Here is a 43,145-nt window from a genome sequence, read left to right as displayed (position 1 = left end):
TACTGCGTTTCATACCTAAATTTTAACAAATTTAAGTTATCTAGGACAGCCCCTAAAATAATATACGCTATTCTAATATATATTTGAGTATATGTAAATATATAATCTCAGTTTTTACAAATACAGTTATCAAAATTATTTTTTCTATTTATGTCAGAATATCCTCGGTTTATGTCAAAATCTCCCCTGCTTCCTGTAAGAATATACCCAATATCATCTATGCTTTTTCTTAAACTATCAACACCCTCTGCAGATTCTGTACCTGTTGCTATTTTATCATTATAAAGCAGATATTTTTTTCTCACATTCATAGGAGATAAATTAGGCATAACAACATTAGAGCCGTGTAAAATTCCAAGTTCTCTTCCGCCCTCTTTCAAAGTACCAAGTGCAGTAGTGGCAGGTATTAATGCTGATGGAAAAATCAAACGGACTATGCTTATAAGTATTAATGTAAGCTCCAATTCTCCTTTTTTTTCATCGGCAAACGGAGTATCATTATGAGGCAGAAAAGGACCCATTCCTATCATTTCAGGATTTATATTCTGCATAAATACCAAGTCATCAGCAATATTTTCTAAAGTCTGATACGGACTTCCTATCATTATGCCTGTGCCTGTTTGATAACCTAACTTTTTTAATGTCATAAGGCATTCTTTCCTATTTTCTAAACTCATATTATTAGGGTGAAGTTTTGAATAGTGAGTATTATCAGCAGTTTCATGTCTTAATAAAAATCTGTCAGCACCTTTTTCCTTTAATATTTTATAATACTCTTCTTCTTTCTCGCCTATTGATAATGTTAAAGCACAATCATTATATTTTGTTTTAACAGCATTCACTATATCAGACATAATATTTATATTATAATAAGGATCCTCTCCTCCTTGAAGCACAAAAGTTCTAAACCCTATTTTATAGCCGATATCTGCACATAATAAAATTTCTTCTTTACTAAGTCTGTATCTTTGAGCATTTTTATTGCTTTTTCTTATTCCGCAGTATATACAGTCATTTTTACAATAATTAGTAAACTCTATAAGTCCTCTCATAAAAATATATTTTCCGAATATTTTATCAGCTTTATCTCTAGCCTTTACTCTCAAATACTCTTTCAGAACATTTATTTCTTTCTTTTCATCGTAACTTAAATCTTTTATATTAATATCATTTTTATATTCAAAAGATGATAAAAGAGTCAAAGCATCTTCTTTAGATATTTTCTCTTCAATATCTATTTTATCAATTATCTCTTTTGCTTTGCTTATATTTATCAATTTTTAATTTCCTTATTTTATTAAATATATTTAATTTTATTTATTATATATATTTAACATTATTTATTTTTGCTATAGCCATACCATAATTTGTTATAGGTATATTCTGCTCTTCGCATTTTCTTATTCTATTTAATATATGCTTTCTAGTACCCATACAGCCGCCGCAATGTATTATTAAATCATATTTTGATAAATCATCTGGAAAATCATTGCCCAGAGCATAATCAATATCAAAAGAAAATCCGAATTTCTTTTTTAATAAATTTGGAATTTTTACCCTTCCTATATCTCCTTCCAAAGGAATATGAGTACAGCTTTCTGCTATTAATATTTTACTCTCTTTAGTTAAATTATCTATAAAATCAGCACCTCTTTTATATACTTCTTCATCACCCTTATATCTTGCAAAAAGCACCGAAAATGAAGTAAGAAGAGTTTCTTTAGGCTTTAATTTTTCTACTTCTTTAAAAACTTGAGAATCTGTTATTATAACTTTAGGAGGCTTGCTTAATGCTTTTAATGCTGTTTCAAATTTATCGAATGTAGAAGATATTATAACAGCTTTATTATCTAAAATATCTCTTATAGTCTGAACTTGGGGAAGAATAAGCCTTCCTTTAGGAGCCTGAATATCCTGAGGCATAACAAGCATAACAATATCATCTTCATTAACTATATGACCTGTAATGCTAATCTCCTCCGATTTTGGAATTGCCGACTTTACAGCTTCAATTAATTTATCTATATTCAATTTATTAAAAGCACTTATTGAAACAGTTTGTAAATTAAAAATTTCTTTTATATTTTCTTCTATACTTTTATAGTCACTATTCAAATCTATTTTATTTACAACAGCTATAGTAGGTATTTTAAAACTTTTAAGATCGTTTTTCCATTTTAATTCAAGCAGATAATTATCGTTTTTAAAAGAAGCATCAAATACAAGCAATGCAATATCTGCCGATTCCATTATCTTTTTAGTTTTTTCTATCCTTAAAGCTCCAAGTTCTCCCTCATCATCAAAACCTGCAGTATCAATTATAGTGCATGCTCCTAATGTATTTATTTCTATAGCTTTTTTTACAGGATCTGTAGTAGTTCCTGCAGTATCAGAAACTATAGCTGCATCTTGATTTGCAGCTGCATTTATAATACTTGATTTGCCTGTATTTCTTCTTCCAAATATTGCTATATGAGTTCTATTAGAGTTAGGTGTTTCATTCATTTTTTAATATTCCATAATGCTTTATATTATTATTAAGGTTTTTTATAAAAAATATCAAAAACTAAATTAATAATAAATTAAAATTTAAAATCTCTTTTTCCTTTATCTATGTTTTTCAAAGCATCTATCAGTTTAACTTTAACTTTTTCATTTGGTATTTTTTCTATTTCATTTATCATAATTTTATCTATTGACTTTTTTGTCTCCTCTTTAGCATAATCATTTTCATACTCTTTTAATGTTAATACAGCATTAGCCTGACAGAAATTTTTTATTTGTCCGCTCTTAGCAAAAGCCATAAATCTGTCTCCTGTTCTTCCCTCTCTATAGCAGGCAGTACAGAAGCTAGGCAAATAATCAATATCGGCAAGCCATTTTATTATATCATCAAGAGAGCGGTTATCAGAAATTTCAAACTGCTTTGAGCTTTCTTCTTCCTCTTCAGCATATCCTCCTACGCTAGTTCTTGAACCTCCGCTTATCTGAGAAACTCCTACTTCTAAAACTTCCTCTCTTGATTTCTGACTCTCTCTGGTAGAAACTATTATTCCAGTATAAGGAACAGCAATTCTTAAAACAGCAGCTATTTTTTTGAATAAATCATCGGTTATAGCATTAGGAAAACTCTTAACATCAACATCATCAGCAGGTCTTATTCTGGGAATGCTTATAGTATGAGGTCCGCACAAAAAAGTATCTTCTAAATGTTTAGCATGATAAAGCATAGCAGTAAAATCATATTTATAATCATAAAGCCCGAATAATACGCCTATGCCTACATCATCAATACCAGCCTCCATAGCTCTGTCCATTGCTTCAGTATGATATTCATAATTGCTTTTAGGACCGCTTGTATGAACTTTCTCATAAGTAGGCTTATGATAGGTTTCCTGAAATAAAACATAAGTACCTATTCCTGCATCTTTTAACTTCTTATAATTTTCTACTGTAGTTGCCGCTATATTAACATTTACCCTTCTAATAGCTCCGTTTTTATGTTTGATGCTGTATATTGTTTTTATTGATTGAAGCAGATATTCCATACTTGCATAATCTGGGTCCTCTCCTGTTTCTAATGCAAGTCTTTTATGCCCCATATCCTGCAATGCAGTAACTTCTGCTATAATTTCATCTTGAGTTAATTGCTTTCTTGCGATATGTTTGTTTTTTGCATGATAAGGACAGTAAACACAGCCGTTAATACAATAATTTGATAAATAAAGAGGAGCAAATAAAACTATTCTATTCCCATATATTTCTAATTTTATTTTTTTGGCTATTTCAAACATTTCATTTTCAACGCTTTTATCATCGCAAAGAAGTAAAGCCAATGCTTCATTAGGTTCAAGCCCTTTCATTTCATTAGCTTTATTTAATATATCTCTAATATTGTAATTTCCGCTTTCTATTTGATATATAGTTTTTAAAATTTCTTCATCATTAATAAATTCATTTGCATTTTTTGATTTTGAATCGTATTTAAATAAAGATGCACAAGACATAAATATAACTCCTAATAATTAAAGTGTTAAAAAATTTGTTACTTTTTACCTGCATAAAGTGCTTTGGCAGAAACATTGTCAAGCATTCCAAGTTTGCCTGTTAAACTATTAATTTTATCACTAGGAGCATTTAAGACTATACTAATTATATTTATATTTTTTTCTCTATAAGGAATTCCCATTCTTCCTATAATAAAATCACCGTAGCTATGCAAAATATCATTCACTTTTGATATATCATTAGTGTCTTCAATTATTATACCTATAACAGCAATTCTATCATTTTCCATTTTAAATAAATCAGTATATATTAGTAAATTATTCCTTTATGATAAACATTAAAGTTATTCATTTAGGATATTAATATTATATTATTTATTATCAATTTTGCAAACATTTTTATTAATTTTTATTTTTTAAAAAAAGAATTTAATATTTAAAAATAATATTTTATTTCTCTATTCTAAAGAAGCTCATAAGAGACTGCAGTTCTTTTGCATCATTGTATAGCTCCATAGAAGAAGTAGTAGCCTCCTCAACTAATGCCGCATTCTCCTGAGTAATGGTATCCATCTCCATAACAGCTTTATTTACCTGAGAAACTCCGGACTGCTGTTCTAATGCTGCTGAACTTATATCTCTAATTATATTTGATGTTTCTTCTATTCTTTCTTTTATACCGATAAAAATCTGTTCCTGACTTTCTACTTTTTTATTAGCTCTATTAATCTTTTCATAAACCTGATTAATTAGTTCTGTTATATCTTTAGATGAGTCCTGACTGCTTTGTGCCAAACTTCTAACTTCGCTTGCTACCACAGCAAAGCCTTTTCCCTGATCTCCAGCTCTTGCCGCCTCTACTGCTGCATTAAGTGCTAAAATATTAGTTTGGAAAGCTATATCCTCTATAACTTTAATAATATTTTTTATCTTCTCACTATCGGCATTAACTTCAGCCATACTCTGAACTGTATCGGTTATAATTAATGCTGCATCCTCTATAGATTCTCTGCATAATTTCATCATATCATTGCCTTTTACTGAATTATTAGCCGAACTTGTTATTGCTGAAGATATCTCTTCCATAGAAGAAGCTGTTTCTTCAAGATTTGCTGCTATATTTTCTGCCTTAAATGCTAAATCCTTATTTTCTTCTGAAATATTATTTGCCGCTTCCGACATTTTATCTGCATTATGCAAAGTTGTTTCTATTACCTCTATAAGCTTGTATTTCATATTATGGAATGAAACAGATAATTTTCCAATCTCATCTTTTCTGTTTAATTTTCTTCCATGCATTATAAGTCTGCCCTCTTCTATTTCTTTAGCTTCTTCAACTATCAAATTAAGAGGTTTTGTTATACTTTTAGTGAATAAGAAAACTACAAATGTCATGAGAAGCATAGATATAATGCCTATTATAATGCTGGATATAATAATAGATTTATTAACTTCATAAATCTCTTCTTCATTCATAGCATAAGCAACTATCCAAGGATGAACTTTCATTTTTTCATAATATCCTGTTCTATTATGATTATCTCTTATATACTGCAAATTGCCGTTTTGATAACCTTGCGAAAAAATGCTGCCGTACTCAGCAGGGGCATCTTGACCTACACTGCCAAAATCGGTATCCATAACAATTTTTAATTCATCATTTACAGCAACAATTCTTCCTGTTTTACCAAGTGTAATATCATTAAAGTAAGTATCATGTATTGTAGAAGATTTTACTATTAATACTAAATAACCAATTACATTTTCTTCAAAATCTAATATTTGAGTTCCGATAGATATAGTATACTCCCCTGTCTTTGCTGATTTCCTCATATTATTTCCAACAGAATATAAATTGCCTGCATTTAGTCTATTCCACATACCAGGTCTCAATTTTTCCATACTTTGACCTGTTAATTCATTATCCTTATCAAGTAAAATAGTTCCAATCTTATCTATAACATATATGCTTTCTACATAATCATTTCTTTTTATAAATAAATCCAAATCTATTAATGCTGCCTGCTCATAATCATCATTTCTATATATTAAAAAATTCCTAATATTAGCACTGCTTGAATAGGACATAGAAACCATAATCTGAGAATTTAATATAGAATCAAATAAGCTGGCATAAGCATTTACTGTATTTTGAAAACCCATATTTGTACTTTGCCTTACGCCCTTGCTGGAAAAAAATATGGATGCTGTTAATAAAAAACCAAGCATTAATATAGACATAAAACTTATAGTTATTGGTATTTTAAAAGTTAAACTGCTGAACTTACTCACAAAATATACTCCCAACAATATTTTTATATAAAAATACAAATAAAAAGATAAAACCCTAACTATATATAATATAGTACAAAAAATATGCATTGTCAACAGTATATATTAATGCCTATTTTTTTGATAAAAGTTCTGAAATTGATTTTTAAATAAAGTAAAGATAAGTAAAAAAAATAATAAAAAGGTATAAAAAAATTATAAAGTATATTACCATAATTTCAAATAAAATAATAAATATTATTTAAAATACCATTAAATTAATAATATAACAGTATATATTTATACTATTTTTTTATATTTTAATGAATAAAATTTACATAATAAAAACTTGATAAAATAGCCGATTTTGATATAATAAATTAATTTTATAAGATTTTTTATTTATGAGGATATATTTATGTCTAAAGTTATAGCTATAGTCAATCAAAAAGGCGGAGTAGGAAAAACTACCACTGCTGTTAATTTAAGTGCCAGCATAGCCAAAATGGGACATAAAACTCTTCTTATAGATATAGATCCTCAGGCGAATGCTTGTTTGGGTATAGGCATTACAAGAGAACAAATGCAAAAGAGCGTATATGATGTATTGATAGGACAGGCTGATACAGAAGAAGTTATAATACCTACATATCAGGAAAATTTATTTCTAATACCTGCCGATTCCGATTTGGTAGGTGCTCAGATAGAACTTGTTAATGAAATAGCCAGAGAATATAAATTAAAAAAAGCTGTAGAAACTGTAAAAAATGAATATGAATATATTATTATAGATTGCCCCCCTACTTTAGGCATATTAACTCTTAATGCATTGACTGCGGCTGATTCTGTACTTATACCTATACAATGCGAGTTTTATGCTTTAGACGGAGTAGCAGAACTTAATAATACAATAGCACTTGTAAAAGAAAATCTTAATAAAGAGTTAAAGATAGAAGGCGTACTTCTTACTATGTATGATGCCAGAACAAAATTATCTGCCGATGTTGTTAGGGAAGTTGCCAATTTCTTTAAAGAAAAAACTTATAAAACTATGATACCTAGAAATGTAAGATTAAGCGAAGCTCCTTCTTACGGTAAAGCTATAGGCGATTATGATAAAGACTGTGTAGGAGCCAGAAGCTATAAAGAATTTGCTAAAGAATTTGTTGATAAATCTAAATAATTATGATTTTTTAATATGAGGATATCATTTATGAATAATATTATTTTAGAATATGTAGAAAAAAAAGATATTTGTATATTTAAAAATAAATTGCAGGAATCATTTATATTCGGTGCAAAAATGTATTTTGGAGAAAATATTGAAGATAAAGTACCAGAAGAAAAAGATATTGAAGAATCTTTAAGTATAGATGAAGTACACCCTTATCATTTAATTCTTAATAATGAAAAAGTAGGCGGAGCAGTAATAGAAACAAATGATAAAACTAATAATAATGAACTGCATTTCTTTTTTATTTATCCTGAATATCAAAATAAAAAAATAGGATATTCATCTTGGAAAGCTATAGAAAATAAATATCCTCAAACAAAAACTTGGATATGCTATACTCCGTATTTTGAAAAACGCAATATAAATTTTTATGTAAATAAATGCGGTTTTTGTATAACTGCTTTTTATAATGAACATAATAAACTTGAAGGAATAAACAGCGGTCCTAAAGAGTTTTTTAAATTTGAAAAAGCTGTAAATTAAGTAATATAATTATAAGAGGATTTATATGAGCAGAAAAGGAGGACTTGGCGGTCAGGGTATGAATGCCTTAATAAAATCAGCAGATAAAGAAATAAAAAGGGCGGCTGAAGAGGCAGAAAAAAACGGAGTATTAGAAATAGATATATCTCTTATAGATGTAAATCCAGATCAGCCTAGAAAGATATTTAATGAAGAAGAAATACAAGGTCTTGCTGAATCTATAAAAGAAAACGGACTTATAAACCCTATTACTTTAAGAGAAAAAGACGGTAAATATCAAATAATTTCAGGAGAAAGAAGATTTAGGGCATTTAAATTTCTAAATAGATACAAAGTTCCTGCATTGGTTCTGCAAAATATCGCTGACTCAAAAATGCTTGAGCTTACATTAATTGAAAATATACAAAGAGCGGATTTAAACCCTATAGAAATTGCATTAAGCTATAAAAAATTAATATATGATTTGGATATAAAACAGGAAGAATTGGCTTTAAGAGTAGGAAAAAACAGAAGCACTATAGCAAATTCTATGCGTATATTAGATTTAAGCCAAAATATACAAAATTTGATATTAGAATCTAAAATAACAGAAGGACATGCCAGAACTATATTATCATTAAATGATGAAAATGAAAGAGAAATATTTGCAAAAGAAATAGCAGAAAATGGATATTCTGTAAGGGAATGCGAAAGGATAGTAAAAGAGAGAAAAAATAATATATCTGCTGCAAATACAGAAAATCAAAATGAAATAAAAAAAGATAATAAAAAAGATCCTAATATAAGACAGCTTGAAAATGATTTAGAAAAAATATTTTCTACTAAAGTTAATGTTATAGATAAAAATGGAAAAGAAGGCAGAATAGTAATAGAATACTATAGTTCAGATGATTTATCAAGAATTATGGATATGCTCGAAAAATTATATGAAAAAGAAAACAGCATAAAACCTGCTCTGGAATATTAGGAGTGATTTTGAAGTTTATATTAAAATATATTTTTATTATAAGTATTATATCATTAAATCTTTATTCAAGAGAAAGAATGCTTATAGCTGTGATTGATTTAGATAATAGTTTAAGAGCTAATGAGCCTTTTAGAAAGGAATTAGTAAAAACTATAAACAGATTTGCATACCTTAAACAAAAAACTTCAATTTCTATAGACCGAGAAAAGAAAAAATTATTTTCTACTAATAAACTCACCTTAGAAGAAGGGCTTACAATAGCATCAAATTTTAAAGTAAAAGCCGCAATAATAATGGATAGTGAAAAAATATTAAAAAATACAAACAATATAAGCAATTATAATATTTTAAGTAATGAAAATGAAATAAAGGATTTAGGAGACTTAATAGAAGAAAGCATAGGAAAAAAAATAGAAAAAACAGAAGAAATATATAAATCAAATGAAGAACTTTATGAAATAATGTATAATTTTAAAGTTATAGATATGAATACTGGAGATACACTTAATGAATATAAACTTAAAAATCATTATGAAAGCATATCAGTGATACAGGAAATATGCATATACCTTGAATTTTACTTTTCAAACTCCATATTCAAATCAATAGAATCTCCTATAAACGGAATAAATATAAATGTAAGAATAGAGAGAATTACATTAGAAAATAAAACAAATGCAATATATGATAAGGGTGAAATAATAGAAGGAGAAAGTTTTACAATAAATTTCAGATCCAATAATGAAGGTTATTTATATATTTTTGCATTTCAAAATGACGGCAATACAATACTAATGTACCCTAATGACTTTAATAATGAATACCAAAATAAAATAGAAGCAAGAAAAAACTATATAATACCTCCTGAAAATTCTAAATTCAATATAAAAATAAGATATCCATTAGGAGAAGATGCTTTTTACTGTCTGTATACTAGAAAAGAACAAAAATGGATTACAGGATTATATTTTTTAGGCGATGGGTTTAAAATATGCGATAAAAATAAAATAGCTGAGTTTACTTCCAAATTAAAATCAAAACTGAAATCTATGAATAATGATGATTGGCAAATATCCAAAATATACTTAAAATCAATTAAAGAAAGATAATAAATAAAATATAAATAAATAAAATTTATATTTATGATTTATCTATAAATATACTTGCTGTTATAAAGCGGCTGATATCTGTTTTCTTTATCCAAAAATGAATTCTGATAAGATGAATATAAAACAACGCTTCCGTCTTCATTAACATAACCTACAGGATCATATCTGTAAAAAGGAAGAACAGAGCCTCTATATGAAACTGTATCAGAAGGACCCCATTTTAGAGGAACTTCCACTCCGAATACAATATTTTCTTTTACTGGAACACCGTATATATATACATATTTAGTATAAATATCTACTGCTACTAATGTATTATCTAAAGTTATTACTCCGCCGCCTTTTCCTGTAAATCTATAAAAATAGAAGCGTTTAAGCATATCTTCATTATCTTTATTTCTTTTTTCTGTGTATAAAGGATTATATCCTCTGTATTGATAGTATGTCATAGATGATATAAAAAACATTCCTGCTTTTGAATTTTTTCCGCTATATTTATATTCTTTGGTATCTTCATTAATAATCTGCCAATACTTATCATCTGTTTTATCCACAAATCTGAAACTTGGTATATTATTCTTGTCAAATACTGCCTCTAAAAGCCAATTATTAAATTTAGAAGAACTGAAATTTGGATTATAAGAAGAAGCTCTTTCTATATTATCTTTAGAAAAAAGAAGAAAGCTGTTTACAAATAATATTAATACTAAATAAAAAAATATCTTTTTCATAAGCCATATCTAAAAAATTAATTATTTTATATGATTATATAATATACTAAAAAAGACATAAGTAAATATCTTAAATTAGCAATATATCATAATTTTGCTTTAAATAATAAAAAAATTTATTACTAACCTATTTTTAAACTACATTTTATACAAAAAATACTACATTTAATATTTACTGTAGTTAAATTAATAAACATTTTAAAATTTATGTCTTATTTATATATTTGCAGATGTTAATAAAAAGTAAGAGTATGCTTTATAATTTTATTATCTCTGATAAAAATATTGTTAGCAATAAAATAAAAAACTTGTGAGTGCCTGACATTCGCAGAATGGCAGGATATCATTAACGAACAAGTTTTTTATTAGTAATAATAAAAACTAATAATTTTTTAAATGCTAGAAAGCTAAATATAAAAATTATGAGCGTCTGACATTCGTAAGAATGGCAGAGTATCAAAGCTCATAATTTTTATTAGCAATAATAAAACTAATAATTTTTTAAATGCTAGAAAGCTAAATATAAAAATTATGAGCGTCTGACATTCACAGAATGGCAGAGTTTATTAAAAATAATAATAAAAAAGCAAGCCGAAGCCAGCCCCACAGGGGCACAGACGTGCAAATAAATTCGCCAAAGGCGGACAAAGTCATTTATTTGCTTATTATAGGCGTAGACGAGTATAGTAATATATATAAAGTTTATCGCTAGTAACAATAAAAAAATAAAAAACTTGTGAGTGCTTGACATTCGCTAAATGGCAGAGATTACACCGATATCGGCATGCAGAGCGACGAACAAGTAAAAATTATTAATACATATCATTATTTATTGTCATCACTGCTATTATCCTCATTATTTTCTGGTATAATATCTATAAGTTTTATATCATCTTTTTCTTCATTCTCATCATTATCAGTTTTAATTATATCAGAAACATCATTCTTTTTAATATTTTTTAATTTTTTTACAATAACAGCAAAAATGATATAATAAATAATAGACATTAAAATAGCTGATAAACTATATGGTATTAAAGCCATTTTATTATTATAAACAGTATTAAATAAATAATTATATCCATAAGGAAAGCCTATATACAATAATAAAATTAAAGGAATTATGAGTAAAAGCCATAATTTATTTTTATAAACTTTATCTGCAAATGAATATGAGATAATAATTGTAAGTATAGATATAGCAGTTAAATATGAAATAGTTTCTTTGTTTAATTTGGCATTATTATAATCTAATTCCAAAAAGTTAATTATAATGATACCGCATATAGAAATTAAAAATATGCCTATCATAGTGTATATAATCGAAAAGAATATTTTAGATAGAAAAGCTCTGTTAGAAAACTCTTTTTTGCTATGAGGCAGAAGTTCAGAAATCCAAAGTATAAGAGAAAAACTAAAAGTCTGAAGAAGTAATTCGGGCAAATTAATAAGATGAAATTCTATAGGTAATTGAGTATATATTAACCCTTCTATTGAACTAGGAGCAGATGCAGGGGCTGATATAATCGCAATGCATACAAATATAAGCCATACTATAAACCAGCCGAATTTAGTGATTATAATTTTTCTAATAGGAAATAAAGCTATAGCTATAAATATCGCCCTTATAGGCTGTAAAAAAGGACCTATAAATGTAAGAGGAGATTCAAATCCCCTCATAAAATTAACAACTATATCATTACTGTATATTGATTTATAATCAAAAATATTTGAAAAAAGCATACCGAAAAACATATAAGTAAGAGTATGAATTACAGCAACTTTTATATAAAAAATAAAGAAATGTCTAAAAAAAATTTTAGGGCTATTATCATTTTCCATAAGCATCCCCATAAAAATAATATGCAGTTTACTTTTCGCGTTTCTCTACAATATCATTATGATATACTAAATTTATGCGTTTATTTGAAATAGCCTTGCCTGTAGATGTATCAATCTGCACTATAATACCATTAATCATAGGACTGCTCGTTTCAACTTCAAATCTATGGGGCATTTTAGTAACAAATCTGGCAATAGCAGCCTCTTTTTTCATACCTATAACCGAATTATAACTTCCGCACATTCCAACATCTGATATATAAGCTGTATGAGAAGATAATATCTTTTCATCTGCTGTTTGAACATGCGTATGAGTGCCAAATATGCATGAAACCTGCCCTTCAAGATAATATGAAAAAGCTATTTTTTCAGCTGTAGCTTCAGCGTGAAAATCTATAAATATTATATTGGTTTTTTCTTTTATATGCTTAATTGCAAGATTGGCTTTTTTAAAAGGACAATCTAAAGGATCCATAAAGGTTCTTCCCATAAGATTAATAACACCAATCTTACAATCTAACATATCATATATATAATAACCTAATCCGGGAGCATCGCTTGGATAATTATAAGGACGAAGAAGCCTATGCTCATTACCTATTAAAGCAAAAACATCTCTATTATTCCATATATGATTACCAGAAGTAAGCACATCTATACCCGAAGCAAATAATTCAGCCGATGTATCTCTAGTAATGCCTATGCCATTAGCAGCATTCTCTCCATTAGCTATTACAAAATCTATATTATTCTCTAATTTTATTTCTTCCAAATGCCTTCTTATAGCATAACGTCCTGCAACACCTACAATATCTCCAATACATAGTATATTTTTTACAGACATTTTTATTTACCTTTTATTTATATTATTATCTAGCAACCTCAACTGCCCTAGTCTCTCTAATAACAGTAACCCTAATAATACCAGGATATTTTAATTCATCTTCTATTCTCTTAGCAATATCTCTTGCCATCTGTTTAGCCTGAATATCATCTACTACATCGCTTTTAGTCATAACTCTAAGTTCTCTTCCTGCATGTATAGCAAATGATTTTTCAACACCATCTATACTATCAGCAATTTTTTCTAAATTATCCAAACGCTTTATATAACTTTCAAAAGATTCTCTTCTTGCACCCGGTCTTGCCGCACTTATAGCATCGGCAGCCTTCACTATTACAGCTTCTACGCTTTGAGTATCAACATCATTATGATGAGCCCTTATAGCATTAACTACCCCTTCTTTTTCTCCGCATCTTTTAGCTAAATCAGCACCGCTCATAGCATGAGAGCCTTCTCCTTCTCTTTCTATAGCTTTGCCTATATCATGCAAAAATGCACCTCTTTTAGCCATTTCAACATCAGCACCTATTTCAGCGGCTATCATAGCAGCAATATTTGCAACTTCCTTGCTATGAAGAAGCATATTTTGTCCGTAGCTGGTTCTATATTGAAGTCTTCCCATATGTCTTATTAATTCATTATGCATAGTTGTAAGATTCAAGTCGACAATAGCATTTTCTCCTGCCTCCATTATAGAATCTTCAACTTCTCTTTTGGTTCTTTCAACAACTTCTTCTATTCTTGCAGGATGTATTCTTCCGTCTAATATAAGTTTTTCCAGCGAAACTTTAGCAATATGCTTTCTTACAGGATCAAAGCATGATATTACAACAGCCTCTGGGGTATCATCTATAATAACATCAACTCCTGTGAGAGTTTCAAGCATTCTGATGTTTCTTCCCTCTCTTCCTATAATTCTTCCTTTCATCTCTTCGCTTGGCAATGACACAGATGTTACAGAAGTTTCTTGTGCTACTTCGCTGGAGAGTCTTTGTATAGTCTGCACTATAATCTCCCTAGCCTTTTTCTCTCCTACTTCTATAGCATTTTTTTCTATGTTATCAACAATTTTAGCGGCGGACTTTTTGGCATCTTCTTCTATATCTTTTATTAAATTAGATTTAGCTTCTTCTTTTGATAAACCTGCTATTCTTTCAAGTTCTTTTTCAGCCTCTTCTATTACAGAAGTTAATTTATCTTCCTGCTCTTTTATTTTTTTCATTTTGTTCTCAATATTATGCTCTTTATTTTCCAAATATTGAGACTTTTTATCGATATTAGCCTCTCGTTGTAGTACTCTATTTTCTAATTTCTGAATTTCAGCTTTTCTGTCTCTATTCTCGCTTTCTAGTCTGCTACGTTCCCTTTGTATTTCAGAATTGGCTTCAGAAAGTATGGTTTTTCTCTCATTTTCTGCCTGCTCCCTTGCACTTTGAAGCAGTTTATGTGTTATTAGCTCCGTAGAATTAAGCTTAATTTTAGCGATAATAAAACGGGTTATATATCCAAAAACAAACGCAACTACAACAGAGGTGATGATTATCACTATATTCATACTTCACCTCTTCATTTTTACAATATAACATTATTAACATAGTTTTGTTATAAAGTCAATAATATATTGATATATTATATAAAAAATAATTGCTATATTAATATTTTTGGAGCATTTTTCCAGAACCTCCGCAAGTTTCACAAGTTTCAGGGCATTTATCTCTGTAAATATTACCGCAGCTTGGACAAAGATAGAAAGTTACATCCCCGTCTTTATTTAAAAAATTATCTATGATATCTTGAAAAAGCTTAGCGTGTTCTGTTTCTACTTTACCTAAAGAGTTTACTGTATCGCTTACCAATTTATTTTTTTGCTCTATTGCAACCTGTGCCAATTGAGGATAAAGTATAGTAGATTCATAAACCTCCCCTTTTATACCTGCTTCTAAATTTTCTCTATCTCCTGCAGGTTCTGTAGGCATAAGTTCAGGTACAAATTTACTCATATCTAATCCGATTCTTAAAGCTAATTTTCTCATTTTCTCAGCATGTATTTTTTCTGCTAATGATGTTGTTGAAAATACCTTTTGAATAACTTTATTATTAGATGCCTTTCCAAATGAACTATATCTATTTGCAGCATTTGATTCGCCTTGAAATATTTGATATAAAACTTCTTCTAATGTTTTAGCAGCCATGTTTATTTCCTCCAAATTATAAATAACTATTTTTATTAAATTAATATTGCTACATAATAACAATTATGTAAAAAAAATCAAACTATTTTTTACAAATAATAAAGAAAAAAATTAAAATATAGATTTATTTTATTATTATATTATAATGCAAATAATATAATAATAAAATAAACGGCAGGATATTAGTGAATTATGGGAAATATTATTATAACTATAAGCAGACAATATGGAAGCGGCGGGAAATTCATAGGAAAAGCAATATCTGAAAAATTAGGCATAAGTTTTTATGACAGAGAATTTATAGAAATAGTATCAAAAAAAATGAGTATTAATAAGAAGTATGTAGAGGATATAGAAGAAAAATTTACTAATGATAATCTTTTCTTTACCGCTTTTCATAAAGAATATTTCTCAAGCCCATTTTCAGATGAGGTGAAATATTCTACTTTAGATAAAATATTTGAAATGCAAAGAGAAATAATAAAAGATATAGCAAATAAAGGAAACTGCATAATAATAGGCAGATGTGCAGATTTTATATTAAAAGAAACATCTCATAAATGCTTTAATATATTCATACATGCACCAAACAAAAATAGAATAGAAAGAATAATAAATGAATACGGCGTAAAAATGGAAAATGCTGAAACTCAATTAAAAAATACTGATAAATATAGGGCTAATTACTATAAATACTATACAGGCGAAGAATGGGGACATATGTCAAATTATAATCTATCTATAGACAGCGGGTATTTTAACGATGATGAAATATGCAGTATAATTATAAATGCTGTTAAAAAAAAATATAAATACTTGAAAAATTGATAATATATTACTATATTTAATAATAATCAGTCAAAGAAAATTAAAAAATGATAAAAAGAGGAGATTATGAAGAATAAGATTATAAAAGATTTCTATGAGAATGATTATTTTTCTTATGAATCTGACTGTGATTTATGGGACGATGAAAAAATATCATTATTAATAGATTTTGGAGAAGAAGCAGATAAATCTGAAATGCTCATAAAGTATATAGACAAAATAAATGAAATATTAAAATGGCTTAATGATCATAAAAAAAATATAATAGATTTTCTTATAAATAAACAATGTTTAGAATTGGCAGAAGAATGGGTAAAAACCTGCGAGCAAATAGATGAGAATACATACAAAAACCAATCAGGAGAATTAATAACAATACCTATAAAAGAGGAAGATTTTTTTAATGCTGTATATGCTGATACAATATTAATAGATTTTGATGAAGATGAAACTAGACCTGATACAACTATACATATACTTTTTGAACCTGATTATTTCAAACATCATTCTCTTATAGTGTATGTTGATGGGGACAAAAATATAGAATACGGAGATATAGCAGGTTAATGCAGTATTATAATGCTGCCAGCTATAAATTTTTTTATTGCTAAAAAAATTGTTTTATTATTGCTAATAAAAATTGTTCGCTGCTCTATGTGCTTTCAGCAAAAAGCTCTGTCCGCCTTTGGCGAACTTGCAAGACGCTCACAAGTTTTTTATTAATAAATAAAGAGATAAACGAGCAACTTATAACTGATGAAAGAAGTTATAAGTTAATTTAAAGCTATTTTATCGATAGTAATAAAATAAAAAAACTTGTGAGTGCCTGACATTCGTAGAATGTCAGGGATTATTGACGAACAAGTTTTTTATTAGTAAATAAAAAGATAAACGAGCAGCTTTCAACGATATAAGTAAACTATCAGCTTGTAATTTAAATTATAAAAATTATGTGCCTCTGACATTCATAGAATGGCAGAGTATCAAAGCTCATAATTTTTATTAGAAATAATAAAAAAGTTTATCGATAGTAATAAAATAAAAAACTTGCGAGTGCCTGACATTCGCAAAATGACAGAGATTATGCCGATATCGGCCGCAGAGCGACGAACAAGTTTTTTATTAATAAATAAAGAGATAAACGAGCAGCTTGCAACGACATAAGTAAACTATCAGCTTGTAATTTAAATTATAAAAATTATGAGCGTCTGACATTCATAGAATGGCAGAGTATTAAAGCTCATAATTTTTATTAGAAATAATAAAAAAGTTTATCGATAACAATAATAATAAATTATTATTTAAAAATTATGACAATTAATTAATATAACAGGAGGAAATAAATATGATATTCGATGCTCATTCAGATATATGGACTGATGTTGCTGTAAAAACTTCTAAAGGCGAAAATAACATTATAAAAAAGTATCATTATGATAATCTTATAAAAGGCAGAATAGAAGGTTCTATATTTGTTATATGGACAGAGCCTAAAAACTATGATAGAGCATTAGAAAGAGTCAGAGAAATACAAGATTCTATAAATAAAGAACTTCCATACATTGATGATATTATACTAATAGCAAAAAATTATGATGATATTATAAAAGCAAAAAATGAAAATAAATTATATATTTTCATAGGCTTTGAAGGACTTATATCAATAGATGATAATATTGATTTAATAGATGAGTATTATGAATACGGAGCTAGGCATGCAAGTCTTACTTGGAATGAAGAAAACAAATTAGCATCAGGTGTAAGAGGAGATTATAATAAAGGGTTAACCCCATTAGGAAAAAAAGTTATAAAAAAGATGCAGGATAAGGGAATGATAGTTGATGTATCTCACTTAAATGATAAATCTTTTTTTGATGTTATAGATATTATTTCCTGCCCCATTATAGCATCTCATTCTAATGCAAGAGCTTTATGCAATAATATGAGAAATCTTACAGATGAACAATTAAAAGCTGTAAGAGATGTTAATGGAGTTATAGGCTTTAATTCTTATAGGAATTTTATTGATGAAAATGAGGATAAGCAAAATATTGATAGAGCAATAGATCATATAAAATATATAGCAGAAAAAATAGGAGCAGAACATATAGGATTTGGTTTTGATTATAATGAATATTTTGAAGATAATACATATATAAAAGGATTAGAAAATGCTTCTAAATCTTATGATATTATAACAAAATTAAAACAATCAGGATTTAGTTTTGAAGAAATAGAAAAAATAAAATATAAAAATTTTCATAGAGTAATAAAAGAAACTATAAAATAATTTACTTAAATATAAAATAAAAATGCCTAATACATTTATTATTATATTTTAATATATAAACATAGCATCGCCATAAGAAAAAAATCTATAATTATTTTCTATAGCTGACTTATAAGCATTCATAATATTATCATATCCTGCAAAAGCACTTACCATAGCAAGAAGTGTTGAATGCGGAGTATGAAAATTGGTTATTAAAGCATCAGCACATTTAAACTTATAAGGCGGATAAATAAATATATCTGCCTCGCCTTCAAGTCTTTTAAAATCATAATTATTATATTCGCTTTCTAAAACTCTTGCAGCAGTAGTTCCGCATGCCACCACCCTTCTGCCGTCTTTTTTAGCATTGATTATAATATCATAGCTTTCTTTCGGTATTATAAATTTTTCTTTATGCATAATATGATTTCTTAAATCATCTTCTTTAAGAGGATTAAAAGTTGAAAAACCTACATGCAAAGTAACATAGCAAATTGAAATTCCATTATTTTTTATTTTTTCTAAAAGCTCTTTTGTAAAATGAAGCCCTGAAGTTGGGGAAGCTATACTGCCCTCATTTTTGGCATAAACATTCTGATAAAACTCTTTATCTTTATAATTATATTCTTCTTCGCCCTTTTTCTTTCTGCTTTGAATAATATAAGGAGGAAGAGGAACTTTGCCTATAGCATCTAAAACATTTTTTGTCAAGGCTTTTGAAAACTTTATTGTTTTTACAGATATATTATCATGCACTATTAATGCCTCAATACTGCCTGCCTCTTCTAAATGGCTATAATCTAAATATAATATATCTTTTTCTTTTATATTCTTACCCTTTATAATGCATTCCCAAATACTTTCATCATTATCAACTTTATTTAGAAGTAAGATTTCTGAACTGCCGCCTGTACTTTTTTTAGCATATATTCTGGCTGGTATTACTTTGCTGTCATTTAAAACTAAAATATCATCTTTATTCAAATAATCAATTATATCAGAAAAAATTTTATGCTCTAAATATCCTGTATTTTTATTTAAAGTCATTAATTTGCAATGATCTCTTTCATAATTAGGATTAGTAGCTATTAAATTTTCAGGTAAATAAAAATTATAGGTTTCTTTATTTAAATAATCTATCATAATATTTTACTGCTTTTTAGAATGTTACTATTATCTTTCTTTGTCTTAAAAATTTTGTAAGATTTTTTCTGCTGGAAGATCCTGATTTTACTATAGCATATTCATCATTTATTTTTGTTATAATAATACCCTTTCTATTAGCCTCGTGAATTATTTCTTCTAATTTATTTGCATCCTTTATTATAACAAGAGTAACATTATCATATACATAAGAAATAATACCTCTTTCATACCAACGCCTTATACTTGTTTCTATATGCTTTGGAATTTCTACATTATTATCTAATAATGTATTTTTTAATAAAATTAAAAACTTATCAAAAGAATATTCTGATTCTTTATTACTTATAATAGTTTTTCCTTTTAATATGCTTTCTTCAGTCATAGTATAAGTATAAACCGTTTCCTGCTTATCAAGTTCAAAATATAAATTGCACATATAAATAAAATTATTAGAAAACATATAATGATTTATTAAAGTTAATTCAAAATTTCCATTGATAAATGATTTGCTAAAATTATTTTCATTATTATGGCTATTTGTATTTCTAATAGCAAGTACTGCATTCTCATAAAAAGAGGCTTCTGCGATACCAAGCATAAACATAGAATAAATAATATTATTATATTTTTCTGCTGTTATGGAAATATTATATTTTTCTTTCAATTTCATAAATAATACTGATTTTGATATGCTTTCATTTTCTATCACAGCAAGAATATTTTTATAATAATCAGAATAATTTTTATAAATATTTTTTATTATAAACTCAATTCTATTTTCTATTGGATTTGAAAAATATTTTTTTATATTATCATATTCTAATGATATGGAATTTTTATTATCCAATTTTATTAAATCTAATTTCAAGCATATATTTATTATTGTATTTGAATCCAAATTATTAGTTAAAAAATTAATATTGACATCATCAGCCGATAATCTTTGAACATCGCATTCATAAATAAAAGTATCAATATCATTTAATATATTGAAATGATTATAAATAAAAACCGAGCTTTCAATATTATCTTTCAGACTTTTCTCTAAATTCAGCAGAACATTTTTATTATTCACAGCAAGATATACTTTAAAATCATTCTGAGAAAAATAAATAGAAATAATATTAGCTTTGCAAAGAATTAATAATTCATCATCATCAATTTTAGATTTACTATATTCTAAAATATTGCCGTTTTCATATATATGAATAATTTTTTTCAAATATTTTTTATAAGTATTAGCAGTATAATTAATATCTATATAGTTAGGAATTTTAATATCATCTTTTAAAATAATACTCTCTATTATTGATTTTACATTCGGTAAAAAATATAAGGTATCATCATGAGAGTTTAATCTTCTTCTTTTTATTTTTAAATACAGAAGTCCTGATTTTTTTATTTCATACACATAATCAAAAAAAGCCGGTACTTGTTTTTGAGTATACTTTAGAGAATATGCTATATCTATAGAATTTAATTCTTTATCTTCATTCTTAAGTATATAAATGACTATATCTTTTGCCTCTTTAGATAAAGAATAAAATTTAAAAGACACCATAGATATATTAGAAGTTTTTATTTCCAAATCTTCTGTATTTTTAGCCTTCCAAATTTTGAATAATTCTTTTAAAGTATCTTTAGAAATCTGACTGTACATATTTTTGTCTTTTATTTAATTATAAAATATTTAAAGAATCCCTGCTCTGCATCTTTAGGTCTTTTTGACTGTATCCATACAATCATAGGCTGACCTTTTATCTGTCTGTAAGGTACTAATCCCCACATTCTGCTGTCACAGCTTTGATCTCTATTATCACCCATTACAAAGAAATAATCTTCAGGAACATTATATATATATTCATCTGGTCTGTCTTTAGTATTAGGTATATATATATTCATCCAATACCATAATTTAATATCATCGCTTACCACTTTATCATTAATATAAACTTCAAAAGAGCCTAAATCATTATAATAATCTGCCCTATCAACTAATTTCTTAAATATTATAATATCTCCTTTTTTAGGCACATAAATAGGTCCGTAAATATCTATAATAGGAACGAACTCTCTGTCATTTCCATAAAAGAAATAACCCCATTTATCTTCTATTTCATTTCCATTAATAATTATTTTTTTATCTCTTATCTCTACAGTTTCTCCTGAAACTGCAATAACTCTTTTTACAAATTCTTTTCTAGGATCTAAATCAACAGCTTTAAGTCCGAAAAATAAATTTGCAGGCGCCAAATGAGTACCTCCTGTAAGTTTTTCTCCGATAAAATCAGCAAATAAAAATCTAGGATCCCAAGTAAAAGGCGTAAGTGAAAATATCATCACTGGAAGTTTAAGCATTTGAACTAAAGAAGAAGGCTCATAATAAGGCATAGCAGATTCGCATCCGAAAGAAGCTGAAGGCGGTGCTCTAAATACCACCAAATCCCCCCTTTGAGGCGATTTTATTTTTGGAAGTCTGTATCCTAAAAGTCCGTCTGTAAAAGGCAGTTTAACTCCGTAAACAAATCTATTTGCAAAAAGCCTATCGCCGGGCATTATAATCGGTATCATAGAACCTGTCGGTATCTGATAATTCTGTATTAAAAATGTATTTATAAGAAGAACTATAACTATTGCATATAATATTTCTTTTAGAGTATGTTTAAAGTTACGGCATTCGCCTGCTATCGTTTCTGTAATATTTTTCATAGAATTTTCCATTAATTAACCCCTTACAATAATAAATATTGATGTATTAGTGTACAATAAAACTGTTAAAATAGCAATTATAATTTATAACTATATTTTTATTATCTCTAATAAAAATTGTTAGGCAAATAAACTTAAATAGGCATTCTAATTATATTTATAGTATTTAATTATTATTTTTTATTGCTATACTGCTTTATTATTATTAAATTTATTAAATTATTAATAATTATAAATTATATAAATAACAATCTTACATAAATTATAATATACTCATTTATAATTTTTATTATTATTTTTTAATTTACAAAAACTAAATAGGTTATATAATAATAAATATAAATAAAATATTTATACTATGAATAAAATAATTATATTTATGGAGAAAATATTGAAAAAAATATTACTATTATCTGCATTAATAATAAACTTGTCATCATGTGCTGCAAAAGTGCATTTAATAAATGATTCTTTCTACGGACATCAATTTTATCAGACAGATTATATTTCTATAAACTATTGGTCATCAACTATTAAACTCAGATTAAAAAATATAGCAGGCACTGATAAAATAATATTAGAAGCTCAGTATATTACAGGAGAAGCATTTAATATCAAAGAAAGCAGCAAAATTGTACTTAAATTTGAGGATAATACATATATATCTTTAAATTACACATCTCTAATGCCTAAGGCTGAAACCGAAATAATATACGGTACTTCTATATATTTTATGGATACATCTTATGTTGATAGAAGCTATAGTATAAATGCTGAAAATATAATCAGAGATATGAAAACTATAACAGATATAAGAGTAGAAACTGCTGAAGGATTTAAAAATTTCACAGTAAAAAAAAGTATTTCAGATAATATATTAAAGCTTTATGATGAGATGAAAACTTTATTATCAGCAAATTAAAATATATTTATTAAATTCCAAAAAATAAATATTTTTTATAAATTTATAGCATAAAAATTAATCATACTATATAATTGAATGCATTAATAATTTTTTATAATATATATAATAAATTTTTATAATTATATAATTAGTTTTTATAATTAAATAATATATGGAGATAAATCAATTATGACTTTCACAAATTTAATTATGACATTAAATAAATTCTGGAGTGAAAACGGATGCATAATACAGCAAGGCTATGACTTAGAAGTAGGAGCAGGTACATTTAATCCCGCAACATCATTAAGGGCATTAGGACCTGAACCTTTCAGCGTAGCTTATGTAGAACCTTCAAGAAGACCTACAGACGGAAGATATGGAGAAAATCCAAACAGACTTCAGCATTATTATCAGTATCAAGTTATAATGAAGCCTTCTCCTGAAAATATTCAAGATTTATATATACAAAGTTTAGAAGCATTAGGAATAAGCTTTAAAGATCATGATATAAGATTCGTTCATGATGATTGGGAATCCCCTACTTTAGGTGCTTGGGGATTAGGCTGGGAAGTTTGGCTTGACGGTATGGAAATAACTCAGTTTACATATTTCCAAGCTGTAGGAGGAATAAATTTAAAGCCTATAACAGGCGAAATAACATACGGACTTGAAAGAATTTGTATGTATTTACAGAATATTGATAATGTATATGATTTAGAATGGGGGCACGGCATAAAATACGGGGATGTACATTTGCAGGGTGAAAAAGAATTTTCTAAATATAATTTTGAAGTAGCTGATATAGATATGTATTTTAGGCATTTTAAAGAATATGAAGAAGAATGCATTAAATGTTTGGATAAAGGCTGCATACTTCCTGCTTATGATATGGTTATGAAAAGTTCGCATGTATTTAATATGCTTGATGCCAGAAATGCAATAAGCGTAACCGAAAGAGCAGGATATATTGCAAGAGTAAGAGAGCTTATGAAAAAAGTTTCTGCTGCATATATAGAATCAAGAGAAAAACTCGGATATCCATTAATAAAAAATAAAAATACCCCTGCTTAAAAACAGAGGTATTTATAAAAACTTAAATAATATTATTTATCTAGTCTTGCTCTTAAAGTTTTGCCCATTTCCTCATATCCCTTTTTGCCAAGCATAGCAAACATATTTTTCTTATACTCTTCAACGCCGGGCTGGTCAAAAGGATTAACACCAAGTATATGCCCTGATATGCCGCAGGCTTTTTCAAAGAAATATAAAAGCTCTCCTATAGTAAAAGGAGTAATCTTATCTATATCAACTATAATATTAGGTACTCCTCCATCAACATGAGCTAAAACTGTAGCTTCTAATGCAGACTTATTTATCTCATGCAAAGTTTTTCCATCTAAATAATTAAGCCCGTCTAAATCAGAATCCTCTTTTTTCATTGTCAAATCAATATCTTCTTTATCCACTCTTATAACAGTTTCAAATAATCCTCTTTTACCATCTTGTATAAACTGTCCCAAAGAATGCAAATCAGTAGAGAAATCAACAGAAGCAGGGAATATGCCTTTTTTATCCTTACCCTCGCTTTCTCCGTACAGCTGCTTCCACCATTCAGATATATAATGCATTCTAGGTATATAATTTACCATTACTTCAGTGCTGTATCCTTTACTGTAAAGTGCATTTCTAAGCATAGCATATAGCATAGAAGGGTTTTTCTTATAATCCATTTCTTTAGTCAATTTTGCCATAGAATCAAAGCCTTTAATAAGCTCTTCTATATTAACGCCGGCTGCAGCTATAGGTATAAGCCCTACAGGAGTAAGTACAGAATATCTGCCGCCTACATCATCAGGTATAACAAAAGTTCTATATTTATTTTCATTAGATAAAGTTTTCAAAGCTCCTTTCGCCTTATCTGTAGTAGCTATTATTCTTTTAGAAGCTCCGTCTTTACCATATCTTTTTTCAGCATACTCTTTTAATATTCTAAAAGCTATAGCAGGCTCTGTTGTAGTACCGCTTTTTGATATTACATTAATATAAAAATCTTTTTCTTCTAAATAATCAAGTAAATGCTTGAAATATTCTCCGTTCATATTATGACCTGCATAAATAACCTGAGTACTTCCTTTTTTTGCCTGAGAAAAAGGATTTAAAAATGATTCAATTACAGCCTTTCCTCCCAAATATGATCCGCCTATACCTACAGATACTAAAATTTCAGCATTTTCTCTAATTTCCTTACCCAAATCATCAATTTCCTTAGCCATTTTCAAAGCTTCAGTTGGTAAATTAACCCAGCCTAAAAAATCATTGCCTGCACCTTTTTTCTTTTCTAAAAGATCATTTGCATATTTAGCATTTTCTGAAAGATATTCTAATTCATACTCTTTTAAAAATCCAAGCACATTTTTGTAATTTATAGATAGCATTTAATAACTCCATAATTTTATTTACTTAATAAATTATACTATAATAATACCGAAAAATAAAGAAAAATAATTTAATAATTTTAAAAAAACAGTGCAGTAAGGTAAGTAAACATATGATTTTGTCAGGGCTTGAAATAGAAAAAAATCTGGGTAAAGATATAATAATAGAACCATTCAATAGAAAGCAGTTAAATTCAAACAGCTATAATGTAAAGCTTCATAATAAACTTCTGATATACAAAGATAAAGTTTTAGATATGAAAAATAAAAATGATTTTGAAGAAATAATAATACCAGAAAGCGGATATCAGTTAAAACCTAATGAATTGTATTTAGGAAGAACTTTAGAATATACAAATACAAAAAATTATATTCCTATGATAGAAGGACGCTCATCTATAGGAAGGCTTGGAATATTCATACATATTACTGCAGGTTTTGGAGATGTAGGATTTGCAGGGTATTGGACTTTGGAAATTTTCTGCATAAAGCCTATAATAATATACCCTAATGTAGAAATAGCTCAGCTTTATTACCATACTATATACGGAAAATATGAAGAATATACCAGCAGCAAGTACCAAAATAATACCGATGTTCAGCCAAGTATGCTTTATAAAGATTTTAAATAATATTAATGATTTTATTATTATAGAATTATATTTGATTTAAATAGATTTTTTAATTTTGATTCTAATTTATAAAAAATTAAATAAATACTAAAAGCAGATTAGATATACCGCTTTCAGCAATTCCTATCATAGAATGCACAGAATGAGACCTTACTCTTATAATATCTCCCTCTTCTAAATCTACAATTTCTTCTTCTACTATATATCTTACCTTACCGCTTAATACTATTACCATTTCCTCAGAAGGATGTTCATGATATGGTATAAGCTGATTAGATTTCTGAGCAATTGCATAAACTGTATATCCTTTATCAGATAAAGTTTCTATTAATCTTTCATCATCTTTTAAACAATCGAATTCTCTTTCAGTTGTTGATTTATAATAGTATTGTTCAGTCATTATACACCTCATTATTATAATATAATTTCGGCTTATAGTATAATAAAATTGAATTTATAAATAAAATGAGTTTTATCAGTATGATATTTTTATACCATACTTTTCCATTTGCTAATTAAATTAATGGCATCAATAGGAGTTATATTATTTATATTCAAATCTTTTATTTCTTTTTCTATATTACTTTCTTTAATTTCTATATTACTTTCTTTAATTTCTATATTACTTTCTTTAATTTCTTTTTTTATATCATTTTCTTTTATTTCTATAGATTTATTTTCTTTTTCATAAAAAGGAAGCATATCTTTTGATTTTTGAGTATTTAATTCTATATTTTCTACTTGAATGCCCGCATCAGCCTCCAGCCTTTTTAATATTTCAGCAGCTCTTTTTATAACTTTGCTTGGAGCACCTGCTATTTTTGCAGCATATATGCCATAGCTTGATTCAGCTGCCCCTTCAATAACTTTTTTCATAAATATTATTTCATCTTTGTATTCTTCAACTAGTACTTTATAATTTTTAACCCCCTGTAAATCTTCAAGCATAGTAAGTTCATGATAATGCGTAGCAAATAAGGTTTTAGCCTTTTTATTTTCTTCATTAGCTAAATATTCAACTATAGCCCAAGCGATAGAAAGTCCGTCATAAGTAGAAGTTCCCCTTCCTATCTCATCCATTATCACAAGACTTTTATCAGTACAATGATTCAGAATATATGCAGTTTCATTCATCTCTACCAAAAATGTGCTTTCTCCTCTTGCTATATTATCGCTTGCCCCTACACGGGTGAAAATTCTATCAACTATAGAAATCTTTGCACTTGAGGCAGGTACAAAAGAACCAATCTGGGCTAATAAAACTATTAAAGCCGTCTGCCTTAAATATGTACTTTTTCCGCTCATATTAGGACCTGTTATTATAAGAAGATGCTCATTACTGTTATCCAAATATGTATCATTAGGAATAAAACTTTCTGTTTTAAGATTAACTTCTACAACAGGGTGCCTGCCATCTTTAATATCTATTATTCCGTCATCTGTAATTATAGGCTTTATATAATTATCCTCTTTAGCTAAGCATGCAAAAGAAGAATAAACATCTATTATAGAAATTACTCTTGCCGTTTTTAATATGGAGTTTAAATATTCATTTGTTTTATTTCTCACTTCAATAAATATATCATACTCTAATGCATAGCTTTTTTCATTAGCTTCATTTATAATAGTTTCATATTCCATTAATTTGCTTGTAGTATATCTTTCGCTTCCTATCAATGTCTGTCTTTTTATAAAATGATTTGGAACTGATGATACATTTGATTTAGTTACTTCTATATAATAGCCTATAACATTATTATATCTTATCTTTAAATTACTTATTCCTGTATCTAATTTATAATTATGTTCAAGTTCAGATATCCAAGAGCGTCCCTCTCTTCTAGCCTCATTATATTTTTTTAATGTTTCATCATAATCATCTTTTATAATATCGCCCTCATTTATAACTGTTTTAGGTTCTTCCAATAATGCACGTTCTATTAAGTCTGTTATAATTTTTATATCATTAACTTCTTTAAAGTTTACATCTTCAAAATTATTTAGAGCAAGTTCTGTAATTACTTCTATAGAAAGCATTAGAAATCTTTTTAATGATACAAGTTCTTTAGGGTTTATCCTTGAAAGTGCTAATTTTGATGCTAGTCTTTCTATATCTCCGATATCCTGAAGTAAATCTCTTATTTTATACATAAACTTTTGATTCTTATAAAAAAACTCTACATTATCAAGTCTTTTATTTATATCATCAATATTAAGTAAAGGCTCTACTATTATCCTCTTTAGGTACCTTGCCCCCATAGAAGTTTTTGTTCTGTCTATAGTATCAAATAATGTCATTTTATTATTATCATTTCTGATAGTTTCTAATATTTCCAAGCTTGCTATTGTGGCATAATCTAAATTCATAGAATCTTCTCTGCTGTAAAGCTTAATATTTGAAATATGTTCAAGAGAAGTTTTTGAAAGCTCCTTAATATAAAATATGACAGAACCAAGCAGAGATATTAAAAGAGGCTTTTCTTCTATACCGAAACTTTTTAATGATACAGTTTTAAAATGATTTGTCAAAGTTTTGTATGCATAAGAATACTCTGCCGTGTAATTAGCTGAGGTACTATAGAATATATTAGAAAACTTATTTCTTATATCTTTTATAATAATACTTTCTGAAACGGATTCTATAGTCATAATCTCTTTAGGAGAGAATCTTATAATTTCTTCTGTAATCTCATTAATAATTTCTTTTACTGCTTCATTTTGATTTTCTAAACTTGAATTTATTTCGGCAGCATAAAGCTCTCCTGTAGAAATATCGCATATAGAAATTGCTGCATTTCTCTCGCTTTTTGATACTATAATAGAAAATAAATAATTATTGCTTTTTGATTCAAGATATTTATTTTCTGAAATAGTGCCCGGAGTTATAACCTGAGTAACCTCTCTTTTTACTATTCCTTTTGCCAGTTTAGGGTCTTCCATTTGATCGCATATAGCAATCTTTATTCCAAATTTAACTAATTTTGATAAATAATTATCTATAGCATGATAAGGAACTCCTGCCATAGGTATATTAGCTCTTTTTGTAAGTGTAAGTCCTAATATATCGGATACTACTTTTGCATCATCAAAAAACACCTCATAAAAATCCCCCATTCTAAAAAGAAGTATGCTGTCATTATATTTATCTTTTATTTCTTTATACTGCCTCATCATAGGAGTAAGTTTTTGAGTTTCTTCTTTGTTATCTTTTCCGAAAAATGTTTTATGCATTATAATTATCCGTTTATAACTTTTTCGATTAGTATAATATATTTTTATTCTTTAATCAAATTTTATTTTTTATTGCTGAATATATATTTAAAAATGTTTAGAAATATAGTTCATATTTTTTATAATTAGTTTATATTGCATAATTAAAGAATTATATATATTCTGTACTATATAATATTATTTTTGTGGCTGTACTCTATAACTAAAAAACTCATTTTCTGCTAAATTATTTATGATTTCTAATTTTTTTTTATTTATTTATGAGTTTCATACTTAAATTTTAGTTATATAGGGCAGCCTGTATATTTTAATATATAAATTATATGTAAATCAATTCTTATATATTATTAACATAATACTCATAAACTAAATAATAACAAATATAAATTTATAATATATTTTATTTGCTGTGATATGCAGCTTAAAATACTTATAATATAAAAATATAATCAACATATATTGTAAAAATTTTTAAAAATATTGTAAAAAAACTTGACATATAAATGCTAATATACTATACTATAAGTATAATTAATTTACATAAGGGGAGATTTTTATGAAAAAACTATTATGTTTAATATTTGCTTTATCTATTTTTGGAGGCTCTAATTTATTTGCTGATTGGATAGTTCCTATAAATCAAGTTCCAAGACAAGTTATAAATGCTGTGAAGCAGTATTTTCCTCAGGCTCAAATTTGGATGGTTGAAATGGACGACGGACTATATAAAGTAAAGCTTAATAATGGATTAGAAGTTGAAGTGACACCTTATGGGCAAATAGTAGATATAGATGACTGATAACATAAATTAACTACATAATAATAAATTAACTACATAATAAAAAGCCAATAGCTTAATATTAATTAAACTATTGGCTTTAATTAAAGGATTCTAATATTTATAAATTATTTGCTTAATCTGGCTCTTAATTCTTCTAATTGTTTTTTAAGTCTTTCAGGAAGTCTGTTTCCGAACTTATTGAAATGAGCCTCTATTTGATTAGCCTGATCTTTCCAAGCTTCAACATCAACTCTCATAAGTTCTTTAAAATCAGCTTCAGGTATATCCAAACCGGAAAGATCTAAATCTCCGTCTTTAGGCATTTTACCTATAGGAGTATCAACAGCATCAATTTTACCTTCAACTCTTCCGCACATCCATTTTAATACTCTTGAATTATCACCGAATCCTGGCCATAGCCATTTACCATCAGCATCTTTTCTAAACCAGTTTACATAGAAGATTTTAGGAGCCTTATCACCCAATTTATCTCCCATTTCAAGCCAATGATTCATATAATCTCCCATATTATACCCTGCAAAAGGAAGCATAGCAAAAGGATCGAATCTTAAAGCACCAACTGAACCTATATTAGCTGCAGTAGTTTCACTAGCCTGACTAGCACCCATAAATACGCCATGATCCCAGTTATAAGATTCATGTACTAAAGGCATAACAGAAGCTCTTCTTCCTCCGAAGATAAATATATCAATAGGCACGCCTTTAGGGTCTTCCCAATCTTTACAAATAACAGGACATTGTCCTGCAGGAGCAGTAAATCTGGCATTAGGATGAGCACCTTTTTCACCGCTTTCAGGAGTCCAGTCATTGCCTTTCCAATCTATACCATGTTTAGGAGCATCTCCCATACCTTCCCACCATACATCGCCGTCATCTGTTTCCACACAGTTAGTAAAAATAGTGTTTTCTTTTATTGAATCCATAGCCATAGGGTTAGAATCATAAGAAGTTCCGGGAGCTACGCCAAAAAAGCCCGCTTCAGGATTGATAGCATAAAGTCTTCCGTCTTCTTTATTTATTTTCATCCAAGCAATATCATCGCCAACAGTTTCGCATTTCCAACCTGCAATAGTAGGCTGAAGCATAGCAAGATTAGTTTTACCGCATGCACTTGGAAAAGCAGCAGCTATATGGAATTGTCTGCCCTCAGGATTAGTAAGACGAAGTATAAGCATATGTTCTGCCATCCAGCCCTCTCTTTTAGCCATAGCAGAAGCTATACGAAGAGCAAAGCATTTTTTACCAAGCAAAGCATTTCCGCCGTATCCTGAACCATAAGACCAAATTAAATTTTCATCAGGGAAATGAGAAATATATTTTTTCTCGATTGGAGCACAAGGCCATTTTTTATCCTTTTCTCCGTCAGCAAGAGGTGCACCTACAGAATGCAGACAAGGTATAAATTCACCGTCAGAGCCTAATACATCTAATACTTTAGTACCAACTCTAGTCATTATATGCATATTACATACAACATAAGGGCTGTCAGTGATTTCAACACCGATTTTAGCTATAGGAGAACCAACAGGACCCATAGAAAAAGGAATTACATACATAGTTCTATTTTTCATACAGCCTTTATATAATTCTTTCATAGTTGCCTTTAATTTTTCAGGATCTTCCCAATTATTAGTAGGACCTGCATCTTCTTGTTTAGGATAACTAATATATGTTCTATCCTCAACGCGTGCTACATCAGAAGGATCGCTTCTAAAAGAATGACTATGAGGTCTTTTTTTAAGAGGTTTTGCTAAACCTAATTCTACCAAGCCGTTCATACAGCTGTCATATTCTTCTTTGCTCCCATCACATACATATATATCTTTCGGCTGACACATATCTGCTATTTCTTTAATCCAAGCTTTAAGCTTTTCGTGTTTTAATTCTTCAACCTTCATAAATATTACTCCTTATTAAAATTTTCTTGCAGTTATTATACAATAAAAAGCATTTTTAGTAAATAATTTTTGTAAATTTATTCAGATTTAAAAATAAAGATTATCAAATATTTTTTGCCTCAGCACATAAAATATAAATATCTGTATTTTTTTTTGCCAAAAGGCACACATTAGTGAGGCTTACAGTAAAATCTATTAGAAATATAAGCCTATTATAATACTAATTCCGAAACGGGAATTCCCATATCGGAATTCCGACATCGGAGCTTTTTAAAAAATGTATTATTTTTCATTTTTATTATTGCGAAAACTAGGCATAATTTTTTTTAATGCTTCTATTTCTTCTTCATCATAATCTATTATTTTTATAAGATCTTTGTCTGTTTCATTAAATTTTTTAAAATCTTCATTTATACCTTTTATTTCTTCTATCATATCAGGCGGTGTAAATATGCTTGTTTCCAAGTCTCCATTTTCATCATGAAAAATAAAAGCTTTATCAATAAAATTAGGATTTATAGTCATTTTATAATCTCCTCTTTATATTTTTTTATCCTTCTTCTCTTAAATTACTGCTGTATATCATTATCAAATCCTATTGCTTTTAATACGGTTTTTTTAGAGAATAATCCTACGCTTAAATTATTTTCTTCAGCATATTTTTTTAATAGCTCATTTTCTTCTTCATTAATTCTGAAAAATATTACATAAGTCTTTTTTTTATCTTCTTCGGGCAGTTTTTTTCTGCCTGCTCCCTTTCTTGCTCCTCCTGTATTTGCTCTTTTTCCGCCCCATCCGTTTTTTGATTTATTTTCTGTATTCATATTGACAAGCCTTATATTTTTTATTATAATAATAACTATGGAAGTCAAGAGCCAAGCTGACAACTTGACTCTCTTTCGTGAATCAATCAAAGATTTTAATCTTTAATTGATTTAACTACAGCTATTATTGTGGCTAGCAAATTAATAACCGCAGTTATGCCGAAAGGCACCTACTTGGTGAAAGTTAAGACTTCCATAATTATCCTCCTTTTTTTAGGATTAATTATATTACATCATAATTTAATTTTATGTCAATAGTGTTTCATCAAGTAATATAAAAAATATTTCACTTTGTAATAAAAATATTAGCCGATGTCGGCTTTTTTGTAAAAAACTAACTATAGTATAAATCTTTTTTTATTTCTTTATTTTATTATATCTATAAATAAAACATTAATGAGCTATTAGATATGAGCTTCTTTAGAGATGATGAAAAACAGTTTATACTGCCTTATGAAACATGTAAAAATATTTATAGAACTGCCACGCTTGGCAAGAGAATTATTGAAGGGCTTGTAAACTTTGCTATGAGTGCGGAGCGTGAAATAGATATACATAAAGCACCGCCTGAGGCAATAGAAAAGTTTAATAAAACAGCCGAAGAGATGAAGCAAAAAGAAGCCATTAAGCAAACAATATATAATTCGCGTATTTACGGCACTGGGGCATTATATGTAGCTATGTTTGATGAAGAAAAAGAGGAAAATGATTTTACTACTAAGCCTACTTTTGAAGACGCATATAAATACAAGATGAAGTTCACTGTGCTTGATCCTCTTAATATAAGCGGTTCAAGGGTAGATTTAGACCCTTTGAGCTTTCATTTTTTAGAGGTTGTTGATGTGAAAGTGGGGTCAATACCAGTACCTAAAAAAAGAATAGCAGTAAGCCATGCCTTAGAGCCTCTTTATTTGGATACAAGAACCTCATTAATTCCTTTTTCGCCTCCCTCTGTATTTTATAATATGGTGGAATTATTACAGCAGTATGATAATGCTATAAAATCTATAGGCGATTTACTTTATAAAGCAGGGGCTATTATTTACAAATATCCTGCCAAAGCAAAATTAAACGGCATATCAATAGATGCTATAACTGCCTCAAAAAAGATTTTAGAGCAGAAGAGAAGCGGAGAAGTTATTTCTATTTCAGCAGACAGCAGTATTGAGGATTTCCCTATATCTAATTTGACAGGTCTTATAGACAGTATCAATAAACTTGAAGATGATATAACCAAAGCATTAAACGATACGCCAGCTTCTATTTTGTTTGATAAAAGTTTGAGTAATGGCTTTAGCGAGGGAGATAAGGATAAAGAAACTGAAATATCAATAATAGAAAGTTTTAGAGAAAATAAACTCACTCCTTTATATACGCTTACAGACTATTATATTATGCTTAAAGCTTGGGACAATGTATTTATTGATGAAATGCGTCATAAATATATAGAATATGAAAACAAAACAGATAAAGAGATATTCAGAAGCTGGGCAGAGAACTTTACTTATAAATACGGCAACTTATTTCCAGAGCCTGAAAGCATTACTCAGGATAATAATGCTAAGAAACTTGATAATCTGCTTAAAGCACAGCAATTAGGTGCTAATTCAGCCGATTTACAGGAAGAGCTAAACGAAAGCGAGATATTCAAAAATGAAATAGAATTAGATTCACAGCCTCAGAATATGGAGGAAATGGAAGAAGAAGATATAAATTTTAATAAACCGCCAAGCATCAGCGGTATAAAAGCAGATGCCAGTTTTAAGGAAGAAGAACATCCTCGTAATCCAGACGGAACATTTGCCAAAGGCACGCAAAACGAAAAAGGTTCAGGAGAAAATAAGAGTAAAGATGAAAACAATAATAATGATTTAAGCGAAGAAGAGCAAAAGAGAGAAAAAGAAATACAAGAAAAGATTGATAAGCTTCAAAGTATTGATTGGGAAAAAGACAATATACTGCCTAATTTTACACAATCTCTTTTAAAAGAATACGAATTTAAAGATAAACCTATATTATTAAAAGCAAATATTATTAATAGGAATTTTAACGAAAAACATAAAGAGGTAAATAAAGAAAAAGCTATAAAAATATTGGGTAATGCTCTTTATAAGACAGATGAAATATTCTATGGAAGAGAAGACAGACCTAATTATTATAATCTTATACATTATACAGATGATGGACATAGCGATTTAGTTTTAGTAGAGATTGAAGACACAAAAGAAAATTATGAAATAGTACATTTTTATAGCATGAATAAAAGAGGACAAAGGAAACTAGAAAAACAAATGAAAAAACTTTAAAAAAGAGTTAGTAGGGAGGACGGGCTGTACCCTCCATCGCAGTACTTAAAATTAAGCAAGCGGCAGGCGTGCCCGACAAATTTTCTGCCATTCGTACTAGCTCTATATATTAGTTTAATAAAGTTTTTATAATAAGTCAAGTAAAAAAATATAAAAGTCAACTAAAAAATAAAAAAAAGTAGAAAAAAGTAACAAAAAATAATAATTTCAGTTGACTTATCAGCAATTATATATTATATTTGTATAAGGGAATATTATTTATAGTATTTATAAATAATAAGTGTTGATTATTATTTTTATCTATAATTAATATTAATCTGTTTTATATATAAATGTTCTTTATATATTTTTATAAAAACTACATAAATAGTATGGTATAAATAATCGGCTGCTAAGGTTTATGTATTTGGCAACCGATTTTTTATATAAGTAATAATATTAGGAGTAAAAAAATGTTTAAATTTATTATAGGCTTTTTAGTCTAAATTCTTTTTTAATAAAATCAATTTGTAAAACATAATAATTTTAGTGTATAAAAAAATCCTTACTCTTAAAATAGTAAGGTTAGGTTTCTTATTAATTTTTAATAAGTAAAATAAGGATAGTATTTATGCAAATAACTTACAAAGATATAGAAAACATTAAGTATATAGATAAAAATATAAATTATATAGATTTTCTAGGTATTATATATGAAAAAGCTATTGAAGCTAAAGCTAAAATAGACGGATTACCTAATTTACATATTTTAATAGGAAAATCTAGTAATGATAATTTATATAGAGCATTATGTTTAGATAGTGGCATAATATGTATAAGCAAATCTTCAAAATTAGATGAAGATACTATAAATTATCTATTCGATGAATCTTGCATTTTAGCTTTGAATCAATTTTATAGAGCTGTAAAAAATGATGAGGAAAATATATTTTCTGGATATGTTTACAATAAAGCATATTGGGATATTTATAATTATTTTATTTTAAAGACAAAAAATAATATTTTATCAAGGGTTTTGAAAATATTAAAAGTTAGTGAGGGCAAAACAAATATAGAAAATATACCATATAATAAAATAGATATGAAATCACTTATGAATGGTAATAATTCAATATTTTACTTATTAAGCATACTTGAACAAATATTATTGAATAACAATGAAGAAGAACGTCATGAATATTTAGAAGAATTATATAAAAAGGTAGCATGATATATGGGTATAAATTTTGATTGTATACACTCTATTTTAGAAAATCACCAAGATGTAGAAAAACCTTTTCAGTATCCCAACAATGATAATTCAATAATTTATTTTGAATATATTATTTATGGTAATAAAATAACATTTCCTGTTAAAAATAAAATTCCGACTTCTATGGAGTGTGAAAAATATTGTCATATAATAGAAGAAAGCGAATTTAACTTCGTTTTAGATGAAAATCTTAATAAATTAAAAAAAATATTAGATAATTATGATAATTGCATTATTAAAATAAATGGATGTGATTTTGAAAAGGAAGAATGTAAAAAAAATGTTAGTTAATAATTTTTAACATAATAAAAATATAAGCCGATGTCGGTTTTCCGACATCGGCTTTTTTATAAAATACTATTAAAAACTAACTATCGTATAAACCTTTTTCTGCCCTCTTAATCTATAATAAAAGCCGAGAAATAAGGAATATTTATAAATGTTAATACAAAGTTTGCTTGGCAATATTTCAGTTTTGAAGAGTAATGCATTTAATTTTCAGTCTATAACCGCAAAGTACAATAAGTTTGCTGTTATTCTGCCTGATACTGTGAGTATTATGAGCGGATATACTTCGCAGAAATATGTACCTCTTCCGCTCGTGGGCTTTGAAGTTTCTTATAACGGCGATATTCCTTTTATAGTCAATGAATATTCGGAATACCCTTATTTGAATAAGCAGTTATTAATAGACGGAGCAATAAAGCAGAATGCCGATTTTTCTGTGATACTTCATAATATAATCACTTCGGCTAATCCTTGGACTGTTCAAATGATAAAAAATCAGATATTTGTAGACGCTTTAGAATATTATGTACAGAAGGGCGGTACTTTTAATATTCTTACCCCTTGGGGCGACATTAAATATGCTGTTCTATCAGGTTTATACGGCATTGAGAATGAGACAGGACAAAAAGGTATTTCATTCAGATTAGATTTGAAAACTCTAACGCCTGTTTATAAAGATGAGGCTGATAAATTAGGAAGCAAATTAAGTAATTATATCACAGGGGTTATTATATGACGCTTCTTCAATCATTTCCTTTCAAAGTAAATACAGAGGGTACTTTTGCCGAACAATATCCTGATTTAAGAACAGGCTTCTTTACTCAAAAGATGACTATTGACAGCATACAGTATACTTTAAAAATATTTCCGAACTTTTATTTTGAAAATGTAGAAGTTTCTATATTAAATGAATCCGATGAGGCAGTCATAAGCAATATTCCTTTTGTGCTTATGGATAATCTAAATTATTTAATAGGCGATATATCATTTAATAATTACAAATTAATATACAATATGACTAAACAGCAGTTTGAACTTTATTCTATTAATTAAAAAATCAACTAATTTTTATATTTAAGTTGACATTTTCTATAGTTTGTATTAACCTATAAATCAGGAGTAATTTTATGTATTCAACAGAAGATAAAGTAAAACAATTAGAAGAAGATAATAAACTTTATAAAAATAGAATAAATGAATTAAATGAGCTAATAGGACATATTAATAAAGAAAATGAGAAATTGAAAATGGATTTAAATGCTAAGCAGAAAATTTTAGAAAAATACAAGAAATTTTATACTTGTAAATATACTCCTTATATGGTAAGCGATGTTATATATAATAATTTTTTTCTAAAAATAAGCAGTGTGGCTATAGTAAAAACAGCATCAGAAAATAAATTATTTGATGATGAATCTAAAGCTATTAGAGTACCTAGAAAAAAAGGTTCAAATGAAAAATATGCTTCTACTGTATTATTTTCTATAACAGGAATTGCCGAGCTTTTAATAATTCTATCCTCTAAATTTTCAATAGATTTGGAAATATCAAAAGATTATTTTGATAAATCTGTAAATCAGTTTAAAGAAGGTAAAATAAAAAGTTATACTATAGATGAATTAAAAGCTATGGAACAATAATGTATTATTCTATTAATTTAACTGAGGAAGCAGAAAATCACCTAAAAAAATTTTCAAAAAACGATAAATCTATAGTAAAGAAAATCAACAGCTTAATAAAAAATACTATTGAAAATCCTAGAAAAGGAATAGGAAAACCAGAAAGACTAAAATATAAAAATGATGAATTTTATTCAAGACGCATAAATAAATATCATAGAATGGTATATAAAATAGATGATACAAATAAATCTATAATAATAATTTCTTTATACGGACATTATAATAATTAACTGAAAAACTAACTATAGTATAAAGCAAAGAAATAAAAAAGCTTTATACTTTATTTATGCTTAGCTTATTTTTCACAGCAAAAAAGATATTAAAATCGTTTTTCGATGACAATTTATTCAGTATTAATGATATTTTATCAAAAACCGCTATTGAGAAACTTGTAATGGCAATAGATAAGGGTATAAAAAAGGATTTTGATAAAGTATTAAAAAGCGTAAATAAAGAAGTGCGTTCTAAATTAAAAAATGAATATAATAGGTTTATCAAAAAAGGTATATTCAAAACATCTCCTCTATTACAGAAATATAAAATAGAAGATTTAAAGCCTGATTTCAAAAAAGAATTAGAAATCAGAACGAATGTATCATTATCATATATTACTACTCAGGATAGAAATACTGTAGAAGAGATAAAGAACAGATTAATGAACTTTGCCTCAATACCTCATAATAGTAAAAACTTAGAAGAATTAGAATATGATTTTTTCAATGATGTTATACCTGCTGATGTTAAAAAGAATTATAAAACTTCATCTTGGCAGAATATGATAATTAGAGACCAATCGCATAAACTTGTATCTAATATGACATATATCACAGCAATGAAAAATAATGCAATAGGCTTTATTTGGAAGAATAGAAAAGATATTAGAGTTGTAGGCAATCCTCAAGGAAAATATAAAAAAGGCAATAAAATGCATAATAATCATTGGGAGCGTGAAGGAAAACTTTATTTATTTAGAGACAGCGAGGCATTAAAAAAAGGATTAATCAAAAAAACTAAAGATGTTAAATACGCTGATGAAATAGAGGACGGTTTGCCCGGTATTCCTATAAACTGCCGTTGTACTATGCGTTTAATTTATAGGCTTTATGAAATACCAAAGGAATATAAAAATATAATCACAGAAAAAGGAAAAGAATACGCATAAAAAATAAAAGCGGAGAAGTTATTTAAATGGCAGGAGAGAAAACTAAATTATTAAATAAAGCTTCAAAAGAGTTTACATCAAAAGCAGTTTCATGTATATGCTATAGTGCTAATAAAGTTAATTTAGAAAACGGTTTTTGCTATATTTTAATAGATAAAAATAAAAGCAGAATTATTAATAATATAGCAATTCATACTAATAAAAACAGAGAAATGACTTTATCAGGGCAAATGGACATCGGAGAATATATTATACAAACTCCTATATCATTAAGCGATTCTTTTAAAGAAATGCCTGAACTTTTTATTTTAAGCTATGACAATAATTATTTTATGGTTCATTCTCTGATAGCTTATAACAAGGAAGCAGATCATTATGATTATAGAGCAGAAATATTACAGAATAAAAATAAAGGCTTTATAGTTTATGATATTACAAAAATAAACAGTAATTTATTAAATAATTCTATTCCTTTATGGATTTATAATAAAGACAGATTAAATACTGCGATTTATCCGTCATATTTAAGCCCTCTTAATTTAGAAACGCCCTATTTGAGTGTAGAAGTAATTGATACTAAAGGTCTTTCAATGCCTATATCAAGAATAGAAAACAAAGAAAATAATTATATAGGACAATGGAAGCAGGATACTATAAGACTTCATTTGATTAATGCCCCTACAGAAACACAGCAGGAATTAGCATATAATATACAAACATTATCGCAAAATTATATAGAAAATGTATTTGGAGTTAATGATTTTATTAATTTCAAAAGCGTATCAGATGACAGACAAAAGGGCTTTGGAATAGTAAGCAATAAAGCTGTAAGTAATTTTAGGATAAATTATTATCAGGAAACAGTATCAAACAATACTGTAGTAGAACTTATAAAAAGCATAATAGTTCAGGTAAATAAAGAGGAATTAATTTTGTTTAATTTAGAAAATATAAATAATTAGTAAATAAATATAAGAATACAAAGCGAAAAAAAGCCGCCGAGTAATGAAAATTGCTCGGAGCTTATAGGCTTTTTTGAGCATAACAATAATAAAATAACTTTATTTAATGCAGATAAAATAAATCTGCGTTAAGTAATTTTTAATAAAAAATAATTAAGGAAGCGTGAGCCGAAGCCCTTGACTTAATTTATTAAGTCAAGCCTTTAGGCGTAGGCGAGCATAACAATAAAAGGAGGAAAGCGAATGCGAGCCACAAAGTAAGGTCACTTACTTTGTATTTATAGGCGAGCAGGAGCATAACAACAATGAGCAGACCTAATCCATTACAGCCTGTTATAGTGAATGTTAAAACTTTAGGTGTGAATGTACCTGAAAATTATACTAGAGTTTTCGGTATTGTTAGCTTAGGCGACACTAATTTAGAGGCAGGCATATTAAAAACAATATCAAAAAGTGAAACAGCAGATTTGGGATTAAAAGCAGGTTCATATACAGAAAGTTTTTTGAACTCTTTTTTTACTAATAATGCTATGGGGAAAATTAATGTTTTAGAAACAAAAACAGTATCTAACATTAAAGAGTATTCAGCAGGCGATTATTATGTGAGTGAAAATACAGCATATAAATGCTTACAATCAGATACAGCTTTAAGCGAAGAAGAGCAAAAAGAAATACATGACAAAATAGATAAAATTTATAATTCTGATTTATCAAAAGCATGTATTTTCCCAGAACTAACAACTGCTATACAAAAACAATATGGTTTTACTGATAAAAAAATTAGCTTAAAAGAGAATATTATAATTAAAAATAAAAATAGTCACAAAGAAATAACAGAGGAATTAGCAAAAGATATTTTATCAAATTCTCTTTATAAACCTGAATATGTTCTAAAAGCTAACCCTGATAAACAGAACTATCATAATTTTATTACAAGAATAGGCAAAGATAAAAACACTATTGTTCTTTTAGATATAGATGAAACAAAAGATTATTATGAAATAGTAAATTACCATATTATAGATAATAAAGCTAGAAATAGAAAAGAGAATATAAATAAAAAAAGCTAGTGGGGAGGACGCGCACCGGATATTTCCGAATCCCTCCATCGTATCAATTTAGTAAATACTAAATATCACGGCAGGCGAGCGCGAAATTTTCTGCAGTTCGCACTAGCTCTATATATTAGTTTAATAAAGTTTTTATAATAAGTCAAGTAAAAAAATATAAAAGTCAACTAAAAAATAAAAAAAAGTAGAAAAAAGTAACAAAAAATAATAATTTCAGTTGACTTATCAGCAATTATATATTATATTTGTATAAGGGAGTATTATTTATAGTATTTATAAATAATAAGTATTGATTATTATTTTTATCTATAATTAATATTAATCTGTTTTATATATAAATGTTCTTTATATATTTTTATAAAAACTACATAAATAGTATGGGATAAATAATCGGTTGCTAAGGTTTATGTATTTGGCAACCGATTTTTTATATAAGTAATAAAATGTTCCTTAATTAGTAAAAGTTAATAAGGTAAAGGATAGCTTTATGGATTTTAATGATTTAGCTATAAAAAATTCTATAGGATGTAGTAAAATAGGCATTCTATTTAAGACAGAAGATAATAATATACATAGAAAAGATCTTCGCTTTTATTTATCTTTCATTGAAGATAATAATAGAATTTATATATGTGCTTTAGATTTTAATGCCATAACTTCATTTGATTTAAATATTATTAAAAACCAAAAACATAAGAATGAGAAAGAATTTCTTTTGGTATTTCAAGCAGAAATTTTTAAACGGATTGATGAATTAACAACAGAATATGTTTGTTTTTACAAAGATAATTTTAGAAACACAAAAGTGATGAAATCATTTATAAGAAAAGCACATTTTTCATTAATAAAATCTTATTATTTTATGGTAATAAAATTATCTTTTAAAAAATTAATAAATATAACTTATTCTTTTAAAAATGATAATATTGATGAACATAAAAACTATGAAAATTATAAAAATATCTTGAGAGTTAGTAATGCAACAGCTTTGTTATTATAAATTATGGGGCTGTCCTAGATAACTAAAAAAGCTCCTTTTTTGCTAAATTATATATAATT

At 27.5% G+C, this 43,145-nt stretch carries 41 protein-coding genes; 22 read left to right on the top strand and 19 right to left on the bottom strand.

What is annotated here, in order from left to right; genetic code table 11:
- Positions 1–107: 107 nt before the first annotated feature.
- The 5 genes from hydE to QZ288_RS06285 all read right to left on the bottom strand — a co-directional run bounded on the left by hydE (position 108) and on the right by QZ288_RS06285 (position 6,299).
- Complete coding sequence (gene hydE / locus QZ288_RS06305; protein WP_295156543.1) at positions 108–1,277, bottom strand: [FeFe] hydrogenase H-cluster radical SAM maturase HydE; 1,170 nt, start codon at positions 1,275–1,277, stop codon at positions 108–110.
- A gap of 43 nt (positions 1,278–1,320) precedes the next feature.
- Entirely contained in the window at positions 1,321–2,505 is a 1,185-nt protein-coding gene (gene hydF / locus QZ288_RS06300) for a [FeFe] hydrogenase H-cluster maturation GTPase HydF (RefSeq protein WP_295156542.1), read from the bottom strand.
- A gap of 77 nt (positions 2,506–2,582) precedes the next feature.
- Positions 2,583–4,007, bottom strand: coding sequence for a [FeFe] hydrogenase H-cluster radical SAM maturase HydG (gene hydG / locus QZ288_RS06295; RefSeq protein WP_295156539.1), 1,425 nt, complete (start codon positions 4,005–4,007; stop codon positions 2,583–2,585).
- A gap of 38 nt (positions 4,008–4,045) precedes the next feature.
- Positions 4,046–4,297, bottom strand: coding sequence for a TM1266 family iron-only hydrogenase system putative regulator (locus tag QZ288_RS06290; protein ID WP_295156536.1), 252 nt, complete (start codon positions 4,295–4,297; stop codon positions 4,046–4,048).
- Between the two features lie 160 nt (positions 4,298–4,457).
- Entirely contained in the window at positions 4,458–6,299 is a 1,842-nt protein-coding gene (locus QZ288_RS06285; RefSeq protein WP_295156533.1) for a methyl-accepting chemotaxis protein, read from the bottom strand.
- Positions 6,300–6,696: 397 nt separating this feature from the next.
- Here QZ288_RS06285 and QZ288_RS06280 point away from each other — a divergent pair, with 397 nt between their 5' ends.
- Genes QZ288_RS06280 through QZ288_RS06265 form a run of 4 tightly spaced genes read left to right on the top strand, consistent with a single transcriptional unit; the run spans position 6,697 to position 10,071 of the window.
- A complete protein-coding gene (locus tag QZ288_RS06280; protein ID WP_295156530.1) occupies positions 6,697–7,461 on the top strand; it encodes an AAA family ATPase in 765 nt (254 codons plus the stop codon).
- A 30-nt stretch (positions 7,462–7,491) separates the two neighbouring features.
- Complete coding sequence (locus QZ288_RS06275) at positions 7,492–7,995, top strand: GNAT family N-acetyltransferase (protein WP_295156527.1); 504 nt, start codon at positions 7,492–7,494, stop codon at positions 7,993–7,995.
- Positions 7,996–8,020: 25 nt separating this feature from the next.
- Positions 8,021–8,962, top strand: a complete 942-nt coding sequence (locus tag QZ288_RS06270) for a ParB/RepB/Spo0J family partition protein (protein WP_295156524.1) — start codon at positions 8,021–8,023, stop codon at positions 8,960–8,962.
- An 8-nt stretch (positions 8,963–8,970) separates the two neighbouring features.
- Positions 8,971–10,071, top strand: coding sequence for a DUF4384 domain-containing protein (locus QZ288_RS06265; RefSeq protein WP_295156521.1), 1,101 nt, complete (start codon positions 8,971–8,973; stop codon positions 10,069–10,071).
- A gap of 38 nt (positions 10,072–10,109) precedes the next feature.
- Here QZ288_RS06265 and QZ288_RS06260 read toward each other — a convergent pair whose 3' ends face one another.
- The 5 genes from QZ288_RS06260 to QZ288_RS06240 all read right to left on the bottom strand — a co-directional run bounded on the left by QZ288_RS06260 (position 10,110) and on the right by QZ288_RS06240 (position 15,680).
- Complete coding sequence (locus QZ288_RS06260; protein ID WP_295156519.1) at positions 10,110–10,802, bottom strand: hypothetical protein; 693 nt, start codon at positions 10,800–10,802, stop codon at positions 10,110–10,112.
- A gap of 825 nt (positions 10,803–11,627) precedes the next feature.
- Positions 11,628–12,644 carry a hypothetical protein gene (locus QZ288_RS06255; protein WP_295156517.1) on the bottom strand — a complete coding sequence of 339 codons (1,017 nt, stop codon included), beginning with the start codon at positions 12,642–12,644 and terminating at the stop codon, positions 11,628–11,630.
- A gap of 28 nt (positions 12,645–12,672) precedes the next feature.
- Entirely contained in the window at positions 12,673–13,488 is an 816-nt protein-coding gene (locus QZ288_RS06250) for a TIGR00282 family metallophosphoesterase (RefSeq protein WP_295156514.1), read from the bottom strand.
- Between the two features lie 25 nt (positions 13,489–13,513).
- A complete protein-coding gene (gene rny / locus QZ288_RS06245; RefSeq protein ID WP_295156511.1) occupies positions 13,514–15,043 on the bottom strand; it encodes a ribonuclease Y in 1,530 nt (509 codons plus the stop codon).
- A gap of 97 nt (positions 15,044–15,140) precedes the next feature.
- Positions 15,141–15,680, bottom strand: a complete 540-nt coding sequence (locus tag QZ288_RS06240) for a ferritin family protein (protein ID WP_295156508.1) — start codon at positions 15,678–15,680, stop codon at positions 15,141–15,143.
- Between the two features lie 192 nt (positions 15,681–15,872).
- On the opposite strand from QZ288_RS06240, the gene QZ288_RS06235 reads away from it, so the two are divergent.
- The 3 genes from QZ288_RS06235 to QZ288_RS06225 all read left to right on the top strand — a co-directional run bounded on the left by QZ288_RS06235 (position 15,873) and on the right by QZ288_RS06225 (position 18,798).
- Positions 15,873–16,508 carry a cytidylate kinase-like family protein gene (locus QZ288_RS06235; protein ID WP_295156505.1) on the top strand — a complete coding sequence of 212 codons (636 nt, stop codon included), beginning with the start codon at positions 15,873–15,875 and terminating at the stop codon, positions 16,506–16,508.
- Positions 16,509–16,574: 66 nt separating this feature from the next.
- Positions 16,575–17,075 carry a hypothetical protein gene (locus QZ288_RS06230; RefSeq protein ID WP_295156502.1) on the top strand — a complete coding sequence of 167 codons (501 nt, stop codon included), beginning with the start codon at positions 16,575–16,577 and terminating at the stop codon, positions 17,073–17,075.
- 778 nt (positions 17,076–17,853) lie between these two features.
- Positions 17,854–18,798 (top strand): membrane dipeptidase, encoded by a 945-nt coding sequence (locus QZ288_RS06225; protein WP_295156500.1) that lies wholly within the window; start codon positions 17,854–17,856, stop codon positions 18,796–18,798.
- A gap of 48 nt (positions 18,799–18,846) precedes the next feature.
- Here QZ288_RS06225 and queA read toward each other — a convergent pair whose 3' ends face one another.
- From queA to lepB, 3 genes are read right to left on the bottom strand one after another with little or no spacing between them, the layout of a single operon-like run.
- Positions 18,847–19,923, bottom strand: coding sequence for a tRNA preQ1(34) S-adenosylmethionine ribosyltransferase-isomerase QueA (gene queA / locus QZ288_RS06220; protein WP_295156497.1), 1,077 nt, complete (start codon positions 19,921–19,923; stop codon positions 18,847–18,849).
- Positions 19,924–19,939: 16 nt separating this feature from the next.
- Positions 19,940–21,586 (bottom strand): hypothetical protein, encoded by a 1,647-nt coding sequence (locus tag QZ288_RS06215; RefSeq protein ID WP_295156495.1) that lies wholly within the window; start codon positions 21,584–21,586, stop codon positions 19,940–19,942.
- Between the two features lie 11 nt (positions 21,587–21,597).
- Positions 21,598–22,647: a signal peptidase I gene (lepB, locus tag QZ288_RS06210; protein WP_295156492.1), complete on the bottom strand. Its 1,050-nt coding sequence runs from the start codon at positions 22,645–22,647 to the stop codon at positions 21,598–21,600.
- Between the two features lie 379 nt (positions 22,648–23,026).
- Between lepB and QZ288_RS06205 the strand changes: the two genes are divergently transcribed.
- Complete coding sequence (locus QZ288_RS06205) at positions 23,027–23,557, top strand: hypothetical protein (protein ID WP_295156490.1); 531 nt, start codon at positions 23,027–23,029, stop codon at positions 23,555–23,557.
- 171 nt (positions 23,558–23,728) lie between these two features.
- Positions 23,729–24,613: a glycine--tRNA ligase subunit alpha gene (glyQ, locus tag QZ288_RS06200; protein WP_295156488.1), complete on the top strand. Its 885-nt coding sequence runs from the start codon at positions 23,729–23,731 to the stop codon at positions 24,611–24,613.
- 32 nt (positions 24,614–24,645) lie between these two features.
- Here the strand turns inward: glyQ and QZ288_RS06195 are convergent, their stop codons facing one another.
- A complete protein-coding gene (locus QZ288_RS06195; RefSeq protein WP_295156486.1) occupies positions 24,646–25,977 on the bottom strand; it encodes a glucose-6-phosphate isomerase in 1,332 nt (443 codons plus the stop codon).
- Positions 25,978–26,090: 113 nt separating this feature from the next.
- Between QZ288_RS06195 and dcd the strand changes: the two genes are divergently transcribed.
- On the top strand, positions 26,091–26,609 hold the full coding sequence (dcd, locus tag QZ288_RS06190) for a dCTP deaminase (protein ID WP_295156483.1): 519 nt from the start codon (positions 26,091–26,093) through the stop codon (positions 26,607–26,609).
- A gap of 76 nt (positions 26,610–26,685) precedes the next feature.
- Here the strand turns inward: dcd and QZ288_RS06185 are convergent, their stop codons facing one another.
- The gene (locus QZ288_RS06185; protein ID WP_295156482.1) at positions 26,686–27,009 is read right to left on the bottom strand and encodes a cupin domain-containing protein; all 324 of its coding nucleotides are present in this window, start codon (positions 27,007–27,009) and stop codon (positions 26,686–26,688) included.
- Positions 27,010–27,098: 89 nt separating this feature from the next.
- Entirely contained in the window at positions 27,099–29,840 is a 2,742-nt protein-coding gene (gene mutS, locus QZ288_RS06180; RefSeq protein ID WP_295156479.1) for a DNA mismatch repair protein MutS, read from the bottom strand.
- 556 nt (positions 29,841–30,396) lie between these two features.
- Between mutS and QZ288_RS06175 the strand changes: the two genes are divergently transcribed.
- Complete coding sequence (locus tag QZ288_RS06175; protein WP_295156476.1) at positions 30,397–30,639, top strand: PepSY-like domain-containing protein; 243 nt, start codon at positions 30,397–30,399, stop codon at positions 30,637–30,639.
- Between the two features lie 107 nt (positions 30,640–30,746).
- On the opposite strand, the gene QZ288_RS06170 is transcribed toward QZ288_RS06175, so the two are convergent.
- The 3 genes from QZ288_RS06170 to QZ288_RS06160 all read right to left on the bottom strand — a co-directional run bounded on the left by QZ288_RS06170 (position 30,747) and on the right by QZ288_RS06160 (position 33,364).
- Entirely contained in the window at positions 30,747–32,540 is a 1,794-nt protein-coding gene (locus QZ288_RS06170) for a phosphoenolpyruvate carboxykinase (GTP) (protein WP_295156473.1), read from the bottom strand.
- Between the two features lie 282 nt (positions 32,541–32,822).
- Complete coding sequence (locus QZ288_RS06165; protein WP_295156471.1) at positions 32,823–33,065, bottom strand: hypothetical protein; 243 nt, start codon at positions 33,063–33,065, stop codon at positions 32,823–32,825.
- 44 nt (positions 33,066–33,109) lie between these two features.
- Positions 33,110–33,364, bottom strand: a complete 255-nt coding sequence (locus QZ288_RS06160; protein ID WP_295156469.1) for a DUF6290 family protein — start codon at positions 33,362–33,364, stop codon at positions 33,110–33,112.
- 410 nt (positions 33,365–33,774) lie between these two features.
- Here QZ288_RS06160 and QZ288_RS06155 point away from each other — a divergent pair, with 410 nt between their 5' ends.
- From QZ288_RS06155 to QZ288_RS06105, 11 genes are all read left to right on the top strand, one after another.
- A complete protein-coding gene (locus tag QZ288_RS06155; protein WP_295156466.1) occupies positions 33,775–35,670 on the top strand; it encodes a phage portal protein in 1,896 nt (631 codons plus the stop codon).
- A 610-nt stretch (positions 35,671–36,280) separates the two neighbouring features.
- Positions 36,281–36,880, top strand: coding sequence for a hypothetical protein (locus QZ288_RS06150; RefSeq protein ID WP_295156452.1), 600 nt, complete (start codon positions 36,281–36,283; stop codon positions 36,878–36,880).
- A 3-nt stretch (positions 36,881–36,883) separates the two neighbouring features.
- Positions 36,884–37,213 carry a hypothetical protein gene (locus tag QZ288_RS06145; RefSeq protein WP_295156446.1) on the top strand — a complete coding sequence of 110 codons (330 nt, stop codon included), beginning with the start codon at positions 36,884–36,886 and terminating at the stop codon, positions 37,211–37,213.
- 148 nt (positions 37,214–37,361) lie between these two features.
- A complete protein-coding gene (locus tag QZ288_RS06140) occupies positions 37,362–37,946 on the top strand; it encodes a hypothetical protein (protein ID WP_295156444.1) in 585 nt (194 codons plus the stop codon).
- Positions 37,943–38,263, top strand: a complete 321-nt coding sequence (locus tag QZ288_RS06135; protein ID WP_295156441.1) for a hypothetical protein — start codon at positions 37,943–37,945, stop codon at positions 38,261–38,263. Before QZ288_RS06140 ends, QZ288_RS06135 begins: the two co-directional genes overlap by 4 nt.
- A gap of 74 nt (positions 38,264–38,337) precedes the next feature.
- Positions 38,338–38,850 (top strand): hypothetical protein, encoded by a 513-nt coding sequence (locus QZ288_RS06130; protein WP_295156438.1) that lies wholly within the window; start codon positions 38,338–38,340, stop codon positions 38,848–38,850.
- The gene (locus QZ288_RS06125) at positions 38,850–39,122 is read left to right on the top strand and encodes a Txe/YoeB family addiction module toxin (RefSeq protein WP_295156435.1); all 273 of its coding nucleotides are present in this window, start codon (positions 38,850–38,852) and stop codon (positions 39,120–39,122) included. Before QZ288_RS06130 ends, QZ288_RS06125 begins: the two co-directional genes overlap by 1 nt.
- A gap of 56 nt (positions 39,123–39,178) precedes the next feature.
- The gene (locus QZ288_RS06120; protein ID WP_295156433.1) at positions 39,179–40,054 is read left to right on the top strand and encodes a hypothetical protein; all 876 of its coding nucleotides are present in this window, start codon (positions 39,179–39,181) and stop codon (positions 40,052–40,054) included.
- A 26-nt stretch (positions 40,055–40,080) separates the two neighbouring features.
- Positions 40,081–41,016 (top strand): hypothetical protein, encoded by a 936-nt coding sequence (locus QZ288_RS06115; RefSeq protein ID WP_295156431.1) that lies wholly within the window; start codon positions 40,081–40,083, stop codon positions 41,014–41,016.
- A 305-nt stretch (positions 41,017–41,321) separates the two neighbouring features.
- Positions 41,322–42,086 carry a hypothetical protein gene (locus tag QZ288_RS06110; protein WP_295156428.1) on the top strand — a complete coding sequence of 255 codons (765 nt, stop codon included), beginning with the start codon at positions 41,322–41,324 and terminating at the stop codon, positions 42,084–42,086.
- Positions 42,087–42,573: 487 nt separating this feature from the next.
- A complete protein-coding gene (locus tag QZ288_RS06105; RefSeq protein ID WP_295156426.1) occupies positions 42,574–43,086 on the top strand; it encodes a hypothetical protein in 513 nt (170 codons plus the stop codon).
- The last annotated feature ends 59 nt before the right edge of the window (positions 43,087–43,145 follow it).

Origin of the sequence: uncultured Brachyspira sp., from assembly GCF_910578695.1 — a bacterium.
In the GTDB taxonomy this organism is placed as follows: Bacteria; Spirochaetota; Brachyspiria; order Brachyspirales; family Brachyspiraceae; genus Brachyspira.
Note: the sequence above shows the minus strand (reverse complement) of the source record. Positions and strands in the feature narration are given on the sequence as shown.

Bases quoted from the DNA above. Each gene is read 5' to 3' on its own strand.
- hydF (WP_295156542.1), bottom strand. From the start codon at position 2,505: ATGAATGAAACACCTAACTCTAATAGAACTCATATAGCAATATTTGGA.
- hydG (WP_295156539.1), bottom strand. From the start codon at position 4,007: ATGTCTTGTGCATCTTTATTTAAATACGATTCAAAATCAAAAAATGCA.
- QZ288_RS06290 (WP_295156536.1), bottom strand. From the start codon at position 4,297: ATGGAAAATGATAGAATTGCTGTTATAGGTATAATAATTGAAGACACT.
- QZ288_RS06280 (WP_295156530.1), top strand. From the start codon at position 6,697: ATGTCTAAAGTTATAGCTATAGTCAATCAAAAAGGCGGAGTAGGAAAA.
- QZ288_RS06275 (WP_295156527.1), top strand. From the start codon at position 7,492: ATGAATAATATTATTTTAGAATATGTAGAAAAAAAAGATATTTGTATA.
- QZ288_RS06270 (WP_295156524.1), top strand. From the start codon at position 8,021: ATGAGCAGAAAAGGAGGACTTGGCGGTCAGGGTATGAATGCCTTAATA.
- QZ288_RS06260 (WP_295156519.1), bottom strand. From the start codon at position 10,802: ATGAAAAAGATATTTTTTTATTTAGTATTAATATTATTTGTAAACAGC.
- QZ288_RS06255 (WP_295156517.1), bottom strand. From the start codon at position 12,644: ATGGAAAATGATAATAGCCCTAAAATTTTTTTTAGACATTTCTTTATT.
- QZ288_RS06250 (WP_295156514.1), bottom strand. From the start codon at position 13,488: ATGTCTGTAAAAAATATACTATGTATTGGAGATATTGTAGGTGTTGCA.
- rny (WP_295156511.1), bottom strand. From the start codon at position 15,043: ATGAATATAGTGATAATCATCACCTCTGTTGTAGTTGCGTTTGTTTTT.
- QZ288_RS06240 (WP_295156508.1), bottom strand. From the start codon at position 15,680: ATGGCTGCTAAAACATTAGAAGAAGTTTTATATCAAATATTTCAAGGC.
- QZ288_RS06235 (WP_295156505.1), top strand. From the start codon at position 15,873: ATGGGAAATATTATTATAACTATAAGCAGACAATATGGAAGCGGCGGG.
- QZ288_RS06230 (WP_295156502.1), top strand. From the start codon at position 16,575: ATGAAGAATAAGATTATAAAAGATTTCTATGAGAATGATTATTTTTCT.
- QZ288_RS06225 (WP_295156500.1), top strand. From the start codon at position 17,854: ATGATATTCGATGCTCATTCAGATATATGGACTGATGTTGCTGTAAAA.
- queA (WP_295156497.1), bottom strand. From the start codon at position 19,923: ATGATAGATTATTTAAATAAAGAAACCTATAATTTTTATTTACCTGAA.
- QZ288_RS06215 (WP_295156495.1), bottom strand. From the start codon at position 21,586: ATGTACAGTCAGATTTCTAAAGATACTTTAAAAGAATTATTCAAAATT.
- lepB (WP_295156492.1), bottom strand. From the start codon at position 22,647: ATGGAAAATTCTATGAAAAATATTACAGAAACGATAGCAGGCGAATGC.
- glyQ (WP_295156488.1), top strand. From the start codon at position 23,729: ATGACTTTCACAAATTTAATTATGACATTAAATAAATTCTGGAGTGAA.
- QZ288_RS06195 (WP_295156486.1), bottom strand. From the start codon at position 25,977: ATGCTATCTATAAATTACAAAAATGTGCTTGGATTTTTAAAAGAGTAT.
- dcd (WP_295156483.1), top strand. From the start codon at position 26,091: ATGATTTTGTCAGGGCTTGAAATAGAAAAAAATCTGGGTAAAGATATA.
- QZ288_RS06185 (WP_295156482.1), bottom strand. From the start codon at position 27,009: ATGACTGAACAATACTATTATAAATCAACAACTGAAAGAGAATTCGAT.
- mutS (WP_295156479.1), bottom strand. From the start codon at position 29,840: ATGCATAAAACATTTTTCGGAAAAGATAACAAAGAAGAAACTCAAAAA.
- QZ288_RS06175 (WP_295156476.1), top strand. From the start codon at position 30,397: ATGAAAAAACTATTATGTTTAATATTTGCTTTATCTATTTTTGGAGGC.
- QZ288_RS06170 (WP_295156473.1), bottom strand. From the start codon at position 32,540: ATGAAGGTTGAAGAATTAAAACACGAAAAGCTTAAAGCTTGGATTAAA.
- QZ288_RS06165 (WP_295156471.1), bottom strand. From the start codon at position 33,065: ATGACTATAAATCCTAATTTTATTGATAAAGCTTTTATTTTTCATGAT.
- QZ288_RS06160 (WP_295156469.1), bottom strand. From the start codon at position 33,364: ATGAATACAGAAAATAAATCAAAAAACGGATGGGGCGGAAAAAGAGCA.
- QZ288_RS06155 (WP_295156466.1), top strand. From the start codon at position 33,775: ATGAGCTTCTTTAGAGATGATGAAAAACAGTTTATACTGCCTTATGAA.
- QZ288_RS06150 (WP_295156452.1), top strand. From the start codon at position 36,281: ATGCAAATAACTTACAAAGATATAGAAAACATTAAGTATATAGATAAA.
- QZ288_RS06145 (WP_295156446.1), top strand. From the start codon at position 36,884: ATGGGTATAAATTTTGATTGTATACACTCTATTTTAGAAAATCACCAA.
- QZ288_RS06140 (WP_295156444.1), top strand. From the start codon at position 37,362: ATGTTAATACAAAGTTTGCTTGGCAATATTTCAGTTTTGAAGAGTAAT.
- QZ288_RS06135 (WP_295156441.1), top strand. From the start codon at position 37,943: ATGACGCTTCTTCAATCATTTCCTTTCAAAGTAAATACAGAGGGTACT.
- QZ288_RS06130 (WP_295156438.1), top strand. From the start codon at position 38,338: ATGTATTCAACAGAAGATAAAGTAAAACAATTAGAAGAAGATAATAAA.
- QZ288_RS06125 (WP_295156435.1), top strand. From the start codon at position 38,850: ATGTATTATTCTATTAATTTAACTGAGGAAGCAGAAAATCACCTAAAA.
- QZ288_RS06120 (WP_295156433.1), top strand. From the start codon at position 39,179: ATGCTTAGCTTATTTTTCACAGCAAAAAAGATATTAAAATCGTTTTTC.
- QZ288_RS06115 (WP_295156431.1), top strand. From the start codon at position 40,081: ATGGCAGGAGAGAAAACTAAATTATTAAATAAAGCTTCAAAAGAGTTT.
- QZ288_RS06110 (WP_295156428.1), top strand. From the start codon at position 41,322: ATGAGCAGACCTAATCCATTACAGCCTGTTATAGTGAATGTTAAAACT.
- QZ288_RS06105 (WP_295156426.1), top strand. From the start codon at position 42,574: ATGGATTTTAATGATTTAGCTATAAAAAATTCTATAGGATGTAGTAAA.